Origin of the sequence: Pseudoalteromonas holothuriae, assembly GCF_945859825.1 — a bacterium.
GTDB lineage: Bacteria > Pseudomonadota > Gammaproteobacteria > Enterobacterales > Alteromonadaceae > Pseudoalteromonas > Pseudoalteromonas holothuriae.
In genome coordinates this window covers 115,343-168,627 of record NZ_CAMAPC010000010.1, presented here as the reverse complement: position 1 = coordinate 168,627, position 53,285 = coordinate 115,343, and the positions used below count along the sequence as shown (strand labels likewise).

Here is a 53,285-nt window from a genome sequence, read left to right as displayed (position 1 = left end):
TTTGCTTTCTCGATTAATTGATCTGCCGTGAACTTTTCATTTGCAGAACTTGAAAAAGATAAAATAAGGGATATGAATACTAAAGTTAATTTTTTCACTGAACTCTCCTTGTATGCCTAACAGCTTATTCTCTCCCAAAATGTCGGAATAAATACCGACAAAACGGGTTATATTACATATTCAAATTTTGACATGTAAAAACTTCCATGTAAACAAGCTATCACAGTCAACCAAAAGTAGCCTCAGTCAAAATTGGACAAAACGGGCCGTAATAATGTTATTGGACAACCTCCCAGAAACTGTCTATATGTACAGCATTCAATAACAAATGGAACTGTTTATGAAGTCACCTTTTTTAACCATGGTGCAAGAGCATATGATTATGCGCCGCTATGCCAAACGAACCATAGAATCATACCTAAGATGGATAGCTACCTTTATTCGTTTTAATGATATGCGCCACCCAAGTACAATGGGCAACCTTGAAACTGAGCTATTTCTTAGCCACCTTGCAAACCAACAAAATGTTTCTCAAAGCACCCAAGCTCAAGCATTAAACGCGCTAAGTTACCTTTATAAAGAAATACTTAAAGCACCTCTATCACTGAATTTAAACTTTAATAAGAGTCACCGAGCTAAAAAGCTTCCTGTGGTGTTAACCAAAGATGAAGTTGCTGCACTTTTAAAAATATGCGATACACGTCACTATTTACCTTGCGCACTGCTTTATGGCAGCGGTTTGAGACTCATGGAGGCCATGCGTTTGCGTGTACAAGATATTGATTTTGACTATCACTGTATCCGAGTTTGGGATGGCAAAGGTCGTAAAAATCGAGTTGTTACACTTGCCAAAGAGCTCACCCCATTGCTAAAAAATCAAATTAAACAAGTTCAAAGCCACTTGCAGCTAGACTTACAACATCCGTATTATGATGGCGTTTGGCTTCCCCACCAATTAAGGAAAAAATATCAAGGACACAACAAACACTTAAATTGGCAATACTTATTTCCATCACACAAACTCAGTACTGACCCAGAAACACAACAACTTCGCCGACACCACCTTGATGAAAAACAAGTCCAAAGGAGCGTCAAAAAAGCAGCTAAAATGGCTGGGCTCAGCAAGCATGTCACACCGCATACCTTGCGTCATTCATTTGCTACACATTTACTGCAAAGTGGAGCAGATATTAGAACCGTGCAAGCACAGTTAGGTCATACTGATGTACGTACAACGCAAATCTATACCCATGTAATTCATCAAGGCGGCCAAGGAGTAATGAGCCCACTGTCTTATTTGCAAGTACCTACGTAATATCAACATCATTAAATCAATTTAAGCTGATGATGTTGAAAAATAAAAAGGCACACTGAACATTCAGAATGCCTTTTCTTATGCGAAACTAAAACGCAGTTACAAGCGAATACCGCCATCAATCTCTACCACACGGCCTGTAAAAAAGTCGTTTTCGATAATGTACTTAGCGGTATGGGCAATCTCTTGTGCTTCACCCAAGCGCCCAACTGGCTTCATTTTTACTAAACGCTCTTTAGCTTCGGGCTTCATTGCATCTGTCATGGTCGTGCGAATAACACCCGGTGCAATGGCACCTACTCGAATACCAAAACGGCCTAGCTCTTTAGCCCAGCTGGTAGTCATAGCAACAACGCCTGATTTTGCCGCTGAATAATTGGTTTGACCCATATTACCTGAGCGTGCCACACTCGACATATTAATAATAACGCCACCGTCCCCTGCTTCGACCATTTTAACAGCCGCCTCTCGGCCGCACAAAAATACGCCAGTTAGGTTCACGTCAATCACAGATTGAAATTGTGATAATGCCATTTTGTCTATTACTTTGCCTTCTTTAGCTTTGAGTAATAAACCGTCACGTAAAATACCAGCATTATTAATCAGCACAGTAATATTGCCGCAATCAGCCTCAATGGCGTTAAATACCGCTTCAACTTCGCTTTCAACACTTACATTGGCAACATAGGTGTTTACCTGCGTACCCAGCTTGCTTAATTCAGCTTTAGCAGTTGCTAATACCTCTTCTTGCATGTCAATCAAAGCAAGGTTTGCGCCTTGTGTTGCCATTTCTGTGGCCATCGCAAAGCCTAAACCTTGCGCGCCTCCGGTGATCACTACGGTTTTATTTTTGATATCCATAGGGGTTACTTTTCACTATATAATTTAAAAATTGCACTAAAATCTTCAGCACCTTTACCTTGGTTTTGCATTAGGTTGTAGAGGTTTTTAGCCATGGCACCTAGAGGTGTTGCTGAGTTAGTTTGCTGAGCCGCTTGCTGTGCTAACCCTAGGTCTTTGGCCATTAGATCAACCATAAAGCCCGGCTTATAGCCATTGGTGCTTGGCACATTTTCTTGCACATCTGGGCATGGGTTATACAGCTCTAATGTCCAGTTACGACCCGAGCTATTGAGCATAATTTCGCTCAGTACTTTAGGGTCTAAACCATGGTCAATACCCATTTGTAATGCTTCACTGGTGCCTGCCATTAAAATGCTTAGCAGCATGTTGTTACAAATTTTAGCCACTTGGCCTGCACCAATATTACCCGCATGGAATATATTTTTACCCATATCGGTTAATATACTATTGGCGCGGTTAAAGTCGGCATCAGTGCCGCCCACTATAAAGGTGAGTGTACCTGCTGCTGCACCTGCTACCCCGCCTGAAACAGGCGCATCAACAAAGCTAATGCCTGCTTTGGCAAGCTCATTACCAACAAACTGTGCTGACTCAGCATCAATGGTTGAGCAATCGATCACCAGCGTTGACTTGTTTAAGTGATTGATCAGGCCATTTTCGCCACAATAAATCATGCGTACATGTTTGCCAGCAGGTAGCATACTTACTACAAATTCAGCGTTGTCACATACTTGCTCAACGCTGCTTGCAGCCTTAGCGCCTTGTATGCTTAGCTCAGCCACAGCTTCTTCGCTTAAATCAAATACGGTTACCGAGTGGCCTGCTTTAAGCAAATTGCTGGCCATCGGGCCACCCATGTTGCCTAAGCCAATAAATCCAATGTTTGCCATAATTCTTATCCTTACATATCCGTCAATGGGTGTGTTGCATCATCCCACTTAGGCGTTAAAAATGGGGTAATTGTACTGGCGGTTACGTCACTCACTGAACTAAACTGCCACTGAGGTGCGCCATCTTTATCAATTAACAAAGCCCGAACACCTTCTTGAAACTCACCAGATAACCCCGCTTGTACACTCATACCCAGTTCAAACATAAAGCATTCTTTTAGGCTTTTATTTTTGCCCGCTTTGAGTTGCTCACTCACTAATACCGCGCTCAGTGCTGAACCATGTTTTAGTGATTTTTGTGCACGAGCCAACCATTTGTTGTCGTCACTTGGCAACGCCAAAATGTAGTCAACTTGAGCCTGTAAACCCGTTAATGTATTAAGCTCTGTTAGTTGTGGCTGAAGTGCTTTAAGCTCGCTTTTTGGTGGCTGAGCTGAGTTTTTATCAAACTCTGTTAGCGCTTCGGTTAGCTTTTCATGGTTTAAACTACTGGCTTCATCCCAGTTAATACCCAATAGTGCTGCCAACAACTCACCGTATTTATCCGCATCCATAAAATGATCAGCAAGCCCGGTATAACGTGCATCACTGGCATTAATCGACGCACCAGTAAGCCCTAAAAATAATCCAACACCTTCTGGCATTTTATTTAAAAAATAACTACCGCCTACATCTGGGTATAAGCCTATGGTAATTTCAGGCATTGCAATACGCGCCGATTCAGTCACCACTTTATGGCTAGCACCCGCCATTAGTCCTAAACCACCGCCCATTACAATACCATTACCCCAAAGTAAAATAGGTTTGCTATAAGTATGAATTTTATAATCTAATCGATATTCTTGCGCAAAGAAGGTTTGTAAATGGTCGTTACCGTCGTTAGCGGCCATAGCTTTGTATAAACTGACTACATCCCCCCCGGCACAAAAGGCTTTTTCACCTTCACCTTTTAGCACTACCATCGCCACTTGTTCATCATTAGCCCAAGCGTCTAGTTGTGTTGATAGCAAATGGATCATATCTAAATTTAAAGCGTTTAACGCTTTAGGTACATTTAACGTAGCAAATGCCACCTGCATGCCGTTATCACAGTGCGCCAACTCAAATACCACTGGCGCATCAGCTTGATTGAGTAACTGTAACTTAGCCATTAACCATTCACCCAATTTGCCTTACGCTTTTCTAAAAATGCATTAACGCCTTCTTTTTGGTCTTGCGTATCAAACAAAGTAACAAATAATTCGCGCTCTAATGGCAGCGCACTATTAATGGTGCCAGTACGGCCTTTTTGAATTAATGCTTTACATGCACTTACCGCTACCGGGCTTTGCTCACCTACTTTGTCAGCAAGTGCTAAGGCTGCATTTAAACCCTCACCCGTTGCAACCACTTCTTCAACTAAACCAATTTGTTGTGCTTTGTCAGCTTTTAAGCGCTCACCACACAAAATCATACGTTTCGCCCAGCCCTCGCCTACCAACCACGACAGGTTTTGCGTACCACCAGCACACGGTAACAAGCCAACTTTAGCTTCAGGTAGTGCCATTTGTGCTTGCGATTCTGCAATACGAATATCACAAGCTAATGCCACCTCAAGGCCACCACCCATAGCAAAACCATTAATAGCTGCAATAGAAACGCCTCTAAAATCACTTAACGTTTCAAATGCTTCACCGAATACCCGAGACATATCAGCCGCAACGCCTTTGTCGCCGCTGGCAAACACGTTTAAATCAGCACCCGCTGAGAAGAACTTTTCACCTTCACCGGTAATAACCAAAGCATAAATATTTTTGTCTGCATTTAGTTCATTAACCAGCTCTTTTAAACCCACTAATGTGTCACGCGTCCACGTGTTTGCCGGTGGGTTGCTCATGGTTATAACTGCGGTGTTACCTTGTTTTTCAAGTTTAAGTTGTGCGCTCATGATGTGCTCCTTATAAAACGCTTGCTGCGCCTTCAGCTAAAATACGACGTGCGATGATCACACGCATAATTTCGTTAGTACCTTCTAAAATTTGGTGTACACGAACATCACGTACATGACGCTCTAATGGGTATTCTTTAATATAACCGTAGCCACCATGAATTTGCAGCGCATCGTCACACACTTTAAAGCCTACATCGGTGGCAAAACGTTTAGCCATGGCACAGTAAGTGGTTTTCTCTGCATCATTTGTATCTAGTTTAAACGCCGCTAAACGCACCATTTGGCGTGCAGCTACAAGTTCTGTGTTCATATCGGCAATCTTAAATTGCAACGCTTGAAATGCCGCTAATGGTTTGCCAAATTGCTCACGCTCTTGCATATATTGCTTCGCGGTATTTAATGCTTGTTGCGCGGTACCAATTGAACAAGTTGCAATATTGATACGACCGCCATCAAGGCCTTGCATAGCAAATTTAAAACCTTCACCCTCTTGACCAAGTAAATGTTCAGCTGAAATTCTTACGTTTTCAAGGGTTACCAAACGTGTAGGTTGTGCATTCCAACCCATTTTTTCTTCTGCTTTGCCGTACACTACACCAGCTGCGTCAGCCGGTACAACAAATGCAGAAATACCTTTCGGGCCTGCTTCACCTGTGCGTGCCATCACCACCAGCACCTCTGTTTCACCTGCACCAGAGATAAACATTTTTGAGCCGTTTAGTACGTACTCATCACCTTCTTTCACGGCTTTAGTTTTTAGTGATGCCGCATCTGAGCCAGAACCCGGCTCAGTTAAACAATAAGATGCAAGCAACTCACCCATTACCAACTGGTCAATGTATGCGCTTTTTATTGCATCAGTACCAAAGCTTGCAATCATCCAAGTGGCCATATTGTGAATGGTTAACATAGCAGTGGTTGCTGTACAACCCATCGATAGTTGCTCAAAAATAATACTTGAGTCTAAACGTGATAAACCAAGGCCACCCGCCTCTTCTGGTGTGTACAAACCACAAAAGCCAAGCTCTCCAGCTTTTTTAATCACATCTTTAGGAAAAATATGTTCGCGATCCCATAATGCGGCATTAGGAGCCAGCTCACTCATTGCAAATTGATACGCGGTTTCGGCAAATGCCTGTTGATCTTCGTTAAGGTTAAAGTCCATAAAGACCTCTTGTTGTGTTGATGACTAAGCCAGATAAACGCTGGCTTAGTTAATAATTATTGTAGGTTTTTGAAACGCTGAATTACTTCAGGTTAATACTCATGTTTGGACCTGAAGCGATATCGTCTTCAAACCAACGTGAGGTAATGGTTTTAGTTTCAGTGTAAAAACGTACGCCTTGCTTACCATAGGTGTGCTGATCGCCATAGAACGATCCTTTCCAACCAGTGAATGAGAAAAATGGCAATGGCACAGGAATTGGCACATTAATACCCACTTGGCCCACTTCAATCTCGTGCTGAAACTTACGTGCCGCTGCGCCACTTGATGTAAACAACGACGTCCCATTGCCATATGGGCTTGCATTAATAAGCGCAATTGCCTCATCAAGCGTATCTACAAACATACACGCCAGTACAGGGCCAAATATTTCTTCTTTGTACAGGTCCATATCGGTAGTTACATCGCTAAACAACGTTGGGCCTACCCAGTTACCTTGTTCATAACCTTCTACCGTACAGTCAGAGCCATCAAGCAAACAAGTTGCTCCTTGTTGTTTTGCGCCTTCAATCAATGACAAAATACGTGCCTTGGCTTGTGGCGTAGTTTGCGGACCATACGCTGCTTGTGGGTCATCCCACACACCCGGGCGAACTTTTGATAGCGCTTCTTTTAAGTCATCTATCCACTCTTTTGATTGACCAACAAATACCGCAACAGAGATACCCATACAGCGTTGACCTGCCGCTCCCACTGATGAACCTACAAGGTTACTGATCAAGCGCTCTTTTTTCGAGTCAGGCATAATCACCATATGATTTTTAGCGCCAACACAGGCTTGCACACGTTTTAAGTGTTGCGTACCTTTTGAATAAATGTATTGACCAACACCACATGAGCCTACAAACGAAATAGCACGAATTTCTGGCGCTTCTAGAATTTGGTCTACTTGCTCTTTGGCACCATGAACAACCTGAAGTACGCCTTTTGGTGCGCCCGCTTCTTCAAATAGTTCAACTAAACGCATTGGCGTTAATGGGTCTTGCTCTGATGGTTTGAGAATAAAGGTGTTACCGCACACAATCGCCATTGGGAACATCCAAAGTGGGATCATAGCCGGAAAGTTAAACGGGGTAATACCCGCACATACGCCTAGCGGCTGCATGTATGAGTATGTATCAATTTTACGTGCTACGTTTTCTACCGTTTCGCCCATCATCATAGACGGCGCGTTGGCTGCTTGCTCAACGACTTCAATACCACGCCAAACATCGCCTTTAGCGTCTTCAAAAGTTTTACCCAGCTCATGACAAATTATGGTTGCAAGTTCATCATGATGTTCTTTTAATAAAGCAGCATAACGCATCATAATACGCGAACGCTCAGTAACCGGAATTTCTTTCCATGTTTTAAACGTCTCTTGTGCAGAGTTAATTGCTGCGCGCATTTCTTGCTCTGTTGCACAAGGCACTTTGGCCAGTACTTCTTGATTTGCAGGGTTTACAACATCAATCCATTTATCGGTTGATGATTGTGTGAATTCGCCGTTGATGTATAAAGGTACTTGGTGCATGGAGCACTCCTCCCCAGATTATGTGTCAAGGCACCAAAGGCTGTAATAATTATTTTGCCTAATATTTTTGGTGCCATAAGAGTTTTATTTAAACTTCTACTGCCAGCGCTACCGCTTCGCCACCACCAATACACAGTGATGCAATACCTTTTGACAGGCCACGATTACGAAGCGCATGAATAAGCGTCACTAAAATACGTGCGCCACTTGCACCAATTGGATGACCCAATGCACATGCGCCACCGTTAACGTTAACTTTGCTGCTATCTAGGCCCATTTCGTTAATCGCTAACATAGTTACCATGGCAAATGCTTCGTTAATCTCCCAAAGATCAACGTCGTCTTTGCTCCAACCTGTGCGCTCAAGTAAAGTGTTCATTGCACCTACTGGTGCTAAGGTAAATTCAGAAGGCAGTTGTGAATGTGTTGCGTGTGCAGCAATTTTACACAGTGGCGTTAGGCCTTGACGTTTGGCCTCTGATTCACTCATTAAAATCAATGCAGCTGCACCGTCAGAGATTGACGATGAGTTAGCTGCGGTCACCGTACCATCTTTTTTAAAAGCTGGACGTAAACTAGGGATTTTCTCAGGACGGGCATTGCCAGGCTGCTCATCGATAGTTACTTCTACATCTCCACGGCGAGCGCTAATCGTGACAGGTGCAACTTCACCAGCAAAACTACCATTTTCAATTGCCGCATTTGCTTTACTTAATGAGTTAAGTGCAAATTCGTCCATTTGCTCTCGAGTAATGCCGTATTGATCCGCTGTATCTTGTGCAAAACATCCCATGGCCTTGTTGTCATAAGCATCTTCCAGTCCATCAGACATCATGTGATCTTTAATTTCACCATGACCCATACGCATTCCGCCACGCGCTTTTGGAATGAAATAAGGCGAGTTAGTCATGCTTTCCATACCACCAGCAAGCGCAGTGTTGATGCTACCCGCTTTAATTAAGTCATGCGCAAGCATTGCTGCTTTAAGACCTGAACCACATACTTTGTTAATAGTCGTCGCGCCCGTCGAGCGAGCAAGCCCAGCATGCAGCATTGCTTGACGTGCAGGTGCTTGGCCAAGGCCCGCAGGTAACACACATCCCATGATCACTTCATCAATCGACGCGTCACTTAAGCCCGTGTCATTCATAACAGATTTAATTGCACTTGCGCCTAAGTCCGTTGCACTGGCACCGGATAATGCGCCCATAAAGCCACCCATTGGGGTACGCTTTGCGGCTACGATGACTACTGCATCATTACTCATTTTAAACTCCTATTCACAGATACCAGAAAATATGGCACCCTGCTTAAACGATTTGTTCATTAATTTGAGCATACATAATATTTACGTTTACGCCAACGTAAATCTAAAATCAAGCAAACTGCGTTCGTTGAATTTGTAAACATTAGTTGCACACTTTGCTTTCCAAACGCCGTAGCTTCTATGTTTCAGGGTTGTTTTTTGTGATATAACCCACATGCCACCCCACTACTACTAAAGTATGATTTTCACGCATAACTTTACCTTTACGTAAACTTCACTTATATTGGTCTAATCAGTATTGAAGTCAACGTGTAAATTACCATGCAAGATAACCAAAACGAAGAAACCTATTCGATCAGCGACTTAGCGAAAGAGTTTGATATTACAACGCGAAGTATACGCTTTTATGAAGATCAGGGCTTGCTATCTCCCGAACGTCACGGTCAAACCCGTGTTTACTCTAAGCGCGACAAAGTGCGCCTAAAGTTGATTTTAAGAGGCAAGCGTTTGGGCTTTACATTGGCTGAGACTGGCCGCTTATTTGAGTTGTATGATGCCGACAAATCCAGCGCCAAACAGCTTTCAACCATGCTGCAACTTATTGAAGAGAAAAAAGCTGATTTAAGTCAGCAAATGGACGACATTAAAGTTGTGTTGATGGAGCTGGTTACCGCCGAGCGCCGTTGCCGCGACACCTTAAAAAATTTAGAAGAATAATCTCTCACAGGATGACTATTATGAGCACCGTATCTTTATATAAAGAAATGAACTTTGGCTTAGGTGAAACTGCTGACATGATCCGTGATCATGTTAATAGCTTTGCTAGTGCAGAAATTGCGCCAATTGCCGAAAAAACAGATCTAGACAATAACTTCCCAAATCAATTATGGCCACAATTTGGCGACATGGGTGTGCTAGGCATTACCGTACCTGAAGAGTTTGGCGGTGCAGGTATGGGCTATTTGGAACACGTTATTGCCATGGAAGAGATTAGCCGTGCCAGTGCTTCTATTGGTTTGAGTTACGGTGCACACTCCAACTTGTGTGTTAACCAAATTAATCGCAATGGTAACGACGCACAAAGACGCAAATACCTTCCTAAGCTAATTAGCGGTGAGCACATTGGCGCCTTAGCTATGAGTGAGCCTAATGCAGGCTCAGACGTGGTATCAATGAAACTTAAAGCCGAGAAAAAAGGCGATAAGTACATTTTAAATGGCAATAAAATGTGGATCACCAATGGTCCTGACGCTGATGTATTAGTTATTTACGCCAAAACAGACTTAGATGCTGGCTCTAAAGGGATCACCGCATTTTTAGTTGAAAAAGACTTTCCTGGTTTTTCAACAGCACAAAAACTAGACAAGCTGGGTATGCGCGGTTCAAACACCTGTGAATTGGTATTTGAAGATTGTGAAGTACCCGAAGAAAACATACTGGGTAACCTAAATGAAGGCGTTAAAGTGCTCATGAGCGGTTTAGATTATGAGCGTGTTGTATTAGCTGCTGGCCCGCTTGGTATCATGCAAGCATGTATGGATATTGTTGTGCCTTATATTCATGAACGGAAGCAGTTTAACAAGTCAATTGGCGAGTTCCAGCTTATTCAAGGCAAAGTTGCTGATATGTATACACAAATGAATGCCGCTCGCTCATACGTATACACAGTTGCTAAAGCATGCGACCGTGGTGAAACGACTCGTAAAGACGCTGCAGGGGCAATTTTATATGCAGCAGAACTTGCCACTAAAATGGCGCTTGATGCCATACAAATTTTAGGGGGTAACGGTTATATCAACGAATATGCAACTGGCCGCCTATTGCGTGATGCAAAATTATACGAAATTGGCGCGGGAACTTCAGAAATCCGCCGAATGCTCATTGGCCGAGAGCTTTTCACAGAAAGCCGCTAAGGAATTATCTCATGACTGTACTTAACTCTTCAGTTAACCCTCACGACAGTCAGTTTAAAGCAAACAGTGATGCCATGGCATCGCTGGTTGCTGATTTAAACGACAAAGTCGCTACATTATCTCAAGGTGGCGGTGAAGCACTCATCGCTCGTCATCAAAGCCGTGGAAAATTATTCGTCCGTGACCGTATTAATACCCTACTCGATGAAGGCTCGCCCTTTTTAGAAATCTCTCAATTTGCTGCATTTGGCGTGTATGAACAAGACATACCTTGTGCAGGTGTTGTGGCAGGTATTGGTCGCGTGCAAGGCATTGAATGTATGATTGTTGGCAACGATGCCACCGTCAAGGGCGGTACTTACTTTCCGCTTACTGTTAAAAAACATTTACGCGCGCAAGAAATTGCTGAACGCTGTCACCTCCCATGTATTTATTTGGTCGACTCTGGTGGCGCAAATTTGCCTGAGCAAGACGAAGTATTTCCAGATAAACTGCATTTTGGGCGAATTTTTTATAACCAAGCACGTATGTCAGCCAAAGGTATTCCACAAATTGCAGTAGTAATGGGTTTGTGTACTGCAGGTGGTGCCTATGTTCCTGCAATGGCCGATGAAAGTATTATTGTAAAAGAGCAAGGTACTATCTTTTTAGCAGGTCCACCTCTGGTTAAAGCAGCAACAGGTGAAGAAGTAAGTGCAGAAGATTTGGGCGGTGCTGATGTGCACTGTAAAACATCAGGTGTAGCAGATCACTATGCTGAAAATGATGAACATGCACTGTCAATCGCTCGTCAATGTATTGCGCGCATTAACCATCAACGCCCCACTCGCCCGATATTAAAAGATGTAAAGCCACCGCGTTACGACATTCGTGAAGTGTACGGTATTGTCGGCACCGATTTGAAGAAGCCATTTGATGTACGTGAAGTGATTGCACGTATCGTTGATGATTCTCAATTTGATGAGTTTAAGCGCTACTTTGGCGATACATTAGTGACAGGTTTTGCTGAGATTTATGGTCATCCTGTGGGCATAGTGGCAAATAACGGTATTTTGTTCTCTGAGTCTGCACAAAAAGGCGCACACTTTATTCAACTGTGCGCTCAACGCGACATTCCACTGCTATTTTTGCAAAACATCACAGGCTTTATGGTCGGTCAAAAATACGAAGCCGAAGGTATTGCTAAGCATGGTGCTAAAATGGTAACTGCGGTTTCTTGTGCAGATGTACCTAAATTCACAGTATTGATTGGTGGCTCTTACGGCGCAGGTAACTATGGTATGTGTGGTCGCGCTTATGAACCGACTATGATGTGGATGTGGCCAAATGCCCGAATTTCAGTGATGGGTGGCGAGCAAGCAGCGGGCGTGTTAACGCAAGTACGTCAAGATGGTTTAGCACGTAAAGGCCAGAGTATGAACAACGAAGAAGTTGCCAAGTTCAAAAAACCAATTGTTGAGCAGTACGAAAAGCAAGGTCACCCCTACTATGCCAGCGCGCGTTTGTGGGATGACGGCATTATAGACCCTGCCGATACTCGCACCGTGTTAGGGTTAGCACTTGAAGCAGCAGCCAATGCACCAAGTAAAGAGTCAAAATTTGGCATTTTCAGAATGTAACAGGAGCAGGCTATGTCAGTCACTTTAACGATAACAAAAACAAAAGTGGCGATTTTAGAGTTAAGTCGTCCCGAAAAACATAATGCCTTTGACGATTCGGTCATTAACGAGTTGATCCAATGCATTGAACATGCAAACAGCTTAGATATTCGTGCTCTGATATTCAAAACACAGGGCAAACACTTCTCTGCAGGTGCAGATTTAGGTTGGATGAAGTCAATGGCTAACAACAACTTTGAAGAGAATGTTGCGGACTCTGCACAACTTGCCAAATTGATGTCGGTATTGGCAACGTCTCCGCACCCTACCTTGTGCTTAGTGCAAGGCGCTGCTTTTGGTGGAGCGCTTGGTTTAATTGCTTGTTGTGACATCGCTGTGGCCACCCCCGACGCTAAGTTCTGTTTAAGTGAAGTAAAACTTGGGTTAATACCTGCAGTAATTAGCCCGTATGTGATCAAAGCCATTGGTGAACGACAGGCTCGTCGGTATTTTTTAACCGCTGAAGTATTTAAAGCACAGCAAGCACTGGCACTTGGACTAATTCATGATATTAGCGATGACCTTGCAAAAAGCGAACAATACTTTATTGATACATTGCTCAATAACGGCCCTAAAGCCGTGCAATCAGCAAAAGCTTTAATCAATGAGGTTGCTAATAAAGAGATAGATGAGCCATTAATTGCGCATACTGCTTCACGCATTGCACAAATTCGTGTTAGCCCAGAAGGTCAAGAAGGCTTAAGCGCTTTCTTTGAAAAGCGTGCGCCAAGTTGGCAAAACGCGGCAAAACAGTAAAGGATCAAACATGTTAAAAAAAATCCTCATTGCAAACCGTGGTGAAATTGCCTGCCGCGTTATGAAAACCGCTAAGCGCTTAGGCTTAAAAACCGTCGCTGTGTACTCAGACGCTGATGCCAATGCGTTACATGTAAAACAAGCCGACGAAGCCTATCATATTGGTCCAGCACCGAGTAAAGACTCTTATTTAGTTGCAGACAAAATATTGCAAGTCGCCAAGCTCTCTGGCGCTGATTGTGTTCACCCGGGCTATGGCTTTTTATCTGAAAACGACCAATTTGCCAATGCATGTGAGCAAGCTGGTATTGCTTTCATTGGTCCGCTTGCCAGCTCAATTGAAGCCATGGGTTCAAAAACTCGCGCCAAAGAAATTATGGCACAGGCAAATGTGCCACTGGTACCAGGTTACTATGGCCAAAAGCAAGACAGCGACTTTTTAGCCTCAGAAGCTGAAAAAATTGGTTTCCCAGTACTGATTAAAGCGGCCTTTGGCGGCGGTGGCAAAGGCATGCGGGTAGTACGCGAAAGCAAAGAGTTTTTAGCGTTACTTGATGGTGCAAAACGTGAAGCATTAGCAGGCTTTGGTAACGATTTAGTACTTTTAGAGCGTTATGTAGATACCCCTCGCCACGTTGAAGTACAAGTGTTTGCAGACAGCCACGGTAACTGTGTCTATTTAGGCGACCGCGACTGTTCACTACAACGCCGCCACCAAAAAGTCATTGAAGAAGCTCCAGCCCCCGGTTTATCGGATGCGCTGCGCAAAGAGATGGGTGAAGCGGCAGTACGTTGTGCACAAGCAATTAATTATCGGGGCGCTGGGACCGTGGAATTTTTACTATGTGGTGATGAGTTCTTCTTCATGGAAATGAATACTCGCCTACAGGTAGAGCACCCAGTAACAGAAATGGTGACTGGCCTTGATTTAGTTGAATGGCAAATTCGTGTTGCTAACAACCTGCCACTGCCATTGACACAAGCAGACATCAACTTAACGGGGCATAGCTTCGAGGCACGTATTTATGCAGAAGACCCTCGTGAAAACTTTATGCCGTTCTCTGGTGAGCTAACGCACTTATCGTTCCCGCAAGAAAGTGAAGGCGTGCGTATTGATACTGGCGTACAATCAGGTGCTGAAATAAGCTCGTTCTACGATCCAATGATAGCCAAACTGATTGTACACGGACCAGACAGACAAACCGCGCTATTAAAACTACACCACGCCCTAGAAGAAGTACATTTAGCGGGTGTGAAGAGTAACGTTGCATTTTTACATTATTTAGCCGGCCACCCTACTTTTATGGCAGGCGCCCCTGATACGCACTTTATTGATAGCCAAACGCAAACGTTAACGCAGCAACCAATCCCCGAAGCTCAATTGCAACTGCTTGCACTGGCTGCTTTTATAAAACATGCACAACCAAAAACAAACAATACAGCTTGGCAAAGTACGCTTGGTTTTAGGTTAAACCAAGTTGCAAAGGTTATTGTGCCTTTTGTTGATGCACCAATTCACGCAACGTTAAACGCTCACACCATTAATGTTACGCAAAATGATGCAACCATCGAGTTAAGCGCCACTTTAGATGGAACATTGCTCAATGCAGTTATCGATGGTAAAAAGTATACCGCCAATGTGTTAGTTGAAGAACACGCTATCACTGTGATGTATCAAGCATATGCGCATAGCTTTGAACTTAAGTCTAAACATTACATTAGTGACCATGAGCATGAAGCTGCACCGCTTGCCGCGCCGCTTAACGGCACCGTGGTAAAACACTTACAGGCACTTAACAGCCCAGTAAGCAAAGGTGATGCGGTTGTTGTAATTGAAGCAATGAAAATGGAATACACGCTGAATGCTCCGTTTGATGGCACCCTGACCAGCTACTGTTTTGCTGAAGGGTCATTGGTCAGTCATGGCGATATGCTTGCCATTGTTGAGCCTTTGGAGTCGTAATATGGCATATCCTAGTGCAGTTAGAATCGTCGAAGTAGGTGCTCGAGATGGCCTACAAAATGAAGTCAGTGTCACCACTGAGCAAAAAATCGCTTTAATTAATGCACTGGTAGAGTCGGGCTTGCGTGATATTGAAGCCGGTGCCTTTGTCTCTCCTAAGTGGGTGCCACAAATGGCCGACTCTAGTGAGGTAATTAAGGGCATTGCAAAACACCCAAATGTTACTTTTAGCGCATTGACCCCGAACTTAAAAGGTGCCGAAGCCGCCCTTGATGTAGGCATTAAAGAGTTTGCAATTTTTACCGCAGCAAGCGAAGCATTTACTCAAAAAAACATCAATTGCTCAATTAATGAGAGTATCGAACGCTTCAAACCTGTAGTTGAACTGGCCAAAGCAAACGGTGTAAAAGTGCGCGGCTACGTGAGCTGTGTTTTAGGCTGCCCTTATCAAGGTGAGGTCGAACCAGAAGCAGTATTGGATGTGTGTAAACAATTGTTGGCTATGGGTTGTTACGAAGTCAGCCTAGGTGACACGATTGGCGTTGGCACCCCTAATAAGGTACATACGTTATTAAGCTTATTGCTCGAACACATCAGTGCTGACAAGCTTGCGGTACATTTTCATGACACCTACGGCCAAGCCTTAGCTAATATTAGTAAAGCGCTTGAAATGGGTATTGCGACCATCGATAGCGCAGTTGCAGGCCTAGGTGGCTGCCCTTACGCCAAAGGCGCGTCAGGAAATGTTGCCACTGAGGATGTAGTTTACTTACTGCAAGGGCTTGGCATTGACCCCCAAATTGATTTAGAAAGACTAGCCAAAGCTGGCTGGGCAATTTGCGAGGCATTAAATAAGCAGCCTATTAGCAAAGTGTCTTTGGCTTTACAAGCGAAGTGCTAGGTGCAGCAAAAAGCAGTGCCAAATACGTTGTATATAGTTCAACGTACTAAAAACGAACAATCATTGTGCCCTACTTCGTTTTGGGCACAATACATAATAAACAACCTTTAGGAGTGGGCTAATGGCCGGTTTCGATAAAGTAGTAACAAGCTACGCCGAAGCAATGGATGGAATTAAAGATGGTGATACCATCATTGCGGGTGGCTTCGGATTGTGTGGTATTCCAGAGGGCTTGATCAACGAAATTAAGCGTAAAAAAACCAAAGAACTAACGGTCGTATCTAATAACTGTGGTGTTGATGATTTTGGTTTAGGTGTGCTGTTGCATGACCGTCAGATTAAAAAAATTATTGCGTCTTATGTTGGTGAAAATGCTTTATTTGAACAACAACTGTTAGATGGCATCATTGATGTTGAGCTAACACCACAAGGTACGCTTGCAGAGAAAATGCGCGCAGGTGGTGCGGGTATTCCAGGGTTTTATACTGCAACAGGTTACGGTACACCCGTAGCTGAAGGCAAAGAAGTAAAAGAGTTCGATGGTCGCCCTTATATTCTTGAAGAATCTATCACGGGTGAATTTGCCATTATTAAAGCATGGAAGGCTGACCGCTATGGCAACTTGGTGTTTCGCCATACCGCAATGAACTTTAATCCTATGGCAGCAACAGCAGGAAAAATTACCGTTGCCGAGGTTGAAGAAATTGTTGAGCCAGGAGAGTTAGAGCCAAGCCAAATTCATACCCCCGGCATATACGTTAACCGCGTGATCAAAGGCGACTTTGAAAAACGCATTGAGCGTGTTACTACGCGTAAATAAGGAGAATAAAATGGCTTTATCACGTGAACAAGTAGCAATGCGCGTAGCTCAAGAACTACAAGACGGATATTACGTTAACTTAGGAATAGGTATTCCTACATTGGTTGCTAACTTTGTACCTGAAGGTATTGAAGTAATGCTGCAATCTGAAAATGGCTTATTAGGTATGGGACCGTACCCAACTGATGACCAAGTTGACGCAGATATGATCAATGCGGGTAAAGAAACCGTGACAGCAGCGACAGGTGCAGCAATATTTAATAGTGCAGATAGTTTTGCCATGATACGGGGTGGTCATGTAGACTTGACGGTTCTAGGTGCATTTGAAGTTGATCAGCAAGGCAATATCGCGTCTTGGATGATCCCGAAAAAGTTAATAAAAGGCATGGGTGGTGCAATGGATTTAGTAGCCGGCGCACAAAATATTATTGTTACTATGACCCACGCCAGCAAGCACGGCGATTCAAAACTGTTAGAGGCATGTACTTTGCCACTAACGGGTGTGAATTGTGTTAAAAAGATCGTAACTGACTTAGCTGTGCTAGAAGTAAAAGACGGCGCATTCCATTTGCTAGAACGTGCGCCGGGTGTTAGTGTTGATGAAATTATAAGCAAAACAGCAGGTAAGCTAATCGTCAATGGCGATACTCCCCAAATGCAGTTTGCCTAACACCATGTACCGACCTCATTCCCAGTGCCAATGGCGCTGAGTTACCCAAAACCCCTCTCACGAGGGGTTTTTTTTATGCCGCGTTTGGGTATTAACATTAAGCATTAGCTTTTAGGTATAAAATCAAGCACGGTTGCATTAATGCAATAACGATCGCTTCCACCGGGCCCTTCATTTTTGAATACATGGCCAAGGTGAATACCACTGGTTTTAGATCGCAGCTCAGTGCGGCGCATACCATCGCTATTATCTTTATGATAAGTTACGCTGCCTGCCACAGGATGTTTAAATGACAGCCACCCGGTGCCAGAGTTGAATCTATCTTTAGTATCAAATAATGCCGCACCACTGAGCTTATCAATAAAAATACCTTCACCGCTGTTTTTAAATAAATCATACTGCTTACAAAAAGGTGCATCGGTAGCACTGTTAAAGGCAACTTTATAGGCTTCTGTGTCACCTAGTTTAAACGCACCTAATGCACGATAAAAATCTGGTTTACTCATAATTCCCTGATGCGCAAATACTTCCTTCCCTTGTTCGATGAAAATGATAGTCGGTGTGGCCCATGTCGGTGTTTTAAGGTCTAACCCTTGTAATTGGTTGGCATACCTAAAGTGCAATGCAATATTACCTTGGTAGTCATTCAACACCGTCTTTTTTAACTTTTCACAGTATGCACAGTAATTTTGAGAGTCAATTACGATAATATGCTTTCCCGCTTGCAATGCATCATTGCTTATTGCATTTGGTTTAGCCTCTTTTTTAAACACCACACCTGTTGAATGGTCGGGGCAATAGCCGTCAGGATTCTTAGCCAAGTAATTTTGATGATATTCTTCGGCCGAATAAAATGCTTTAAGTGGTATTATATTAGTTTGAATTTCACCAAAGCCCGCTGCACTTAACAATGTTTGATATTGCGCTGTAACCGAACGTGCAATATCAAGCTGCGATTGTTCACTAAATAAAATAATTGAACGGTATTGGGTTCCCACATCATTACCCTGACGGTTTTTTTGAGTTGGATCATGGCTCTCAAAATAGTGCATTAGTAACTGCTCTGTGCTTAGCATGTTAGCGTTGTAGGTTACTTTTACCACTTCTGCATAATTATTTTCATCAAAGCGGCGACTCGCCTGTGTTATGGCTCTGTAACTGGCTTTAAAACCAGTTCCATCAGCATAGCCAGACTCCGCATCTAATACCCCTTGCATTGCTTCATAGCGCTTTTCTGCCCCCCAAAAGCACCCTGAGCCCAACACAATGGTTTTGATATGCGAGCTGGCTTGTTTTGGTGGCGAAACTGACGTACTTTGTGCTGCGACCCAAGCGGATACCGAAGCTATTAGCAATATAGATGCGTATATAAATCGCTTCATCATAAATCTCTTCCTGTTATATTCAATCTGTATACTAGACCTTAAAGTTCGACAGGTTATTTCAAGCAACGATTTGAATAGTGCAAATTGGTCCCTGTAATTTGGTGCTTCAACGACTAATCATAACTTTTATATACGTTCTGCGGTTAAAATAGCCGTAAAATGTAACATAAGGTTTATTAATGAAATTACTAACTAAGATCAGTGCGATGACATTTGCACTAGCCAGTATTAGTAGCGCTCAAGCAACCAATATTGAATTTACTTCTAAGCTCTCTGCAGGTGATACGTTAGTGCTATTTAATAACACTGACCGTAAAAATCATTTTAAGTTTTTAGATAAAGACACACAAAAACAGCTCAGCAAAGCACTCACTAGTGCCAACTTTAAGGCTGAATACGGCAAAAGTGTTGAATTGCTTGCCCCTGTTGATAGTGACTATGAGCGTATTGTGCTTGTTGGTTTAGGTAAAGAGAATGAGCTAACCCATGCTAAAATCGCTAAGCTTGGCGGTAATATACATGCGCAACTTAAAGAGCAAAATGCAAGCCAAATAGTATTGGCCTTTGAGCATGTATCAGGACAGGTAAACAATAGTGAACTGGCTGCACAGTTTGCCCATGGTGCCAGCCTCCGTGACCATAGTTTTGATGTTTACAAAAAACAACAAGACAAAACCACATTGAGTTACCGTATTGATGTCGCAGACAGTAAAGCCAGTAAGCAACTTTACCAGCAACTTGCAAACGTTCAGCAAGGCGTGTTTTTGGCGCGAGATCTGACCTCTGAAACGGGTAGCGAAATGACCCCGGTAGATTTTGCCCTTGCAGCAAAATCACTCGAACAGTATGGCGTTAAAGTAACAATTTTAGAACCTAAGCAACTCAAAGAGCTTGGCATGGGCGCACTTGAGGGGGTTGGTCGTGGCAGCGATGAAGGCGCACGTTTAGTTGTCGCCCATTACCAAGGTAATGACGATACCCCAATTGCTCTGGTTGGCAAAGGTATCACTTTTGACTCCGGTGGTTATAGCATTAAAACGGGTGACTCTATTGCGCGTATGAAATCTGATATGGCCGGCGCTGCTGCGGTGCTTGGTACTGTCAAAGCAATGGCTTTAAACAAAGCAAACCTCAATGTTGTGGCCGTAATGGGGATGGCTGCAAACATGGTATCAGAAACAGCTATCGCGCCCGGCGATGTACTTCGCACTGCAGAAGGACTAAGCGTCGAAGTGCTTAATACCGATGCCGAAGGACGTTTAGTGCTTAGTGACGCAATGTGGTACGCACGGACTTATTTTAAACCTGAGATCATGGTTGATGTGGCTACTTTAACAGGCTCTAAAATTCGTGCCGTTGGTAATCGTTACAGCGCTATTTTCTCTGAAGATGAGCAACTAATCCAAGAACTAACCCTCGCAGGGAAGCAAGTAAATGAACCTGTTTGGCGCTTACCACTTGGCTACAAAGACATGCTTAAATCAGACATTGCTGACATTGCCAATGTAGGTTCTAGTGGTCCTGGGGCGACTACAGCGGCCTCTTTTTTACAGCACTTTGCGGGGGATACTCGCTGGGTCCACCTTGATATTGCAGGCAATGCTTTAGCCAGTAAACCTTCAGGGGAAATTCCCACAGGTGGCACAGGATATGGTGTACGTTTATTAAGTGAATGGTTGTTGTCAAACAATTAACTCTAAGCAAATAAAAAAGCCATCTGTGCATGGCTTTTTTATTACACTTGCATCACTCCCCTAAGTGTTGGCTATACTAAAGACAAATATAATAAAAAAGAAAACAAGCATGTTAGAAGCACATAGCTACTTACTTGGTGAAAATGCAATTGTTATTGCGCTAAACACCGACAAACCATCTCCTAGCGAGCAAAGACGTTTATTTGCTTTAACCATTAGCCTTCAACATAGCAGCGCATTTATTGATATTGTACCTGCTAAAGCATCTGTCACAGCTTACCTAGCCGAGCCGGCTCAATATAATTACTGGCTAAAAAAAGCAATGCTACTTTGGGAAGAAAGCGAGGAAGTCGCTTTTGACGTAAAAACGCATCATATTGAAGCCATATATGGTGGTAAAGATGGGCCTGATTTAGAAGATGTCGCTTTACGGTTAAATATGTCAGCAAAACAGGTTGTTCATATGCATAGCGAGTATACTTATCAAGTTGAGTTTCTTGGCTTTTTACCCGGATTTGCATACCTAGGTTCACTCCCTGAGCATTTGCAATTACCTCGAAAAGTAACGCCTCGAAAGCAAGTTCCAAAGGGCTCTGTTGCAATAGCTGAAGACTTAAGTGCCATTTACCCAAGCTCCTCACCCGGTGGCTGGCATTTACTGGCGCGCTGCAACAATACTTTGTTTGACCCAACACTCACCCCTCCTAGTTTGTTTGCACCAGGTGACAAAGTTAAATTTATACCGCACAAGGAGGGGTTATGCTAAGAGTCATCAAAAGTGGTGTACTAGCCAGCTTTCAAGATATTGGTCGGTTTGGATATCGACATTATGGCGTGTGTCGCAGCGGGGCGCTTGACCCTTTTGCCGTCTGCCTTGCAAATATACTGCTTGACAACCCACCGCACCTTGGAGTTATTGAAGTGACCATTGGCCTTTGCGAGTTTGAGTTTACACAACCTTGCAACTTTGCTTTAACAGGCGCTTGCTTAAATGCAAAGCTTGCAGGTAAAGCAATCTATCCAGGGTGGCGATACTACGCGAATAAAGGTGATACACTGTCTTTTGCCACAAGCGCTCATGCGCAACGTGCTTATCTAAGCGTACAAGGCGGTTTTGAACTTGACCCAGTGCTTTCGTCTTATGCCACCGACTTACAAGCAAGCTTTGGTGGTTTACAAGGCAGAGCGCTGCAATCAGGTGACGTACTTCATTTTCAAAATACACAAAACAAGCTGGCACCGCTGGGCGTAAAGCAACCGGAATATAAAAAACAGGTACGAGTACTTAAAGGTCCGCATTGTGATAAGCTGCCTCAAGGCTCATTTGAGCGCTTTATCAATAACCATTGGCGTGTTAGTGAAGCCAGCAACCGCATGGGCTGCAGGCTTAGTAGTGACAAACCGCTTGCACATGATGTATCCGTTGCTACACAAGCTGTACACCCGGGTGTTATACAAGTACCGCCAAGTGGAGAGCCAATTGTGTTGCTCAATGATTGCCAAACAACCGGGGGCTATCCTATCTTAGCAACGGTTATTGATGCTGACATAAGAATGTTTAGCCAACTAGGTGCGAATCAACACTGCAATTTTGTAGAGTGTGACCTTGCACATGCACGTAAAGCCAGTGATAAATTAAGCGCACATTTAGCCCAATTTACTTTGGCAAAAAATAATAATTAGAGTAACCCTTATGAATGAATTAAACCTATTACCATTGATAGGTATTGTGATCGTCGTATTTGGCTTTGCGCTGCGATTTAACCCATTGCTGGTAGTATGTGTTGCCGGCTTAGTCACTGGATGGGCTGTAGACCTTGAATTTTTAACCTTAATTGAGACCTTTGGTGAAAAGTTTATGAACTCTCGCCAATTAGCCAGTTTTTTGTTGATTTTACCCGTTATCGCACTATTAGAGCGCTATGGTTTGCAGCAACGAGCGCAATCTTGGGTGGCAAGCATAAAATCAGCAACCACAGCACGTATTTTAAGTATGTATTTTATCGTCAGAGAATGTTCCGCTGCACTTGGATTATTGAGCCTTGCAGGTCAAGCGCAAACTGTAAGACCATTACTTGCGCCAATGGCACTAGGTGCTGCCACCAACTTACATGGCGAATTACCTAAACCGGTTAAAGATATGATTAGTGCCCATGCAGCTGCATGCGATAATATTGCTGTATTTTTTGGTGAAGATATTTTTATTGCTTTTGGTGCTGTTTTACTTATGGACGCATTTTTGAAAGAAAATGGCATTGATGGCATTGAACCTTTGCACATTGGCTTATGGGCCATACCAACAGCCATCGCCGCTTTGATAGTACATTTATTTAGGCTTGCTCGATTAGAAGCTAAAATAAGTCATGAGATAGCTAAACATACTAATAAATCAACTATATTGAATGCGGGGTTATCATGAGCGCCCCTGTTACCTCAACAATGCAGGTACCTGCAATTATCTCAATCAACAATATCTATTTACTCATCGGGTTTGTTGTGATGTTTTTGGTCGTAAAAACCATACAAGACCCAGCACACCCTAAAAAATGGACCACCGCCCTGTTTTGGTTTTTATTTGGTAATGTATTTTTATTTGGCGACCTATCTATCAAGTTGTTTGGTGAACCAATAACTTACCAATGGGTTGGTATCAGTGTACTGGCGATTGCACTTATTGCGGGCTTGGGGAAAGTGTCGATGGGTAGCTACTATGTTCCCACCGATGAAGAGCTGGAGCAAAGCGCCCAACGCCTAAAAAACAAATTATTTGTACCTGCAGTTATGATCCCCATTGTCACTGTATTATGTACTCTGTTATTGAATAGCATTAATATTTTTGATATTTACTTATTTGATCAACGCCATGTCACGTTAGCTGCCCTCACTTTAGCCTGTGGCTTAGCCCTAATTGTTGGTTGGAAAATAACATCGGGTTCGCCACTGCAAGCATTAGCTGAATCTCGCCGATTAGTCGACTCCATTGGATGGGCTGCAATATTACCGCAAATGCTCGCCATGCTTGGCGGCGTATTTATTATTTCTCAAACGGGCACTGCTATTCAGGATCTAGTAAAATTATTTGTCTCACCAGATAACCGCTTTATGCTGGTTGTTATATATTGTACTGGAATGGCATTATTTACCATGGTTATGGGTAACGCATTCGCAGCTTTCCCAGTGATGACAGCTGGTATTGCAATGCCATTTTTAATACAAGGACATGGCGCTTCACCTGCGCCATTGGTGGCAATTGGGATGTATTCTGGCTACTGCGGTACACTGATGACACCAATGGCTGCAAATTTTAATATTGTCCCTGCAGCCTTACTTGATCTCAAAGACAAATACCAAGTGATAAAGGTTCAGATCCCAACGGCACTAACCTTACTCGCTATCAATATATTGCTTATGTATGGAGTCATCTTTAATGACTAAAGCACAAAAACCCAGTATTTTACTCACCGGTTTCGCCCCCTTTGGTGGTGAGTCTATTAACCCATCATGGCAAGCCGTCTCTGTGCTTGAAGGTGAGCACATTGGTGGTTGTATTATTCACACTAAAGAACTCTCATGTGAATTTGATACGTCATTACGAGAGTTACATCAAGCGATTGATAAATATGCTCCGCAGTTAGTTTTATGTGTAGGCCAAGCAGGCGGCAGAGCTGATATATCAATTGAACGAGTTGCTATTAATGTTAATGACGCGCGAATAGCAGACAATGCTGGTAAGCAACCCATTGACACTCAAGTTATTGCTGGCGCTCCCAGTGCCTATTTTACTAATTTATCAATTAAACGTATTTTGATGGCACTGCAACAAGCTGAACTCCCTGCATCTATCTCTAATAGCGCAGGCACTTACGTATGTAATCATGTGATGTACGGATTAATGCATATGATCAATCAACATGATACGCATATTAAAGGCGGCTTTATTCATATTCCGTACTTACCTTCACAAGCACTACATCACCCAAATGCACCAAGTATGAGCCTAGATATGGTGCTAAGTGCACTAAAAGTTATTATTACCAGCGCGATACAAAATAAAGATGACATAAAAGTTGCAGCAGGCACAACTCACTAATGCTAAAGCCGCCATATATTCTATAGACCATAAATTGGTCTATAAGATATATCCACAATATCGCACCAAAATAGTGCGTAGTCTTTTTAAAAAACCACTTTTAAATGAATGAATATCGCTCACCTGATTAATACTTTACTCACCACACACATATTCGCACCAAAACAGTGCAAAAAAGTGAAAAAACGCACCTTTTTAGAGCGTACAACTACTTAAATAAATTAATTTAATTGTGTGACTTCGTAAGGTAATTCTGATAAATCTATCACTTAAGCCATGCGCTAAAAAGGTGTAAATTTCATGATAATTTACTTTTTAGCAATGTTTATATCAAAGGAATTAGGTTAAGCAACTTTTAATAGATTAAGTCATTACGACTAATAAATTTCGATGTTAAACCAAAGCTTTTATATAAACAGTTTAGAGTAGTGGCAAACCATAACAATAAACCAACACAGGAATGAGGTAATTTATGTGTTCAATTTTTGGCGTATTGGAGCTTAAATCCGATCCCACAGTGCTTCGCTCTCAAGCAATAGAAATGTCAAAGTTACTGCGTCACCGAGGACCTGATTGGTCTGGGGTATATTCATCAGATAAAGCCATTTTGGTACATGAGCGTCTTGCAATCGTTGGTGTCTCAAGCGGCGCACAACCACTTTACAATCCACAGAAAACACATATTCTTGCTGTTAACGGTGAGATTTATAATCATAAAGAGCTGGCTGAAAACCTAACTACAGAGTTTGAATTTCAAACTGAATCTGATTGTGAAATCATTCTTGCACTTTATAAGCAAAAAGGCCCTGAGTTCTTAGATGACCTAAATGGTATTTTTGCATTTTGTTTATATGATGAAGAACAAGATGCCTACCTCATTGGTCGAGATCACATTGGTATTATTCCTTTATATACTGGCCGTGACCAGTTTGGAAATTTTTACGTTGCCAGTGAAATGAAAGCATTAACACCCATTTGTACGCAAATCGAAGAATTTCCTCCCGGCCACTATTTATACTCTAAAGAAGGCAGTATCCGCCCTTATTATCAACGTGATTGGCAAGATTACACTGCGGTGAAAGACAATCCAGCCAGCGCAGAAGAAATAAAAGACGCTTTAGAAGCTGCTGTAAAACGACAGCTTATGTGTGATGTTCCTTACGGCGTTTTATTATCAGGGGGTTTAGATTCGTCGGTTATTTCTGCAATAACACAAAAGTTTGCAGCCAAACGAATTGAAGATAATGATACTTCGGATGCGTGGTGGCCAAAACTTCACTCTTTCTCAATAGGCTTAGAAGGCTCGCCTGATCTTGCCGCAGCACAAAAAGTCGCTGATGAAATTGGCACCATACACCACCCCATCCACTTCACTGAACAGCAAGGTATTGATGCGCTCAAAGAAGTGGTTTACCACCTAGAAACCTATGATGTAACGACTATTCGTGCATCAACTCCAATGTATTTGATGTCACGTCAAATAAAAGCCATGGGTATAAAAATGGTACTCTCTGGTGAAGGTGCAGATGAACTATTTGGTGGTTATTTATATTTCCATAAAGCGCCAAATGCACAAGAGTTTCACGAAGAGCTTAACCGAAAAGTATCTAAATTACATATGTTTGATTGTTTGCGAGCGAATAAATCTATGGCGGCTTGGGGTGTTGAAGCACGTGTCCCATTCTTAGACAAAGAATTTGTTGATATTGCAATGCGTACCAACCCAGAGCAAAAAATGTGTAAAAATGGCAAAATAGAAAAACATATTCTTCGAGAGGCATTTAATGGCTATTTACCAAATGACGTCTTATGGCGTCAAAAAGAGCAATTTTCTGATGGTGTTGGCTATAGCTGGATTGATTCTTTAAAAGCTCATGTTGATGCACTAGTATCAGATCAAGACTTAGAAAATGCGCAATATCGCTTTCCTATTAATACCCCTGATAGCAAAGAAGCGTACTTCTATCGGCAAATCTTTACTGAGCACTTCCCTGGTGATGCTGCAGCAAATTGCGTACCGCATGGAAAGTCTGTCGCTTGCTCAACGCCACAAGCACTGGCATGGGATGCATCATTTCAAAATAATGCTGACCCTTCTGGTCGTGCTGCAAATGTTCATAATGATGCTTACAAATAAAAACTTAACGACTAGAAGCAGTTTATTAATACATCGATCATGTTTGGGAGTTAATAAGCCATTTATCTGTCGCAATATCTAATTATTTAATGCAATTGGTATAAAATAACAAAACCCCAGCACTTGCTGGGGTTTTGTTATTTAAAAGTATGTGCAAATATTAAATAAAACGTTTAATTATAAAGTCAACTTTTACGCGCTTTGCTTGGCCCAAAAGCTTTTTCACCGGAAGCGGATAGTCTTCAAGTGTTTCAACACCTTCTGGCCCTGTAAGTAAACGGCAGTTGGCTAAAATAGCCCGTTTTTCTCGTTCAATTTCGTGCAAAATTTGCTTATTTGGATCTTCAATTAAAATGCCATTTTCAATATCTAACCCCCATGCACGTGGATTAAGATTATGTCCACTTAGTAAGTGAGTGTGACCATCCTTACAAATGCCTTTCAAATGAAAAGAATTACTGCCTTCTTTCCATAAGTACACTTTAAGGTGCCCAGATTTAATAAAACGCTGCTGTGATTTTAGAAACTTTCTCAAAATTGTTTCATATAAATAGGGTAATGCCCCTATTTTACTAAATGGTTGGCTTGGACAGATATAAAAATCATTCGCTGTTTTATCCCCAACTATGATTGTTACTTGCTGGCCTTGCTTTAAAAGCCGACGCAAAGAACGTAACAATGGAGCAGGAAAATTAAAGTAAGGTGTATAAAGTACTAACTCTTGTTCTGTTGTATCGAACAAGCTTTTTATTAAACGATTGAGCTTATTTGTACGCCTACCAAAGCCCAAAAACGCACGAATATTTAAGCCGTCATTACAATCTGCGCCATTAGACATGTATTTTGCTTTTTTAAGACTGCGCATTAACTGCTTTTGGGCGACCTTGATATCAACAAACTTCGATAAAGGCCTTTTGTCTAATCTCGCAACTGCATCCGAGCTTAGTAAATGCTCATCCGTAAATAGGCAAAAGCTGTCTGCAAGTTGCGCTTGTTTAATAACAAAATACCTGTCGAGTCGATATTTGTCTTCATAATGCAAGTAAACGTTGTTTAAACTTGCACCGCTATAAAGCACAGTGTCATCAATCACAAAACCTTTAAGGTGTAAAACACCAAACAGCTCTTTCGCTTTTACTGGCACCCCAAACACTTTTACATTGCTGTTTGTGGCCGTCAGTGCATCACAATATAACTTCGCGTTACCTTCGGACTTTTCTTCACCAATTAAGCCCCGCTGTGCACGATGAAAATCAACCAGTACATTCACATCAAGTGACGGGTTCGCCAGTGATGCTTGATGTAACGCATTGAGTACTTCTGTACCTGCCGCATCATTTTGAAGATATAATGTCGTAATATAAATTCGCTTCTTAGCTTGGCGTATCAAGCTAAGAAGTTCATCATGATACTGCTTTGCATCCGTTAAAATTTGGATGTTATCCACAGCTAATGCAAATCCAGGTGTATCCTGCCAAAATGCCATAAATACCTATTCGTTAGAGGTTATTCTTCATTGAATAACGAAACAAAATTACTAAGAACATACCAAAAAAAAGCGTCTTGGTCATGCAATAGCGTCAGTTTCATGATTGATGGACGAAATAACCATCAAGTACACTATTTTTGACAACTATACGATTTAAGAAAAAATGAAGTTTGTGTTTTATTTTACATCTTGGTTGAATTGCATAGAATCGACCTCATTGATCTTTAGTATATAAATTTTAGGAATATTTCATGAGTGATGTTAAACACTGCAAACTGCTAATTTTAGGTTCAGGACCAGCTGGTTATACCGCAGCAGTCTATGCCGCACGTGCTAATTTAAACCCAGTACTGATCACTGGTATGCAACAAGGTGGCCAACTAACCACAACCACAGAAGTTGAAAACTGGCCAGGAGATGCGCATGGTTTAACAGGCCCTGCTCTTATGGACCGCATGAAAGAACATGCTGAGCGCTTTGAAACAGAAATAATTTTTGACCACATCAATAAAGTTGATGTTACCAAACGTCCGTTTACACTCAGTGGTGACCAAGGTACATACACCTGTGACGCTTTAATCATTGCAACTGGTGCATCAGCTAAATATTTGGGCTTGGAGTCAGAAACTGCATTTCAAGGCCGTGGTGTTTCAGCCTGTGCAACGTGCGATGGCTTTTTCTATAAAGGCCAAAAGGTAGCCGTAGTAGGTGGTGGTAACACAGCCGTAGAAGAAGCACTTTATCTTTCAAATATTGCAGAAGAAGTACACGTTATTCACCGTCGTGAAACCTTCAGAAGTGAAAAGATACTCTCTGACAGACTGTTTGAAAAAGCAAAAAGTGGCAATGTAGTTATGCATTTAAACCGCACACTCGATGAAGTGTTAGGTGATGAAATGGGTGTAACAGGCATTCGAATTAAAGAAACTGAGTCTGATAATACTGAACAATTAGACCTTGCTGGGGTGTTCATTGCAATTGGTCATAAACCTAACACCGATATGTTTGTTGACCAATTAGAAATGAAAGACGGCTATTTAGTTGTCCAGTCAGGTCTAAATGGTAATGCAACACAAACCAGCGTTGAAGGTGTGTTCGCAGCAGGTGATGTGTCTGATCACATATATCGTCAAGCGATTACATCTGCAGGTACTGGCTGTATGGCAGCATTAGACGCAGAGCGATTTTTAGATAACCTAAAATAACTGATTATTAAAAAATGGGAGTTTATACTCCCATTTTATTTCAGCAGCTTTTTGCGCTATGTTACACAGACCATGAGCCCAAATACCCTTGTATGACTCAACAACTATTTCACCTTAACAGCAACGACAATCAATTCCCTCCATGTGAATATGCATTAAAAGACCCTGATGGGCTACTAGCCGTTGGCGGTTGCTTAAGTGTACCCAGACTCAAAAATGCTTACGCACGCGGTATATTTCCTTGGTTTAATGAACATGAACCCATCATGTGGTGGTCACCCAGTGAGCGTGGCATTATCGAACTTAGGGAGTTTTATGCTAATCGAACCCTCAAAAAAGCATGTCGACAGCTCAATCCAACAGTTACGGTGAACAACGCGTTTACACAAGTTATAGCCGCCTGTCGTCAACAGCGTATCAATAACGAAGGCACATGGATTAACAACGATATGTTAATTGCCTATCAGCAAGCGCACCAGCAAGGCATAGCGCACAGCCTCGAAATATGGCATGAAGATGTGTTAGTTGGAGGATTATATGGGGTTATGCAATCAGGTGTTTTCTGTGGAGAGTCTATGTTCTTTCATAAGCCCAATGCGTCAAAACTCGCCATGTGGGCGCTTGTAAACTGGCTAAAACGACACAATGCCTGTTTTATAGATTGCCAATTAGAGAATCCATATTTAACAAGTTTAGGTGCAAAAGTTATATCGAGAGAGGAATTTTTGACTAGACTTAAAGTAGCAGCACAATTTAGTGTGCCAAAAACAATGTGGCTTGCTCAAACATTGGATGATATTTATGACTGAACATTTTCCTTCTAAAATTGGTTTAAGTCAGCAGTTTAGTTGTAGCTATTTACCTCAACAACAAGAGCAGTTACTGGTTATTTTAGACCCTAGCTGTTATACCCCAACGCGTTTTGAAGGCTTATTAGAATTAGGCTTTAGACGCAGTGGCGATCAAATTTACCGCCCCCACTGCCCTAAATGTAGCGCCTGCCAGTCAATGAGGATCCCTTCCAAACGCTTTATTCCATCAAAGTCACAAAAGCGTAAGTTTAAAAAAGTCACTAATGAGTTTTCATTCACGATAAGTCATAAAGAACGAGACAATTATTATCCTTTGTACGAAAAATACATTTCATTACGACATAATGATGGCACGATGTTCCCACCTAACCGACTACAATATGAAAGCTTTTTGTTTTGCCAATGGTTACCCATCACGTTCATTGAACTGTGGCATCTAGATAAATTGATTGCCGTTGCTGTGACTGATACGATGCCCAATTCACTCTCAGCCATCTATACTTTTTTCGACCCAGATTATGACAGCTACAGCTTAGGGAACGTCATGATTGTGGCGCAAATAGAACACGCCAATAAGCTAAACAAAGAGTTTGTGTATTTAGGTTATCAAATTGATAGCTGCAAAAAGATGCGTTATAAAGCGCAATTTTTACCTGCGCAACGATTTATTAATGATGTTTGGATTGAGTACGTTAATAAAAATTAACTAAAAATTAGATCAGTTTTGTCGTTTCAAAGCGGCTTTATTTACTGATCTGAGCTATTTGGCCAATTAAATAACAAATTTTTGACCCTTACCTTTACTTATCGTCTACTTTTGGGCAAAATCTGCAGCGTTTAATTATTCAAAGAGGTGTTACGCTACACATGGCGAAAGAAGACGTAATTGAAATGCAAGGCACAGTCCTTGATACTTTACCAAATACAATGTTCCGCGTTGAACTAGAAAATGGCCACGTGGTGGTTGCTCATATCTCAGGTAAAATGCGCAAAAACTACATCCGTATTCTTACTGGTGACAAAGTAACGGTAGAAATGACGCCGTACGACTTGACCAAAGGACGCATTGTCTTCCGCGCTCGTTAATCGAATGGTGTAGAACCTTCTAAAAAGGTTGTGCTTTGAAGTACTCTGTATAGCTTTGTACTTTAAAGAAGCGCTTCGGTATAAAGCCAGCGTTAAACAAAAAGCCTAGCAAATGCTAGGCTTTTTGATATCTATGCTCAATATATTGGATTAAGCCGACACTAAGCTCGATTCATATCTAAAATCCAACTCTGCGGCTTTCACACCTATTTTAACATTACCACCATCACTTAACTTGCCAAATAAGATTTCGTTCGCTAGAGGCTTCTTGAGCTTGTCTTGAATGACTCTCGCCATAGGCCTTGCACCCATCGCTTTATCATAGCCAAGTTCGCCTAACCACTCTCTTGCTGCAGATGTCAGCTCTAAACTCACAGACTTCTTATCAAGTTGCGCTTGTAACTCGACAACAAATTTATCAACCACCTGTAAAATAACTTCTTTATCAAGGTGATTAAACCAAATGATGTTGTCTAAGCGGTTTCTAAATTCAGGGGTAAATACTTTATTTATTTCAACCATTGCATCATGGGAATGGTCTTGCTCTTGGAAACCAATTGATTTACGGATAGTTTCCTGCACACCAGCATTGGTAGTCATCACAACAACAATATTTCTAAAATCTGCTTTGCGGCCATTATTATCGGTTAACGTGCCGTGGTCCATAACCTGCAACAAAATGTTGTAAATGTCAGGATGTGCTTTTTCAATTTCATCCATTAACACAACCGCATGTGGATGTTTGATAGCGGCCTCGGTTAATAAACCACCCTGCTCAAAACCGACATACCCGGGAGGCGCACCAATAAGGCGACTCACAGCGTGTCGTTCTGAGTACTCAGACATATCAAAACGAATAAACTCTACACCCATACATTTGGCCAACTGCTTAGTAACCTCAGTTTTACCAACTCCCGTAGGCCCAGCAAATAAGAATGAGCCAATTGGTTTATCTTCATTGGCAAGCCCCGAGCGTGACAGTCGTATTGCAGAAGTTAGTGCGTCTATTGACTGGTCTTGACCAAACACTAACATCTTCAAATTACGATCTAAGTTTTTCAATGTTTCTTTATCGCTATTAGAGACACTTTGCTGAGGGATACGCGCAATTTTTGACACAATCATTTCAATATCTGAAACACCAATAGTTTTTTTGCGTCGTGACACTGGCTGTAAGCGTTGGCTTGCGCCCGCTTCATCAATCACATCAATTGCTTTATCTGGCAAATGACGTTCATTGATATACTTGGCACTGAGTTCTGCTGCAGCACGCAGCGCTTTTTGTGTATAGCGGATACCATGATGCTCTTCATAACGCTCTTTGAGGCCATAAAGAATTTTAGTTGTATCAGCCACACTTGGCTCGACTACGTCAATCTTTTGAAAGCGACGTACCAGTGCTCTGTCTTTCTCAAAGATATTTTTAAACTCGGTATAAGTTGTTGAGCCCATGCAACGAAGCTGACCACTCGAAAGTAATGGTTTTATCAAATTAGACGCATCCATCACTCCCCCCGACGCCGCACCAGCCCCGATAATTGTGTGTATTTCGTCAATAAATAAAATTGCATGAGGTTTAGCCTGCAATTCCTTGAGTAATGCTTTAAACCGCTTTTCAAAATCCCCCCGATACTTAGTGCCTGCTAACAGCGCTCCCATATCAAGTGAATAGACAACGGCATCTTCAATTACTTCAGGTACTTGCTTATTAATAATCCGATACGCAAGGCCTTCAGCAATGGCAGTTTTACCTACTCCGGCTTCACCTACCAGTAAAGGGTTATTTTTCTTACGCCGACACAGTACTTGAACAGTTCGCTCAACTTCATCATCACGGCCAACTAGTGGGTCAACTTGTCCAGCTTGCGCCAGTGTATTTAAGTTAGTCGTGAAATTCTCTAGCTTCGATTTATCTTCAGTTTGAACTTCACTAGAATCGTCGTTTATATCTTCATGATCATCATGTTCAGAGTCATCATCAACCTTAGATATGCCGTGAGATATAAAATTCACAATATCTAAGCGACTAATATCACTCTTTTTCAAAAGATAAACTGCTTGGCTCTCTTGCTCTGAAAAAATAGCGACGAGTACATTTACACCTGTAACTTCACTTCGTCCTGATGATTGAACATGAAACACCGCACGTTGTAATACACGCTGAAAACCAAGCGTGGGTTGAGTTTCTCTATCCTCCTCCAAATCTGGAATCACTGGGGTTGTCTCATCAATGAACTCTGACAATTCCCGTTTCAAATTTTCAATATCAACCCCGCAGGCGCCCAACGCCTCTCCTGCTGATGGGTTATCGATTAGCGCCAATAACAAATGCTCGACTGTCATGAACTCATGGCGACGCGTACGCGCCTCGCGAAAAGCGGCGTTTAAGGTAACTTCTAGATCTTTATTTAGCATTGGCAACCCCCAAACGAGAATTAAAAAGGTTATTCTTGCTCACAACTACACAGCAACGGATGCTCATTGTCGCGAGCGTAACGATTGACCTGCTCAGCCTTGGTGTGGGCAATATCTGCAGGATATATACCACATATAGCTTTTCCCTCATGATGCACTTTCAGCATCACTTCAGTTGCTCTTTCGCTATCCATATTAAAAAATGTCATTAAAATTTCGATTACAAATTCCATAGGCGTGTAATCGTCGTTGTTCAAAATGACCTTGTACTTACGCGGCGGGCTCAGCTTTTGCTTCGCACTTTCACGTACCGTGTCTATAACACCTGAATCTTTCGTCCCATTCATAATAAATATAGTCTTGTCTTGGTAACTCAAGCAAACTTGAATTATAAAATAAATAAAATGTTAAAAAATACGTTAAAAAACTTGACTGACTGCTCATATAAACTACAGTCGTTTATAGATTGCTCAATTCAATGAGCTTTGAGCAGTCTAGCAAATTATAAAGTTTAGATTAACTAAATTAGTCAACTTATAGAAGGATGTAGAAGTATGGCTTGCGGAAAAGTCAAGTGGTTCAACAATGCCAAAGGGTTTGGTTTCATCGTGGAAGACGGCAGTGAGGAAGATATCTTTGCCCATTACTCAACGATTGTAATGGATGGATACAAAACGCTTAAAGCTGGTCAGGATGTAACATTCGAGCTACAAGAAGGCCCCAAAGGCCTTCATGCTACTAACATCGCCCCCCGCGATGTAGAGATGGCATAATTGTAGTTTTGGCTATCGGAAGCGGGTTGCATTTGTTGCTCGCTTCATATTTCTTATAATTTTTATTCTCCTCCCTTTAAAATTTCTAATTAGCCCTCACTAATAATGCTTGATACAATAACGCCTGTTACCAAGAGGTGGGTTAAATATTTTTATTTACTGAAAAAGTGAAAATATCTAACAAACTTGCTATAACCTGTTGCCATAAGGCAACATAGCATTCCCTTTGCATTGTTGAATGGCTTAAGTAGCCACAAAATCTAGGAATGATGATGACATCAAAAATTATTTATACCAAAACAGATGAAGCGCCGGCGCTAGCCACATATTCATTGCTTCCAATAATTCAAGCATATACGAATGCCGCAGGCGTAGAAGTTGAAACCCGTGACATTTCGTTGGCCGGTCGTATCCTTGCTAACTTTCCTGAGTTTCTAACGCAAGAACAAAGAATTAGCGATGCATTGGCTGAATTAGGTGAACTTGCAAAAACACCTGAAGCAAACATCATCAAGTTGCCAAACATTAGTGCCTCTGTTCCTCAGTTACGTGCAACCGTTAAAGAACTACAAGAAAAAGGCTATGCACTGCCTGATTACCCTGCTGAACCTAAAGATGAAAAAGAAGCTGCAATTAAAGCGACTTATGACAAAATTAAAGGGAGTGCGGTAAACCCTGTATTACGTGAAGGTAACTCAGACAGGCGTGCACCTGCTTCAGTAAAAGCTTATGCTCGTAAAAACCCTCATTCAATGGGTGCTTGGTCTGCTGACTCGCAGTCATACGTTGCCAGCATGACCGATGGTGACTTTTTTGGTTCTGAACAGTCAACCACAATTAAACAAGCCACTGATGTTCGCATCGAGCATGTTGCACAAAACGGTGACGTAACAGTTTTAAAAGCCAGCACACCTTTATTAGCTGGTGAAATAATCGATGCATCTCGTTTGAGTGTATCTGCGTTACAAGACTTTTTGGCCGCTGAAATTGCATCTGCAAAAGATAAAGGTGTTCTTTTTTCATTACATATGAAAGCAACCATGATGAAAGTGTCTGATCCAATCATCTTTGGTCACGCTGTAAAAGTGTTTTACAAAGACGTATTTACAAAACACGCTGCTTTGTTTGAAGAGCTAAGCGTTGACGTAAATAATGGTTTAGGTGATGTTTATGCAAAAATCCAACAGCTAGATGATGCAAAACGCCAAGAAGTAGAAGCTGATATTGCAGCTGTTTATGAGTCAAGCCCAAGCATTGCGATGGTAGATTCTGACCGTGGTATCACTAACCTTCATGTACCAAGTGACGTTATCATTGATGCATCAATGCCAGCAGCAATACGTACCAGTGGCCAAATGTGGAATTCAGAAGGCAAACAACAAGATACAAGTTTTGTTATTCCTGATCGTTGTTACTCTGGTGTTTATCAAGCAACAATAGACTTCTGTAAGAAAAACGGTGCATTCGACCCACGTACAATGGGTACGATCCCTAACGTCGGCCTAATGGCTCAAAAAGCAGAAGAATATGGTTCACATGACAAAACTTTTGAAGCTCCATCAGCGGGTATAATTCGCGTTGTAGACAGCGGCGATGATGTATTACTTCAACACAACGTTGAGCAAGGTGATATCTGGCGCATGTGTCAGGTTAAGGATGCACCAATAAAAGATTGGGTGAAACTGGCCGTTAACCGCGCTCGCGCAACAGGTGTACCTGCAGTATTTTGGTTAGACGAAACTCGCGCTCACGATGCTCAACTTATCAACAAAGTTAAAGCATACCTGCCAGAGCACGATGTTGAAGGCCTTGAGCTACTCATCAAAGCACCTATTGAAGCAACACAATATTCATTAGCTCGTATGAAAGATGGACAAGATACTATTTCAGTAACTGGTAACGTATTACGTGATTACCTCACTGATTTATTCCCAATTCTTGAGCTTGGTACAAGCGCTAAAATGTTATCTATTGTTCCTCTTATGAATGGTGGTGGCCTGTTTGAAACTGGTGCTGGCGGTTCTGCGCCTAAGCACGTACAACAGTTTGAAAAGGAAAACCACTTGCGCTGGGATTCTCTAGGTGAATTCTTAGCGTTAGCTGCATCACTTGAGCATTTAAGCCAAGTTGCTGGTAACGCTAAAGCGCAGGTGCTAGCAGACACACTTGACCAAGCGACAGGTAAATTCCTTGACGAAAATAAATCGCCATCTCGTAAAGTGAATGAGCTTGATAACCGTGGCAGCCACTTCTATTTATCACTTTACTGGGCTCAAGCGTTAGCAGCGCAAACTGCAGACACACAACTACAATCGCAATTTACTGAAATTGCAGGTAGTTTAGCAGCACAAGAACAAACCATTGTTGATGAACTAAACAGTGCTCAAGGTAACTCAGTGGACGTAGGCGGTTATTTCCAACCTAACGACGACCTAGCGTTTGCTGCTATGCGCCCAAGCAACACGTTTAATCAAATTTTGTCAAAACTTGTATAAGCTTTACATATAATTTTAAGCCTGCTTTTGCAGGCTTTTTACTTTTTAAGGTATGTTTAAGCAAATGACTCGCCTTGTAAAGTCATTCCGCTATGGCTTATCAGCAAATTAAAAGATGCTTCTGCCATATTCTTTACCTTTTTTGCACACCCACTTTCATGTAATTCTTCCCCCTTGGTTAATAGTACCTCATCATTTTATAAGCTCTTTAAAAGAGCTACAAAGCTTTGTGGTTTTAGATGCTGCAATGTTACAATTAATATCGTTGTGGTTACCCGGTGAAAATATGAACAAGCCCAATTCAAAAGCAGCTAAAATAAATAAGGCTAACCGCCTACATAACAATAAACTCTCAAGAAACCGCCCAGTAAAACGTTCGCTCCCACCTGAACAAGTCAAAATAGTACTATTTAATAAACCTTTTGATGTCTTATGCCAATTTACCGATGACAGTAATCGAGCCACTCTTGCTGATTATATTAAAGAAAAACAGGTGTATGCAGCCGGTCGCCTAGATAGAGACAGTGAAGGACTTTTACTGTTAACTAATTGTGGAAAATTACAAAATCAACTGACCGACCCCAATAAAAAAACTACAAAAACTTATTGGGTGCAAGTAGAGGGTGCGCCTTCAGAAAGTGCAATCCAAGCACTGTGCAATGGCGTTGAACTCAAAGACGGGTTAACTCGCCCAGCCAAAGTTGAAATTATTCCAGAACCAGATATTTGGCCAAGAACCCCTCCTATCCGAGAACGTGCAAATATACCAACAACCTGGCTTAGTATCAGTATTAGTGAGGGAAAAAATCGCCAAGTGAGAAGAATGACAGCCCATGTTGGCCACCCAACCCTTAGATTGATCAGAGCCAAAATTGGCAAATATACACTTGATGGCCTAAAAAATGGTGAATATAAAATACTAACCATGTAATGACAGCCATATCAGCTTTTAGCAACCCGCTTTTGCGTGCTATAATCACGGCCTTTGAAAATCAGGTAAATTTACAGCAAATATTATGAGCGATAATAGTCACATTAAAGTCATCGTGGGCATGTCCGGCGGTGTAGATTCTTCAGTTTCAGCTTACTTACTTAAACAGCAAGGCTATCAGGTCGAAGGCTTGTTTATGAAAAACTGGGAAGAAGACGACAATGATGAATATTGCGCTGCTGCTGAAGATCTCAAAGATGCGCAAGCTGTATGCGATAAGCTCGGCATTGAACTTCATACCGTAAACTTTGCAGCTGAGTATTGGGATAACGTTTTTGAATATTTTCTAGCCGAGTATAAAGCTGGACGTACACCAAATCCTGATATCATGTGTAACAAAGAAATTAAGTTTAAAGCATTTTTAGAATTTGCAGCACAAGCACTAGGCGCTGACTACATTGCGACTGGTCACTATGTTCATCGACAAGAACGTGATGGAAAATTTGTAATGTGCCGAGGCCTTGACGATAACAAAGACCAAAGCTATTTCCTGTATACATTAAGCCATGAGCATATTGGGCAAACCCTATTCCCTGTCGGTAATATCGAAAAACCTGAAGTTCGACGCATTGCTGAAGAACAAGACTTAATTACCCATGACAAAAAAGACAGCACCGGTATTTGCTTTATTGGTGAACGTAAATTTAAAGACTTTTTACAAAAGTTTTTGCCTGCACAACCAGGTACGATTGAAGACACTGAAGGTAACGAAGTCGGTGAACACGAAGGGCTTATGTATCATACGCTCGGTCAACGCAAAGGTTTACTCATTGGCGGCATGAAAGAAGGCAATGGTGAACCTTGGTATGTGGTTGATAAAGATATCGAACGTAACGTGCTTATTGTAGGCCAAGGTAAAGATCACCCTCACCTGTTCAGCAATGGTTTAAATGCCAACCAGTTACACTGGGTAGATCGTATTGGTCCCAAAGGCACCACACGCTGCACAGTAAAAACCCGCTATCGTCAAACCGATATATCATGTACTTTACTTGTAGGTGAAGATGGTATGGCACGAGTATTATTTGACGAGCCACAAAAAGCTGTCACACCAGGTCAATCTGCAGTTTTCTACGCTGAAGATGTTTGTTTAGGTGGTGGCATAATAGACTCGGTGATTAAGTAATGGCTGCAAATTATGTAATGCCCCTAGCGGCAATGTGTCAAATTACTAAACTTGTACAAAAAACAGCAAAATATGGCCAGTTTAATGAACGGGAAGTTGAGAGCTTTTTGCAAAGTATTGTTAACTTAAATCCTGAACAACCTGAGGATGTTTATAGTGACAGCTTCGCTTTAAAATCAGGCTATCGGACTTTGCTTTCACAACTCACACCGCAAGGTGATAAAGACGTAGAAATGGTCAAATATGTAGGCAGCATCATGCAATTAGAGCGCGCCTTATCAAATAATCCAAAAGCGCTCAGTGAACTTGCGAAGCGCTTAAAGGACGTTGAACGCCAATTACAACACTTTGAAATTTGTGACACGACTATTCTTGCGGCTTTAGCAGACATTTACAGCGAAGTTGTCAGCCCGCTTGGACAAAAGATCCAAGTATTTGGTGAACCAGACTTGCTAAAGCAAACTGCAACGCAACAAAAAATTAGGGCATTACTACTTGCGGGTATTCGTAGTGCTGTGCTTTGGCGTCAATTAGGTGGTAAACGCCGTCAGTTTTTCTTTGGTAAAAAGAAAATTATCGCCGAAGCACAAAGACAAGTTTAAAAATATCGTTCAAAACCAATTAGTTTAGGAGAAATTATGGAGCTTTCAGCGTTAACCGCTATCTCTCCAGTGGATGGTCGCTACGGTAGTAAAACTACCGAACTGCGTGGCATCTTTAGTGAGTTTGGCTTAATTAAGTACCGCGTTACTGTGGAAGTACGTTGGTTACAAGCACTTGCCAAAGCTCAAGGCATTGCTGAAGTACCTGCATTTAGTGATGAGGCAAATGCATTGTTAGACAGCATCGTCGATAACTTTAGCGAAGCAGATGCTGCGCGAGTAAAAGACATCGAGCGTACCACAAACCATGACGTAAAAGCGGTTGAATACCTTTTAAAAGAAAAGGTTGCCCCAAATGCCGAACTAAACGCCATCAATGAGTTTATTCACTTTGCATGTACTTCTGAAGATATTAATAACTTATCTCATGGTCTAATGTTAAGTGAAGCTCGGGACCAAGTATTACTCCCTTACTGTGATGAACTACTTGCCGCTATCAAAGCCAAAGCAATTGAGTATCGTTCAATTGCTATGATGACCCGTACCCACGGTCAACCCGCTTCTCCATCAACGATGGGTAAAGAGTTTGCGAATGTATATGTACGCTTGCAACGCCAACGTCAACAAATAGCACAAGTAGATATTTTAGGTAAAGTTAATGGTGCAGTAGGTAACTACAATGCACACCTAAGCGCTTACCCAGACTATGATTGGCACACCCACGCAGAAGAATTTGTTACCAGTCTAGGCTTAACATGGAATGCATTTACTACACAAATTGAGCCGCACGACTACATTGCTGAACTATTTGACGCAATTGCTCGTTTCAATACTATTTTACTTGATTTTGATCGTGACGTTTGGGGTTACATAGCACTGAGCCACTTCAAACAAAAAACAGTTGCAGGTGAAATCGGTTCATCAACGATGCCACACAAAGTGAACCCAATTGACTTTGAAAACTCTGAAGGTAACTTAGGCATCGCCAACGCTATCTTTGCACATTTGGCACAAAAGCTACCTGTATCTCGTTGGCAACGTGACTTAACTGACTCAACGGTATTACGCAATTTAGGTGTGGGTATGGGCTATGCCCTGATTGCATACCAATCTACACTCAAAGGTGTAAGCAAGCTTGAAGTGAATGCTGATAAGTTACTAGAAGAGCTAGACCAAAACTGGGAACTACTAGCTGAACCAATTCAAACTGTTATGCGCAAATATGGTATTGAAAAACCATATGAAAAACTCAAAGAGCTAACCCGTGGTAAGCGAGTGAACCAAACTATCATGGCTGAATTTATTGATGGTTTAGAGCTTCCTAATGAAGTAAAAGCGCAAATGAAGCAAATGACGCCAGCAAATTACATTGGCCGAGCGGAAGCTTTTATTGACGAACTAACGTAACTTAGAATTAAATTAAACTATAAAGCGAAAGAAACTTCTTTCGCTTTTTTTATGGAAAAAATTATGTATCAGTTGAGCATTAACAATCTAACAATCGAGCAATTTTTATCGCAGTATTGGCAAAAAAAACCATTGCTAATCAAATCTGGTTTTGCAAATTTTGTCGACCCTATCGAACCCGAAGAATTGGCAGGGCTCGCAATGGAAGAGAGTATTGAATCTCGGCTGATCACCAATCACAATAACGATTGGCAAGCACATCATGGCCCATTTGAAAATTTCAGCCTTTTAACCGAACAGAACAGCACCCTACTCGTTCAAGCTGTTGATCATTGGCACCCCAAAGCTGCTACACTATTAACACCATTTCGTTTTGTACCTAACTGGCGAATTGATGACTTAATGATTAGTTTTTCAACTCCTGGTGGGGGGGTTGGCCCACATCTAGATCAATATGATGTATTCATCATACAGGGCAAGGGAAAAAGACACTGGCGTGTTGGTATGCCTGATCCCAACTTAAAGCAGTTTGCCCAAAATAAATCGTTACTTCAGGTTGAGCAATTTGATGCCATAATTGATGCTGTACTGGAAAGTGGTGACATCTTGTATATTCCGCCAGGCTGTCCGCACGAAGGTTATGCGGTTGAAAATGCACTGAACTATTCAGTAGGTTTTAGAGCCCCTGACCAAAAAGACCTTATTTCTAGTTTTGCAGATTATTTAATTGATAATGAGCTTGGTAACACACGTTACAGTGATGCTAATTTAATCAAGTCTGATTCAGTGGGTATGATCAGTGACAATGAGGTAGAGAACATTCATCAACTAATGCAACAAGCATTTGCTGACAAGCACACATTCAAGCACTGGCTTGGTACAATGATAAGCCAACCAAAGCATGATATGGATCTCGCACCTCTAGATGAGCCGCTTAATTATGAAGAACTGACCGACTACTTAGCATCATCGGATTTTATTTATCGTGCCGGCGGTGTTCGCAGTGTCTATCAAGTTCATGATAAATCTGTATTACTTAGCGTTAACGCGCAGACGTATACTTTACCTATTACGGCGCTGTCGAGCGTTCAGCTGTTAACTGACAAAACTGAGTTTACGGTCTTGCAAATTAAAGAAGCGCTAAAATGTGTGGTATTTATGAAAACTTTAGCTAAACTGATTAGTGAGGGAACATATTATTTACAAGAAGGCGATGAGTTTGAGTAATTAAGTTATTAGCATTCAAACTGTGACCGTTGCCAAGTTACTTTAGGTTTGTTTTATTATCAAGCTAACTTTTATCTTGCTAATAAATCACGCAACATTATGCACTTAAAGGCTTGGTAACCTGCGCAAATACGCTAAGTATTAGGTGGAGGAATCATGAGTTACCATGTTGACAAGGTCAGTTGGCTTCAAAAAAAAGCGCAATTAAAAAAAATTCGTGAACGTGTATTCGTCTATGAGCTACATATTCCTAAGGAAGTTGAGTTTGACGCATTAGATGCAAAGTCTGATCATGTTATTATATGTAATGATGATGAAGAACCTGTTGGAACAGGTAGGCTTAGCCCAGACGGGTTGATTAGTCGTATTGCAGTCATTCAATCACATAGAAATCGCGATGTTTATGCTTCTTTGCTTAATTACTTGGTATTACTTGCCAGTGACAAAGGCTTAGACAATATCTATGTCAATTGTATTTTAGATGAAGTGCCCAATTTTGTTGATAATGGCTTCTTAAAACAAGGTTGTGTTTTTATGGAAGCAGGGATCCCAAGACAAAAGTTGAGATGCCCTATCTCCGCATTCAAAACTGAGCCATTTACGATGCTTCATTAACCCAAAGTTCGTCTTTGTCGGCAATTTCGTAAAGACCATGTGCCCTATTTACAAGCAAATTCGCAAATTTCGCTTGGGTTTCGTCCTGCACGCCTGCTGCAACTATTTCATCAGCTCTCATCTGCCAACGGTATGAAAAGCTTTTTATGGCTTCTCGAGCTGTTGCTGCGGCACTTGTTTCCATATGATCTGTAGGCAAACGCCCTGTTACTACCCAATACGTTTTTCCCGTTTGAGCTTTAATCTTCCAAATTGCACACAGCGGCGCTAAAAACCGGCTTTCTTTATCAAATACAGTACTTGGTATAATGCCTTTTTCTGCTAGATGCTTTTGAGCACTTTGAAAGCACTCTCTTTGCCATTGCTTTTCTAATTCTTCGCGCTGTTGTGGCGTTAATTGTTGTTGTTCGCTCATATTTAACTTCTTTATTAAGCTTGCTTGATGCCAGTAATGTAAGGGTTTGCTTTCATCCTTGCAAGCCCTTAACACAAAACTGTTAATATTAACCTGCATACAATAACTAACAAATTATTGTATGGCTTCAGTTCAAGAATTACCAAGCACTTGAGCTGGATTAGTTTTTGTTGCTTGCCAAGCTGGGTACACACTCGCAAGTAATGCTAAAACTAAAGTCACTGTCAATGTGATAATAATATCTGACCAAATTAACTTTGAAGGCAAAAACTCAACAAAATAAACGCCTGCAAGCGGATTGCTATTTGCTTCTACAAAAGCCGCATTAAATAAGTCAGGTAAATTTATCGCCAGCAACACACCAACAGCGGTGCCGATAAAAGCCCCTATTGCAGCGTATGTGATCCCTTGCAAAGCAAACGTAGCAAATATTGTGCTATCTTTAGCCCCCATTGTTTTCAAAATAGCAATGCTGGCTTGTTTCTCTTTTACTTCCATGACCATTGAAGACACAATATTAAAACTGGCTACCGCGATAATGAGAAATACGACTAAGAACACAATGGTTCTCACCATTTGAATATCCTGATATAAGCTTCCTTGTGTTCGAAACCAGCTATTTACATAAACAAGGTCAGTAAGGCTCTGACCTGCGTTCATAGCAATATCATGCGCTTGAAAAATGTTATCGACTTTTGCCCTTAAACCGGTCACTTGAGAAAGGCTAAGGCCTAACGTATTTTGTAATGCATTTAAATGAGTTAATGCTAGGGATTCGTCAACCGGACCGCCCATATTGATAATGCCAACAAGCTCTAATGATAAACGTTTCGGTGCAGCCAAAGGTTTATCTGCATGTTGATTTGCAACAAGAATTGTTATTCTATCCCCGATAATTGCACCCAGTGATTGCGCTATTTTTTTGCCTAAAACAATTTCATTTTGCTTAAGTTGGGCGATATTCTTACCTTGTATATAAGCACCAATTCCCGACACTTTTTGATGTAACCTTGGGATAACAGCTTTGAGCTGCGTGGCTTTTAATTTGCCTTTATATTGTACCATTGCGGTTAGGTTAATCTCTGGTGTAGCGGCAAGAATGTTTGGATGCTGCTCTAACTGCTCAACCTTTTTCGGCCAATTATCAATGGGTTCGTAAGGCGCTTGATAACTCACATGTGGTACGACCGATAACAAACGCTCTTCAAGCTGTTGCTCAAAGCCATTTATCACTGATAAAGCAATAATCAAAACCGTTACGCCTAACATAACCCCAAGAGTTGAGGCTTTACTTAACAAACTTACGATACCGGTTCTGCGCTTTGCTTGTCGAAACCGCTTGCTTAAATATGCACTAAGCATGGCTTACCTCAGCAAGCAAACCATCATCGAGTTGAACACTTCGGCCAAGTTTTGCTGCTAATTCTAAGTCATGGGTCACAACGACAAAACTGGTATTCAACTGTTTATTCAATTGCGTTAATAATTCATAAATACGCACCGCATTATACTTGTCTAAATTACCGGTTGGCTCATCAGCAAGCACCAAAGATGGCTTAGTAACCAGTGCTCTTGCGATTGCTACACGCTGACGTTCTCCACCTGATAGTTCAGACGGTTTGTGTGAAGCACGCTGCTTTAAACCCACACGCTCTAACATTGCTAACGCTTCTGGATGTGCTTGTTTAGCACTCATTCCACTTATCAACAGTGGCATTGCAACATTTTCAAGCGCGGTAAACTCCATCAATAAGTGGTGAAATTGATAGATAAAGCCCATATTTTGATTTCTAAAATCAGCTTGCTTTGAACGAGAAAGTTGACCTACCTGCACTCCCTTAATGCTGACACTACCTGATGACTCAGTATCTAATGTGCCTAAAATATGTAGCAGTGTACTTTTACCAGAGCCGGAACTGCCTACTATCGCCAGCATTTCACCTTGGCGAACTTGTAAATCAACCCCCTTTAGCACATCAACTTGTGCTTTCCCGTCTTGATATGATTTGCCCAGCTTTTGGCAATCTATCACTAACTCATTCATACCTTAATACCTCTGCTGGTAGAACACTGGCTGCTTTTTTTGCTGGATACAAAGTTGCAATAAAACTCATTAAAATGCTGACTAAAGCCATTGTTAATAAACCTGACTGTGAGAAAACCACCGGTAAACTTGCTCCTCCAAGTAATGACAACCCCGTAAATGCTAAAATTTCATTGATATAATTAGCAACTAAAATACCAAAAACAACACCTATCATTGTACCAATCAAACCATTGTATAGCCCTTGTACCATAAATACCCGGCCTATCATTTGTGGCGTAAACCCTAACGTTTGTAAAATGGCAACTTCACCTTGTTTTTCTCTTACCATCATAGATAAAGCTGACAATATGTTGAATATAGCGACTATCACAATAAGTCCCAATAAGAACGACATAATACGCTTTTCCATTGCAACAGCAGCAAATAATGTTCCCTGCTGTGACTGCCAATCATCGATGTCAAAATCACGCTTTAGTTGCGGGTTTTCAAGATAAAAATCACTCAGAGCAAATGCATCATGCAAAGTTATACTCACGTCATATTTGGCACTGTCTATACGTCGCATCAGCCTCGCTAAACTCTTACCGTCAGCAAAAGCCAGAGCCGTATCAGCTTCGCTGTTTGAATCATAGATAGCAGCAACAGTAAAGAGACGTTGCATGGGTATACGTCCAAGTGGTGTATAACTTGATACATCAGGTAAAATTACTCTAATTTCTTCACCAACTCCAACACCTAATTTGCTGGATAAATAACGGCTTATCATCAACTGATATTTACTATTTTCCATTCGCGTACTAGACCCACTATAAATATGCTGCTCTACAGGGTTACTATATCCCGAAAAAACCCCTTGCAGCCTTACGCCTAAAAGTTCTTTATTCGTTTGCAAAATGACATCTGAGGTTAAATAAGGCTGTATACGTTTTACCTGTTTATTATCTCGTAACTTTTTAAGTAACTCTGTGTTATCACCTGAATTTGAGGTGTGGCGAAGTTGCACATGCGGAATTAAATCAAGCATGGCGGTTTTAAGCGACTGTTCAAAACCATTCATTACCGAACTCACAGTGATCAAAGACATCAATCCCAGTGCAATCCCAGCAATGGAAAAAAACGAGATAAATGAAATAAAGGCGTTACCTTTAGCGGCTTTTGCATACCTTAAGCCAACAAATAGGCTAACTGGCTGATACATATTAATTTTGATGATGTTTGAGGCTAATGTTGCGAATACTATCACAAAGCATGAATACAGGGTACGTAGCAAATTGTAAAAAAATATGGAGTATCTGATAGTTAAATTCAATTTTTGGTGTAAAATGCGTGAACTCTCGCGGCATGGAAGTTTTATGTTGTCTATATCTCGATTTAAACACATGAATTTAAAGGGCGATTTGTTTGGAGGAGTAACTACTGCGATAATTTCCCTCCCGCTCGCTCTAGCATTTGGTGTTGCCTCAGGAGCTGGTGCTGAAGCCGGCATGTGGGGCGCAATTCTCGTGGGTCTTTTTGCGGCCCTATTTGGTGGCTCTACCTCTCTCATTTCTGAACCTACAGGTCCGATGACGGTTATTATGACCGCAGTCTTAACCACTATGATGGCCAAATATCCCGAAACAGGTATGGCTATGGGTTTTACTGTGGTCATGATGGCAGGTGCATTTCAGATTTTACTCGGCACATTAAAACTGGGTAAATATGTGACGTTAATGCCATATAGCGTGATCTCTGGCTTTATGTCTGGTATCGGGGTTATTTTAATTATTCTGCAAATTGCTCCCTTACTTGGCCATAAAGCACCATCAGGTGGTGTTATCGGCACTTTGTCAGTACTGCCCGAACTGGTTATGAACTTGCACTTTACAGAGCTTTTATTAGGTGTGCTTACTTTAGGCATTCTTTTTTATCTTCCGCAAAAATACCGCCAATATGTGCCTGCACAGCTCGTTGCTTTAATTGCGATTACTTTATTCTCAGTGATCTTTTTTGACTCCGATAGCATTCGCCGCATTGGTGAAATTCCTAGTGGTTTACCCGATATTGTTTGGCCTACCTTCGGTGCGGACGTGTTTACTGAAATGATCATTGATGCACTTATCCTTGGTACATTAGGGTGTATTGATACACTCTTAACGGCAGTTATTGGCGATAGTTTGACCAGAACGGAGCATAACTCAGACAAAGAGCTCAGAGGTCAAGGTATTGCTAACATGATCTCAGGCTTATTTGGCGCGCTACCTGGTGCAGGTGCAACTATGGGCACGGTGGTTAACATTCAAGTGGGTGCTCGTTCACCAGCAGCTGGAATTATTCGCGCCCTAATTTTAATGGCTGTGGTGTTTGTGGCGGGCAGCTTAACCGAACCAATTCCTATGGCTGTACTTGCTGGTATCGCCGTTTATGTTGGCTTTAACATTCTCGACTGGAGCTTTATTCAGCGTGCACACAAACTCAGTATCATGCAAATGGCTATCATGTATGGCGTAATGCTATTAACTGTGTTTGTTGATTTAATGGTTGCTGTGGGTCTTGGTGTATTTATTTCAAATATTATTGTTATTGAGCGATTGAGTAGAATGCAAGCTGAGCAGGTCAAAGCAATTAGTGATAGTGATGACGATGTGCCTATGACAGATGTTGAACGCGAATTATTTAACCGAGCACAGGGGCAATTACTGTACTTTTATTTATCGGGGCCAATGATTTTTAGTGTCTCTAAGGCTATCGCCCGTCAACACAGAGATATAGCTAAATATAAAGCAATGGTGCTTGATCTCAGCGATGTTGCAATGTTAGATGTTACCGTTAGCCTCGCTTTAGAAAATGCGATTATTGATGCGCTTGATGCCAACTGTGAGGTGTATATTTATTCACCTAACAAAGAAACCAGTGAGCAATTACATCGCTTTAATATCAACGAACGTTTAGGTGGCAACGCGTTTTGCCAAAGCCGTGAAGAAGCGCTCAACATGGCACTGAGTACTATGCATTCGAGTGAATAAACTCCTGCACAAAATGATCAAGCAACAATCGCAAACTAGTAGGTACATATTGTCTGGGTGGATATACCGCCCAGACCCCTTCAGCCTCAGGCTTAAACTTTGGCAAAAGTTCAATCAACTGCCCCTTCTGTAAAGCGGCTTGCACATAATAGTGCGGTAATTGAACCAAGCCCATGCCTTTACAAGCGGCATCTAGTAAAGCCCAGCCACTATTACAAATTAAATTACCATGCACAGTAATATTACGCTCCTTAGCACAATCTAAAAACCGCCATGTACGACTATTACCAATCAAACAAGTATGCTGTGATAGTTCATTTAAACTATGAGGCTGACCATGATTTGTAATGTAGCCCGGTGCAGCGCAGACCAAAGTGCGCCTTGAAGATAATTTTCTAGCCCTAAGGCTTGAATCTTTTAAATGACCAAGCCTGATTGCAACATCAATACCAGCTGCGACAATATCTAGCTGTTCATTACTTAACTGCATTTCCACACTTACCTTCGGGTATTTACGCATAAAGTCATGAACTAATGGCATAATGTAGTGCTCGCCAAACATCACGGGGGCAGTAAGCTTTAATACTCCTGAAGGCTGCTGATCACGCTGTCGAAGCGCCAGTTGAGCATCGTTATAGGCATGCTGTAAATGTCTTGCATGAGTGAGAAAAACTTTACCCTCTTGAGTCAGTGTGAGAGTACGTGTAGTTCGAGTCAATAACTGATGATTTAACTGTTGTTCAAGCTCTTTGACTCTTCTGCTAACTTGCGCAACCGAAGTACTTAAATTTTTTGCAGCAAGCGTAAAAGAGCCAAGTGTGGCAACCGCAACAAACTCGTCAATACCTGTCCATCTATCCAACATTCATCCATTATTACATATATGTAAAAGTGTTTTAGTTATTTAGATATTATCAAATATATTAAAGTAATTATACTGAGTCCATCATGTATAACCAATGAGAAACAAACCATGTCTGAATTTATTAAATCAAAAGCCGCTATCGCTTGGGGTCCTGGGCAGCCTTTAAGCATCGAAGAAGTTGACGTCATGATGCCAAAAGCAGGTGAAGTACTTGTTAAAATCACTGCTACTGGTGTTTGTCATACCGACGCATTTACGCTCTCGGGTGATGATCCTGAAGGCGTATTCCCCGCTATTTTAGGTCACGAAGGGGCTGGTATAGTCGAAGCGATAGGCGAAGGAGTCACCAGTGTCTCTGTAGGCGACCATGTCATTCCACTATACACTCCTGAATGTGGTGAGTGTAAATTCTGTACCTCTGGTAAAACTAACCTTTGTCAAAAAATTCGTGAAACTCAAGGAAAAGGTTTAATGCCAGATGGCACCACACGTTTTTATAAAGATGGTAAACCAATCTTCCACTACATGGGCACATCTACATTCTCTGAGTATACCGTGCTTCCTGATATTTCATTAGCGAAGGTTAACCCAGACGCACCACTTGAAGAAATTTGCTTACTCGGTTGCGGGGTTACAACCGGGATGGGTGCAGTTATGAACACGGCTAAAGTTCAAGCTGGTGACACCGTCGCAATCTTCGGTTTAGGTGGCATTGGCTTATCTGCGATTATTGGTGCAACCATGGCCGGTGCCAAACGTATAATTGGTATTGATGTTAATGAAAGCAAGTTTTCTTTGGCAACTAAACTCGGTGCCACAGAAGTGATCAATCCCAAAAACTACGACAAACCAATCCAAGAGGTCATTGTTGAAATGACCGATGGTGGTGTTGACTTTTCTTTTGAGTGTATAGGTAATGTTGATGTAATGCGCTCTGCTTTAGAATGTTGCCATAAGGGGTGGGGAGAATCAGTGATCATTGGTGTTGCAGGTGCTGGACAAGAAATTACTACGCGCCCTTTCCAACTTGTTACAGGCCGCGTTTGGCGTGGCAGTGCCTTTGGTGGTGTAAAAGGTCGTTCTGAATTACCTGAAATTGTAGAGCGTTACATGGCTGGTGAATTTAAGCTTGATGACTTTATTACTCATACAATGAAACTTGAAGATATAAACGAAGCATTTGATTTAATGCACCAAGGAAAGAGTATTCGCTCTGTAGTGCACTATAAGTAAGGGTTATTATGGAACTTATTACCAGCAATAAAGTAGTTGGCGGCTGGCATAAGCGATACCGCCACACCAGCACAACTACACAATGTGATATGACTTTTGCAATCTTTTTACCTGAAGCTGCTAATCATGGAAAAAAGGTACCGGTGCTTTATTGGCTTTCAGGCTTAACCTGCACCGATGAAAACTTTATGCAAAAAGCAGGGGCGTTCAAAACTGCCAATGAACTTGGCATTGCTATTGTAACATCCGATACTAGCCCACGTGGTGAGAGTGTTGCTGATGACCCGGCTGCCAATTACGATTTTGGTTTAGGTGCGGGGTTTTACCTCAATGCAATAATGCCTCCGTTTGATAAGCACTATCACATGTATGACTATGTTGTGAGTGAGCTTCCTCAACTGATCAAAGCACACTTCCCTGTGACAGAACAACAAGCCATAAGTGGTCACTCAATGGGTGGCCATGGTGCTTTGACCATAGGTCTGCGTAATAGCGATGTTTACTCAAGCATTTCAGCTTTTAGCCCAATTGTTCACCCGCAACAATGCCCTTGGGGAGTTAAAGCATTTACAGGTTATTTAGGGATAGATACTAGTATTTGGCAGCAATATGACGCAACGGCTTTGCTTTCACAGCAGCAGTTTAAGCAACCAATCCCTATTTTAATAGACCAAGGCGATGCAGACAGCTTTTTAGAAGAGCAACTACAACCTTGGCATTTGCAAAAAGTAGCTGAGAATATCAATTATCCTCTCACATTAAACATGCGAGAAGGCTACGATCATAGCTACTTTTTTATCAGTAGTTTTATCGACGAGCACCTGCATTTTCACGCTAAACACTTTTCTTAAACAATCCACAGAATATAAGGCTTATTTAAACAAGCCTTATATTCCCTAAAGTTAGTAATTTACAGAATATGTAAGTTAAAGTGGCATGCAAGCGTTGAGCACTTTAATGGTTTCAATTAGTTTTACAGCTATGCTTATTCTTCCCACACAAAACTTATAAAAAGTGTTTAGTAGCAAGTAATTATCATTGCAAATTAGCTTACTGTCTCCCACAATAAGGTTAATTCTCTTTTTATATCAAGGCAAACCATGGAAGTCGAACATCAGGAAGTTGCCAATTTCTTGGAAGCATATGCTCCATTTTCTGACTTACCATCAGATGCACTAAACACCCTTGCAAGTAACGTAGAAGTGAGCTATTACCGCTGTGGAAGCCAAATATTTGAGTACGAACAGCAAATCAACTATCTATATGTAATTCGCTCAGGCTCTGTAGAATTACTTCGTCGTTCAGGCGAGTTATATCATCGTATCTCAACTGGTGGTATTTTTGGCCACCGAGGCTTGCTGATGAATCGAAAAGTACGATTTGGCGCAAATACACTCGAAGATACCTTAGTTTATTGTATACCTGTCGGCATTTTTGATGAATATTGTAATAATTTTGAGTTTTTTGCCGACTATTTCGAAGCAGATGATAACACCCGCTTGAAAATGACCGTCTCTGAGCAAGCTGACAGTAATGACATGACCACTGCCAAGGTCACCAAACTAATATTAAGAGATGTAGTTTATGCTGAACGCAACAGTACCGTTCAGCAAGCTGCACAAGTGATGGCTAAAGAACAAGTATCTTCTCTTTTGATCTATGACCCTGCGAAACCTATGGTTGATGACCCTGAAGAAGACGATGCACAAGTGGTTGGCTTAATAAGTGACAGGGATCTACGCAATAAAGTGGTAGCCCAAGGGTTGCCTTATGATACGCCCGTTGCTGATATTATGACAACCGACGTGGTTATTATTGACTCTAATGCTTATGTATTTGAAGCCATGATGTTAATGCTCAGAGACAGTGTTCATCATTTACCAATTGTACATAAACGTAAGCCTATTGGTATGCTCACCTTATCAGATATTTTACGTTATGAGTCACAAAGTAGTCTATTGTTTGTACGAGGGTTGATGGAGCAACAAAGTGTTGATGACCTTGCCAGTTACGCAAAATATTTAAGCACTATCTTTATTCGTATGGTCAATGAAGATGCCAATTCGCATATGATTGGCTCAGCGATGTCTATTATTGGTAAAACATTCAAACACAAACTACTCGAACTTGCTGAAGCTAAATTGGGACCGCCTCCTATCGCGTATTGTTTTATTGCACTAGGCTCCATGGCACGTGATGAGCAGCTGATAGTTACCGATCAAGACAACGCATTAATACTTGATAATAGCTACCAGTACAACATGCATGGAAAATACTTTGAACAGCTCGCCAAGTTTGTTTGTGATGGCCTTGCTAATTGTGGTTATACCTATTGCGATGGCGGAATTATGGCGAGTAACCCTGCTTGGCGCCTCACTTTTGACCAATGGCAAGCGCAATTCAGTGACTGGATAGAAAACCCTAAACCAGAGGCCCTATTGAATAGCTCTATCTTCTTTGACCTTGAAGGCGTTTGGGGCAAAGTT

48 protein-coding genes (1 of these 48 cut by a window edge) are annotated in these 53,285 nt (G+C 41.7%); 32 read left to right on the top strand and 16 right to left on the bottom strand.

Annotation, left to right across the window (positions count from 1 at the left end):
* Window positions 1-340 precede the first annotated feature (340 nt).
* Complete coding sequence (locus OCI93_RS13655; protein WP_261593587.1) at window positions 341-1,315, top strand: integron integrase; 975 nt, start codon at window positions 341-343, stop codon at window positions 1,313-1,315.
* Window positions 1,316-1,414: 99 nt separating this feature from the next.
* Here the strand turns inward: OCI93_RS13655 and OCI93_RS13650 are convergent, their stop codons facing one another.
* From OCI93_RS13650 to OCI93_RS13620, 7 genes are all read right to left on the bottom strand, one after another.
* Window positions 1,415-2,176 (bottom strand): SDR family oxidoreductase, encoded by a 762-nt coding sequence (locus tag OCI93_RS13650; protein ID WP_261626612.1) that lies wholly within the window; start codon window positions 2,174-2,176, stop codon window positions 1,415-1,417.
* A 5-nt stretch (window positions 2,177-2,181) separates the two neighbouring features.
* Entirely contained in the window at window positions 2,182-3,069 is an 888-nt protein-coding gene (mmsB, locus tag OCI93_RS13645; protein WP_261593585.1) for a 3-hydroxyisobutyrate dehydrogenase, read from the bottom strand.
* A gap of 11 nt (window positions 3,070-3,080) precedes the next feature.
* Entirely contained in the window at window positions 3,081-4,220 is a 1,140-nt protein-coding gene (locus tag OCI93_RS13640; protein ID WP_261626611.1) for an enoyl-CoA hydratase/isomerase family protein, read from the bottom strand.
* A complete protein-coding gene (locus OCI93_RS13635; RefSeq protein ID WP_261626610.1) occupies window positions 4,220-4,996 on the bottom strand; it encodes an enoyl-CoA hydratase in 777 nt (258 codons plus the stop codon). Before OCI93_RS13635 ends, OCI93_RS13640 begins: the two co-directional genes overlap by 1 nt.
* A gap of 10 nt (window positions 4,997-5,006) precedes the next feature.
* Entirely contained in the window at window positions 5,007-6,164 is a 1,158-nt protein-coding gene (locus OCI93_RS13630; RefSeq protein WP_261626609.1) for an acyl-CoA dehydrogenase family protein, read from the bottom strand.
* 82 nt (window positions 6,165-6,246) lie between these two features.
* Window positions 6,247-7,737: a CoA-acylating methylmalonate-semialdehyde dehydrogenase gene (locus tag OCI93_RS13625; protein ID WP_261593580.1), complete on the bottom strand. Its 1,491-nt coding sequence runs from the start codon at window positions 7,735-7,737 to the stop codon at window positions 6,247-6,249.
* An 88-nt stretch (window positions 7,738-7,825) separates the two neighbouring features.
* Complete coding sequence (locus OCI93_RS13620; RefSeq protein ID WP_261593579.1) at window positions 7,826-9,004, bottom strand: thiolase family protein; 1,179 nt, start codon at window positions 9,002-9,004, stop codon at window positions 7,826-7,828.
* Between the two features lie 321 nt (window positions 9,005-9,325).
* On the opposite strand from OCI93_RS13620, the gene OCI93_RS13615 reads away from it, so the two are divergent.
* From OCI93_RS13615 to OCI93_RS13580, 8 genes are all read left to right on the top strand, one after another.
* A complete protein-coding gene (locus OCI93_RS13615) occupies window positions 9,326-9,721 on the top strand; it encodes a MerR family transcriptional regulator (RefSeq protein ID WP_261593578.1) in 396 nt (131 codons plus the stop codon).
* 20 nt (window positions 9,722-9,741) lie between these two features.
* The gene (locus tag OCI93_RS13610) at window positions 9,742-10,917 is read left to right on the top strand and encodes an isovaleryl-CoA dehydrogenase (protein ID WP_261593576.1); all 1,176 of its coding nucleotides are present in this window, start codon (window positions 9,742-9,744) and stop codon (window positions 10,915-10,917) included.
* Between the two features lie 11 nt (window positions 10,918-10,928).
* The gene (locus OCI93_RS13605) at window positions 10,929-12,536 is read left to right on the top strand and encodes a carboxyl transferase domain-containing protein (protein ID WP_261626608.1); all 1,608 of its coding nucleotides are present in this window, start codon (window positions 10,929-10,931) and stop codon (window positions 12,534-12,536) included.
* Window positions 12,537-12,548: 12 nt separating this feature from the next.
* A complete protein-coding gene (locus OCI93_RS13600) occupies window positions 12,549-13,331 on the top strand; it encodes an enoyl-CoA hydratase-related protein (RefSeq protein ID WP_261593574.1) in 783 nt (260 codons plus the stop codon).
* A 10-nt stretch (window positions 13,332-13,341) separates the two neighbouring features.
* A complete protein-coding gene (locus tag OCI93_RS13595) occupies window positions 13,342-15,294 on the top strand; it encodes an acetyl/propionyl/methylcrotonyl-CoA carboxylase subunit alpha (protein WP_261626607.1) in 1,953 nt (650 codons plus the stop codon).
* Between the two features lies 1 nt (window position 15,295).
* Window positions 15,296-16,195, top strand: coding sequence for a hydroxymethylglutaryl-CoA lyase (locus OCI93_RS13590; protein ID WP_261593572.1), 900 nt, complete (start codon window positions 15,296-15,298; stop codon window positions 16,193-16,195).
* A 121-nt stretch (window positions 16,196-16,316) separates the two neighbouring features.
* Window positions 16,317-17,015 (top strand): CoA transferase subunit A, encoded by a 699-nt coding sequence (locus tag OCI93_RS13585; RefSeq protein ID WP_261593571.1) that lies wholly within the window; start codon window positions 16,317-16,319, stop codon window positions 17,013-17,015.
* A 10-nt stretch (window positions 17,016-17,025) separates the two neighbouring features.
* Window positions 17,026-17,685, top strand: a complete 660-nt coding sequence (locus OCI93_RS13580) for a 3-oxoacid CoA-transferase subunit B (protein WP_261593569.1) — start codon at window positions 17,026-17,028, stop codon at window positions 17,683-17,685.
* Window positions 17,686-17,789: 104 nt separating this feature from the next.
* On the opposite strand, the gene msrA is transcribed toward OCI93_RS13580, so the two are convergent.
* A complete protein-coding gene (gene msrA / locus OCI93_RS13575; RefSeq protein WP_261626606.1) occupies window positions 17,790-19,070 on the bottom strand; it encodes a peptide-methionine (S)-S-oxide reductase MsrA in 1,281 nt (426 codons plus the stop codon).
* A 179-nt stretch (window positions 19,071-19,249) separates the two neighbouring features.
* Between msrA and OCI93_RS13570 the strand changes: the two genes are divergently transcribed.
* From OCI93_RS13570 to asnB, 7 genes are all read left to right on the top strand, one after another.
* Window positions 19,250-20,764, top strand: a complete 1,515-nt coding sequence (locus tag OCI93_RS13570; RefSeq protein ID WP_261626605.1) for a leucyl aminopeptidase — start codon at window positions 19,250-19,252, stop codon at window positions 20,762-20,764.
* Between the two features lie 109 nt (window positions 20,765-20,873).
* Complete coding sequence (gene pxpB / locus OCI93_RS13565) at window positions 20,874-21,530, top strand: 5-oxoprolinase subunit PxpB (protein ID WP_261626604.1); 657 nt, start codon at window positions 20,874-20,876, stop codon at window positions 21,528-21,530.
* Window positions 21,524-22,447: a 5-oxoprolinase subunit C family protein gene (locus tag OCI93_RS13560; protein ID WP_261626603.1), complete on the top strand. Its 924-nt coding sequence runs from the start codon at window positions 21,524-21,526 to the stop codon at window positions 22,445-22,447. The genes pxpB and OCI93_RS13560 overlap by 7 nt, the downstream gene beginning before the upstream one ends.
* Window positions 22,448-22,457: 10 nt before the next feature.
* Complete coding sequence (locus OCI93_RS13555) at window positions 22,458-23,183, top strand: DUF969 domain-containing protein (protein ID WP_261593564.1); 726 nt, start codon at window positions 22,458-22,460, stop codon at window positions 23,181-23,183.
* A complete protein-coding gene (locus OCI93_RS13550) occupies window positions 23,180-24,199 on the top strand; it encodes a DUF979 domain-containing protein (protein WP_261626602.1) in 1,020 nt (339 codons plus the stop codon). Before OCI93_RS13555 ends, OCI93_RS13550 begins: the two co-directional genes overlap by 4 nt.
* Entirely contained in the window at window positions 24,192-24,854 is a 663-nt protein-coding gene (gene pcp / locus OCI93_RS13545; protein ID WP_261593562.1) for a pyroglutamyl-peptidase I, read from the top strand. The genes OCI93_RS13550 and pcp overlap by 8 nt, the downstream gene beginning before the upstream one ends.
* 472 nt (window positions 24,855-25,326) lie before the next feature.
* Window positions 25,327-26,991: an asparagine synthase B gene (gene asnB, locus OCI93_RS13540; RefSeq protein WP_261626601.1), complete on the top strand. Its 1,665-nt coding sequence runs from the start codon at window positions 25,327-25,329 to the stop codon at window positions 26,989-26,991.
* A gap of 160 nt (window positions 26,992-27,151) precedes the next feature.
* Here the strand turns inward: asnB and pssA are convergent, their stop codons facing one another.
* Window positions 27,152-28,477, bottom strand: coding sequence for a CDP-diacylglycerol--serine O-phosphatidyltransferase (gene pssA / locus OCI93_RS13535; protein ID WP_261593560.1), 1,326 nt, complete (start codon window positions 28,475-28,477; stop codon window positions 27,152-27,154).
* Between the two features lie 254 nt (window positions 28,478-28,731).
* Here pssA and trxB point away from each other — a divergent pair, with 254 nt between their 5' ends.
* The 4 genes from trxB to infA all read left to right on the top strand — a co-directional run bounded on the left by trxB (window position 28,732) and on the right by infA (window position 31,583).
* On the top strand, window positions 28,732-29,685 hold the full coding sequence (gene trxB, locus OCI93_RS13530; RefSeq protein ID WP_261593559.1) for a thioredoxin-disulfide reductase: 954 nt from the start codon (window positions 28,732-28,734) through the stop codon (window positions 29,683-29,685).
* Between the two features lie 92 nt (window positions 29,686-29,777).
* Window positions 29,778-30,494 carry a leucyl/phenylalanyl-tRNA--protein transferase gene (gene aat, locus OCI93_RS13525; protein WP_261593557.1) on the top strand — a complete coding sequence of 239 codons (717 nt, stop codon included), beginning with the start codon at window positions 29,778-29,780 and terminating at the stop codon, window positions 30,492-30,494.
* Entirely contained in the window at window positions 30,487-31,203 is a 717-nt protein-coding gene (locus OCI93_RS13520) for an arginyltransferase (RefSeq protein WP_261593556.1), read from the top strand. The genes aat and OCI93_RS13520 overlap by 8 nt, the downstream gene beginning before the upstream one ends.
* Window positions 31,204-31,364: 161 nt before the next feature.
* Entirely contained in the window at window positions 31,365-31,583 is a 219-nt protein-coding gene (infA, locus tag OCI93_RS13515) for a translation initiation factor IF-1 (protein ID WP_058029687.1), read from the top strand.
* 150 nt (window positions 31,584-31,733) lie between these two features.
* On the opposite strand, the gene clpA is transcribed toward infA, so the two are convergent.
* Both clpA and clpS read right to left on the bottom strand, forming a co-directional pair.
* On the bottom strand, window positions 31,734-33,998 hold the full coding sequence (clpA, locus tag OCI93_RS13510) for an ATP-dependent Clp protease ATP-binding subunit ClpA (RefSeq protein WP_261593554.1): 2,265 nt from the start codon (window positions 33,996-33,998) through the stop codon (window positions 31,734-31,736).
* A 29-nt stretch (window positions 33,999-34,027) separates the two neighbouring features.
* A complete protein-coding gene (clpS, locus tag OCI93_RS13505) occupies window positions 34,028-34,345 on the bottom strand; it encodes an ATP-dependent Clp protease adapter ClpS (RefSeq protein WP_261593553.1) in 318 nt (105 codons plus the stop codon).
* A gap of 207 nt (window positions 34,346-34,552) precedes the next feature.
* On the opposite strand from clpS, the gene cspD reads away from it, so the two are divergent.
* From cspD to OCI93_RS13465, 8 genes are all read left to right on the top strand, one after another.
* A complete protein-coding gene (gene cspD / locus OCI93_RS13500; RefSeq protein ID WP_261593552.1) occupies window positions 34,553-34,771 on the top strand; it encodes a cold shock domain-containing protein CspD in 219 nt (72 codons plus the stop codon).
* A gap of 272 nt (window positions 34,772-35,043) precedes the next feature.
* Window positions 35,044-37,266, top strand: coding sequence for an NADP-dependent isocitrate dehydrogenase (locus OCI93_RS13495; RefSeq protein ID WP_261626600.1), 2,223 nt, complete (start codon window positions 35,044-35,046; stop codon window positions 37,264-37,266).
* 247 nt (window positions 37,267-37,513) lie between these two features.
* On the top strand, window positions 37,514-38,197 hold the full coding sequence (locus OCI93_RS13490) for a pseudouridine synthase (RefSeq protein ID WP_261593549.1): 684 nt from the start codon (window positions 37,514-37,516) through the stop codon (window positions 38,195-38,197).
* Between the two features lie 82 nt (window positions 38,198-38,279).
* Entirely contained in the window at window positions 38,280-39,383 is a 1,104-nt protein-coding gene (gene mnmA, locus OCI93_RS13485) for a tRNA 2-thiouridine(34) synthase MnmA (RefSeq protein ID WP_315942820.1), read from the top strand.
* Window positions 39,383-39,985 carry a high frequency lysogenization protein HflD gene (hflD, locus tag OCI93_RS13480; protein WP_261593547.1) on the top strand — a complete coding sequence of 201 codons (603 nt, stop codon included), beginning with the start codon at window positions 39,383-39,385 and terminating at the stop codon, window positions 39,983-39,985. The genes mnmA and hflD overlap by 1 nt, the downstream gene beginning before the upstream one ends.
* Window positions 39,986-40,021: 36 nt before the next feature.
* Window positions 40,022-41,392: an adenylosuccinate lyase gene (purB, locus tag OCI93_RS13475; RefSeq protein ID WP_261626598.1), complete on the top strand. Its 1,371-nt coding sequence runs from the start codon at window positions 40,022-40,024 to the stop codon at window positions 41,390-41,392.
* A 63-nt stretch (window positions 41,393-41,455) separates the two neighbouring features.
* Entirely contained in the window at window positions 41,456-42,619 is a 1,164-nt protein-coding gene (locus OCI93_RS13470; RefSeq protein WP_261626597.1) for a cupin domain-containing protein, read from the top strand.
* Between the two features lie 156 nt (window positions 42,620-42,775).
* Window positions 42,776-43,234, top strand: coding sequence for a GNAT family N-acetyltransferase (locus tag OCI93_RS13465; protein ID WP_261593543.1), 459 nt, complete (start codon window positions 42,776-42,778; stop codon window positions 43,232-43,234).
* Here the strand turns inward: OCI93_RS13465 and OCI93_RS13460 are convergent.
* The 4 genes from OCI93_RS13460 to OCI93_RS13445 form a co-directional block, all read right to left on the bottom strand.
* Complete coding sequence (locus OCI93_RS13460) at window positions 43,218-43,649, bottom strand: DUF4826 family protein (protein WP_261593542.1); 432 nt, start codon at window positions 43,647-43,649, stop codon at window positions 43,218-43,220. The genes OCI93_RS13465 and OCI93_RS13460 overlap by 17 nt on opposite strands.
* Window positions 43,650-43,781: 132 nt before the next feature.
* On the bottom strand, window positions 43,782-45,011 hold the full coding sequence (locus OCI93_RS13455) for a lipoprotein-releasing ABC transporter permease subunit (protein ID WP_261626596.1): 1,230 nt from the start codon (window positions 45,009-45,011) through the stop codon (window positions 43,782-43,784).
* Window positions 45,004-45,693 (bottom strand): lipoprotein-releasing ABC transporter ATP-binding protein LolD, encoded by a 690-nt coding sequence (gene lolD, locus OCI93_RS13450; RefSeq protein WP_261593539.1) that lies wholly within the window; start codon window positions 45,691-45,693, stop codon window positions 45,004-45,006. The genes OCI93_RS13455 and lolD overlap by 8 nt, the downstream gene beginning before the upstream one ends.
* Window positions 45,686-46,894, bottom strand: coding sequence for an FtsX-like permease family protein (locus tag OCI93_RS13445; protein WP_261626595.1), 1,209 nt, complete (start codon window positions 46,892-46,894; stop codon window positions 45,686-45,688). The genes lolD and OCI93_RS13445 overlap by 8 nt, the downstream gene beginning before the upstream one ends.
* Window positions 46,895-47,048: 154 nt before the next feature.
* Here OCI93_RS13445 and OCI93_RS13440 point away from each other — a divergent pair, with 154 nt between their 5' ends.
* On the top strand, window positions 47,049-48,701 hold the full coding sequence (locus OCI93_RS13440) for a SulP family inorganic anion transporter (RefSeq protein WP_261626617.1): 1,653 nt from the start codon (window positions 47,049-47,051) through the stop codon (window positions 48,699-48,701).
* Here OCI93_RS13440 and OCI93_RS13435 read toward each other — a convergent pair.
* On the bottom strand, window positions 48,682-49,563 hold the full coding sequence (locus OCI93_RS13435; RefSeq protein WP_261626616.1) for a LysR substrate-binding domain-containing protein: 882 nt from the start codon (window positions 49,561-49,563) through the stop codon (window positions 48,682-48,684). The genes OCI93_RS13440 and OCI93_RS13435 overlap by 20 nt on opposite strands.
* Before the next feature lie 111 nt (window positions 49,564-49,674).
* On the opposite strand from OCI93_RS13435, the gene OCI93_RS13430 reads away from it, so the two are divergent.
* From OCI93_RS13430 to OCI93_RS13420, 3 genes are all read left to right on the top strand, one after another.
* Window positions 49,675-50,799, top strand: coding sequence for an S-(hydroxymethyl)glutathione dehydrogenase/class III alcohol dehydrogenase (locus OCI93_RS13430; RefSeq protein WP_261593536.1), 1,125 nt, complete (start codon window positions 49,675-49,677; stop codon window positions 50,797-50,799).
* 8 nt (window positions 50,800-50,807) lie between these two features.
* Window positions 50,808-51,650, top strand: coding sequence for an S-formylglutathione hydrolase (gene fghA, locus OCI93_RS13425; protein WP_261593535.1), 843 nt, complete (start codon window positions 50,808-50,810; stop codon window positions 51,648-51,650).
* A 249-nt stretch (window positions 51,651-51,899) separates the two neighbouring features.
* A protein-coding gene (locus OCI93_RS13420; protein WP_261593534.1) for a DUF294 nucleotidyltransferase-like domain-containing protein crosses the window boundary here: on the top strand, window positions 51,900-53,285 show its 5' portion. Its footprint extends 510 nt past the window's final position; the window shows 1,386 of its 1,896 coding nt (coding positions 1-1,386); the start codon lies at window positions 51,900-51,902; its stop codon lies off the right edge, out of view.

What these genes read in the sequence shown, in the direction of transcription:
- OCI93_RS13655 (WP_261593587.1), top strand. Translation starts at nt 341, where the DNA reads ATGAAGTCACCTTTTTTAACCATGGTGCAAGAGCATATGATTATGCGC.
- OCI93_RS13650 (WP_261626612.1), bottom strand. Translation starts at nt 2,176, where the DNA reads ATGGATATCAAAAATAAAACCGTAGTGATCACCGGAGGCGCGCAAGGT.
- mmsB (WP_261593585.1), bottom strand. Translation starts at nt 3,069, where the DNA reads ATGGCAAACATTGGATTTATTGGCTTAGGCAACATGGGTGGCCCGATG.
- OCI93_RS13640 (WP_261626611.1), bottom strand. Translation starts at nt 4,220, where the DNA reads ATGGCTAAGTTACAGTTACTCAATCAAGCTGATGCGCCAGTGGTATTT.
- OCI93_RS13635 (WP_261626610.1), bottom strand. Translation starts at nt 4,996, where the DNA reads ATGAGCGCACAACTTAAACTTGAAAAACAAGGTAACACCGCAGTTATA.
- OCI93_RS13630 (WP_261626609.1), bottom strand. Translation starts at nt 6,164, where the DNA reads ATGGACTTTAACCTTAACGAAGATCAACAGGCATTTGCCGAAACCGCG.
- OCI93_RS13625 (WP_261593580.1), bottom strand. Translation starts at nt 7,737, where the DNA reads ATGCACCAAGTACCTTTATACATCAACGGCGAATTCACACAATCATCA.
- OCI93_RS13620 (WP_261593579.1), bottom strand. Translation starts at nt 9,004, where the DNA reads ATGAGTAATGATGCAGTAGTCATCGTAGCCGCAAAGCGTACCCCAATG.
- OCI93_RS13615 (WP_261593578.1), top strand. Translation starts at nt 9,326, where the DNA reads ATGCAAGATAACCAAAACGAAGAAACCTATTCGATCAGCGACTTAGCG.
- OCI93_RS13610 (WP_261593576.1), top strand. Translation starts at nt 9,742, where the DNA reads ATGAGCACCGTATCTTTATATAAAGAAATGAACTTTGGCTTAGGTGAA.
- OCI93_RS13605 (WP_261626608.1), top strand. Translation starts at nt 10,929, where the DNA reads ATGACTGTACTTAACTCTTCAGTTAACCCTCACGACAGTCAGTTTAAA.
- OCI93_RS13600 (WP_261593574.1), top strand. Translation starts at nt 12,549, where the DNA reads ATGTCAGTCACTTTAACGATAACAAAAACAAAAGTGGCGATTTTAGAG.
- OCI93_RS13595 (WP_261626607.1), top strand. Translation starts at nt 13,342, where the DNA reads ATGTTAAAAAAAATCCTCATTGCAAACCGTGGTGAAATTGCCTGCCGC.
- OCI93_RS13590 (WP_261593572.1), top strand. Translation starts at nt 15,296, where the DNA reads ATGGCATATCCTAGTGCAGTTAGAATCGTCGAAGTAGGTGCTCGAGAT.
- OCI93_RS13585 (WP_261593571.1), top strand. Translation starts at nt 16,317, where the DNA reads ATGGCCGGTTTCGATAAAGTAGTAACAAGCTACGCCGAAGCAATGGAT.
- OCI93_RS13580 (WP_261593569.1), top strand. Translation starts at nt 17,026, where the DNA reads ATGGCTTTATCACGTGAACAAGTAGCAATGCGCGTAGCTCAAGAACTA.
- msrA (WP_261626606.1), bottom strand. Translation starts at nt 19,070, where the DNA reads ATGATGAAGCGATTTATATACGCATCTATATTGCTAATAGCTTCGGTA.
- OCI93_RS13570 (WP_261626605.1), top strand. Translation starts at nt 19,250, where the DNA reads ATGAAATTACTAACTAAGATCAGTGCGATGACATTTGCACTAGCCAGT.
- pxpB (WP_261626604.1), top strand. Translation starts at nt 20,874, where the DNA reads ATGTTAGAAGCACATAGCTACTTACTTGGTGAAAATGCAATTGTTATT.
- OCI93_RS13560 (WP_261626603.1), top strand. Translation starts at nt 21,524, where the DNA reads ATGCTAAGAGTCATCAAAAGTGGTGTACTAGCCAGCTTTCAAGATATT.
- OCI93_RS13555 (WP_261593564.1), top strand. Translation starts at nt 22,458, where the DNA reads ATGAATGAATTAAACCTATTACCATTGATAGGTATTGTGATCGTCGTA.
- OCI93_RS13550 (WP_261626602.1), top strand. Translation starts at nt 23,180, where the DNA reads ATGAGCGCCCCTGTTACCTCAACAATGCAGGTACCTGCAATTATCTCA.
- pcp (WP_261593562.1), top strand. Translation starts at nt 24,192, where the DNA reads ATGACTAAAGCACAAAAACCCAGTATTTTACTCACCGGTTTCGCCCCC.
- asnB (WP_261626601.1), top strand. Translation starts at nt 25,327, where the DNA reads ATGTGTTCAATTTTTGGCGTATTGGAGCTTAAATCCGATCCCACAGTG.
- pssA (WP_261593560.1), bottom strand. Translation starts at nt 28,477, where the DNA reads ATGGCATTTTGGCAGGATACACCTGGATTTGCATTAGCTGTGGATAAC.
- trxB (WP_261593559.1), top strand. Translation starts at nt 28,732, where the DNA reads ATGAGTGATGTTAAACACTGCAAACTGCTAATTTTAGGTTCAGGACCA.
- aat (WP_261593557.1), top strand. Translation starts at nt 29,778, where the DNA reads ATGACTCAACAACTATTTCACCTTAACAGCAACGACAATCAATTCCCT.
- OCI93_RS13520 (WP_261593556.1), top strand. Translation starts at nt 30,487, where the DNA reads ATGACTGAACATTTTCCTTCTAAAATTGGTTTAAGTCAGCAGTTTAGT.
- infA (WP_058029687.1), top strand. Translation starts at nt 31,365, where the DNA reads ATGGCGAAAGAAGACGTAATTGAAATGCAAGGCACAGTCCTTGATACT.
- clpA (WP_261593554.1), bottom strand. Translation starts at nt 33,998, where the DNA reads ATGCTAAATAAAGATCTAGAAGTTACCTTAAACGCCGCTTTTCGCGAG.
- clpS (WP_261593553.1), bottom strand. Translation starts at nt 34,345, where the DNA reads ATGAATGGGACGAAAGATTCAGGTGTTATAGACACGGTACGTGAAAGT.
- cspD (WP_261593552.1), top strand. Translation starts at nt 34,553, where the DNA reads ATGGCTTGCGGAAAAGTCAAGTGGTTCAACAATGCCAAAGGGTTTGGT.
- OCI93_RS13495 (WP_261626600.1), top strand. Translation starts at nt 35,044, where the DNA reads ATGACATCAAAAATTATTTATACCAAAACAGATGAAGCGCCGGCGCTA.
- OCI93_RS13490 (WP_261593549.1), top strand. Translation starts at nt 37,514, where the DNA reads ATGTTACAATTAATATCGTTGTGGTTACCCGGTGAAAATATGAACAAG.
- hflD (WP_261593547.1), top strand. Translation starts at nt 39,383, where the DNA reads ATGGCTGCAAATTATGTAATGCCCCTAGCGGCAATGTGTCAAATTACT.
- purB (WP_261626598.1), top strand. Translation starts at nt 40,022, where the DNA reads ATGGAGCTTTCAGCGTTAACCGCTATCTCTCCAGTGGATGGTCGCTAC.
- OCI93_RS13470 (WP_261626597.1), top strand. Translation starts at nt 41,456, where the DNA reads ATGTATCAGTTGAGCATTAACAATCTAACAATCGAGCAATTTTTATCG.
- OCI93_RS13465 (WP_261593543.1), top strand. Translation starts at nt 42,776, where the DNA reads ATGAGTTACCATGTTGACAAGGTCAGTTGGCTTCAAAAAAAAGCGCAA.
- OCI93_RS13460 (WP_261593542.1), bottom strand. Translation starts at nt 43,649, where the DNA reads ATGAGCGAACAACAACAATTAACGCCACAACAGCGCGAAGAATTAGAA.
- OCI93_RS13455 (WP_261626596.1), bottom strand. Translation starts at nt 45,011, where the DNA reads ATGCTTAGTGCATATTTAAGCAAGCGGTTTCGACAAGCAAAGCGCAGA.
- lolD (WP_261593539.1), bottom strand. Translation starts at nt 45,693, where the DNA reads ATGAATGAGTTAGTGATAGATTGCCAAAAGCTGGGCAAATCATATCAA.
- OCI93_RS13445 (WP_261626595.1), bottom strand. Translation starts at nt 46,894, where the DNA reads ATGTATCAGCCAGTTAGCCTATTTGTTGGCTTAAGGTATGCAAAAGCC.
- OCI93_RS13440 (WP_261626617.1), top strand. Translation starts at nt 47,049, where the DNA reads ATGTTGTCTATATCTCGATTTAAACACATGAATTTAAAGGGCGATTTG.
- OCI93_RS13430 (WP_261593536.1), top strand. Translation starts at nt 49,675, where the DNA reads ATGTCTGAATTTATTAAATCAAAAGCCGCTATCGCTTGGGGTCCTGGG.
- fghA (WP_261593535.1), top strand. Translation starts at nt 50,808, where the DNA reads ATGGAACTTATTACCAGCAATAAAGTAGTTGGCGGCTGGCATAAGCGA.